Origin of the sequence: Nocardioides kongjuensis (assembly GCF_013409625.1) — a bacterium.
GTDB classification, from domain to species: domain Bacteria; phylum Actinomycetota; class Actinomycetes; order Propionibacteriales; family Nocardioidaceae; genus Nocardioides; species Nocardioides kongjuensis.
In genome coordinates, this window is record NZ_JACCBF010000001.1 from 2,463,330 (window position 1) to 2,519,567 (window position 56,238).

At 71.9% G+C, this 56,238-nt stretch carries 54 protein-coding genes and 1 riboswitch (2 of these 55 running past the window's edge); of the genes, 23 read left to right on the plus strand and 31 right to left on the minus strand.

All coding sequences use genetic code 11. The features are described 5' to 3' along the window. Nucleotides 1-66, minus strand: partial view of a MaoC/PaaZ C-terminal domain-containing protein gene (locus tag BJ958_RS11800; RefSeq protein ID WP_179727005.1) — the 5' portion only. It extends 984 nt beyond the left edge of the window; 66 of the gene's 1,050 nt are visible here — the first part of the coding sequence; the start codon lies at nucleotides 64-66; its stop codon lies off the left edge, out of view. After that, nucleotides 63-1,259: an acyl-CoA dehydrogenase family protein gene (locus tag BJ958_RS11805; RefSeq protein WP_179727006.1), complete on the minus strand. Its 1,197-nt coding sequence runs from the start codon at nucleotides 1,257-1,259 to the stop codon at nucleotides 63-65. Before BJ958_RS11805 ends, BJ958_RS11800 begins: the two co-directional genes overlap by 4 nt. A gap of 149 nt (nucleotides 1,260-1,408) precedes the next feature. On the opposite strand from BJ958_RS11805, the gene BJ958_RS11810 reads away from it, so the two are divergent. Beyond that, the gene (locus BJ958_RS11810) at nucleotides 1,409-1,696 is read left to right on the plus strand and encodes a hypothetical protein (protein ID WP_179727007.1); all 288 of its coding nucleotides are present in this window, start codon (nucleotides 1,409-1,411) and stop codon (nucleotides 1,694-1,696) included. 60 nt (nucleotides 1,697-1,756) lie between these two features. Here the strand turns inward: BJ958_RS11810 and BJ958_RS11815 are convergent, their stop codons facing one another. The 8 genes from BJ958_RS11815 to BJ958_RS27835 all read right to left on the minus strand — a co-directional run bounded on the left by BJ958_RS11815 (nucleotide 1,757) and on the right by BJ958_RS27835 (nucleotide 10,995). Then, complete coding sequence (locus tag BJ958_RS11815) at nucleotides 1,757-3,115, minus strand: hypothetical protein (protein WP_179727008.1); 1,359 nt, start codon at nucleotides 3,113-3,115, stop codon at nucleotides 1,757-1,759. Between the two features lie 239 nt (nucleotides 3,116-3,354). Then, the gene (locus BJ958_RS11820; protein ID WP_179727009.1) at nucleotides 3,355-4,437 is read right to left on the minus strand and encodes a hypothetical protein; all 1,083 of its coding nucleotides are present in this window, start codon (nucleotides 4,435-4,437) and stop codon (nucleotides 3,355-3,357) included. A 16-nt stretch (nucleotides 4,438-4,453) separates the two neighbouring features. After that, on the minus strand, nucleotides 4,454-4,663 hold the full coding sequence (locus tag BJ958_RS11825; protein ID WP_179727010.1) for a DUF6752 domain-containing protein: 210 nt from the start codon (nucleotides 4,661-4,663) through the stop codon (nucleotides 4,454-4,456). Between the two features lie 25 nt (nucleotides 4,664-4,688). After that, nucleotides 4,689-6,230: a class I SAM-dependent methyltransferase gene (locus tag BJ958_RS11830; protein WP_179727011.1), complete on the minus strand. Its 1,542-nt coding sequence runs from the start codon at nucleotides 6,228-6,230 to the stop codon at nucleotides 4,689-4,691. 13 nt (nucleotides 6,231-6,243) lie between these two features. Continuing rightward, complete coding sequence (locus tag BJ958_RS11835) at nucleotides 6,244-7,206, minus strand: glycosyltransferase family 2 protein (protein ID WP_179727012.1); 963 nt, start codon at nucleotides 7,204-7,206, stop codon at nucleotides 6,244-6,246. Continuing rightward, nucleotides 7,203-8,246, minus strand: coding sequence for a hypothetical protein (locus BJ958_RS11840; RefSeq protein WP_179727013.1), 1,044 nt, complete (start codon nucleotides 8,244-8,246; stop codon nucleotides 7,203-7,205). The genes BJ958_RS11835 and BJ958_RS11840 overlap by 4 nt, the downstream gene beginning before the upstream one ends. 111 nt (nucleotides 8,247-8,357) lie before the next feature. Next, complete coding sequence (locus BJ958_RS11845; protein WP_179727014.1) at nucleotides 8,358-9,701, minus strand: phospholipase D-like domain-containing protein; 1,344 nt, start codon at nucleotides 9,699-9,701, stop codon at nucleotides 8,358-8,360. A gap of 199 nt (nucleotides 9,702-9,900) precedes the next feature. Further along, nucleotides 9,901-10,995: an endonuclease/exonuclease/phosphatase family protein gene (locus BJ958_RS27835; protein ID WP_179727015.1), complete on the minus strand. Its 1,095-nt coding sequence runs from the start codon at nucleotides 10,993-10,995 to the stop codon at nucleotides 9,901-9,903. Between the two features lie 68 nt (nucleotides 10,996-11,063). Between BJ958_RS27835 and BJ958_RS11855 the strand changes: the two genes are divergently transcribed. From BJ958_RS11855 to BJ958_RS11880, 6 genes are all read left to right on the plus strand, one after another. Continuing rightward, nucleotides 11,064-12,119 (plus strand): formylglycine-generating enzyme family protein, encoded by a 1,056-nt coding sequence (locus tag BJ958_RS11855; RefSeq protein ID WP_179727016.1) that lies wholly within the window; start codon nucleotides 11,064-11,066, stop codon nucleotides 12,117-12,119. Beyond that, the gene (locus BJ958_RS11860; RefSeq protein ID WP_179727017.1) at nucleotides 12,116-13,687 is read left to right on the plus strand and encodes a sulfatase-like hydrolase/transferase; all 1,572 of its coding nucleotides are present in this window, start codon (nucleotides 12,116-12,118) and stop codon (nucleotides 13,685-13,687) included. The genes BJ958_RS11855 and BJ958_RS11860 overlap by 4 nt, the downstream gene beginning before the upstream one ends. A gap of 27 nt (nucleotides 13,688-13,714) precedes the next feature. Continuing rightward, nucleotides 13,715-14,974, plus strand: a complete 1,260-nt coding sequence (locus tag BJ958_RS11865; protein ID WP_179727018.1) for a magnesium transporter MgtE N-terminal domain-containing protein — start codon at nucleotides 13,715-13,717, stop codon at nucleotides 14,972-14,974. A 67-nt stretch (nucleotides 14,975-15,041) separates the two neighbouring features. After that, nucleotides 15,042-15,587 carry a DUF1003 domain-containing protein gene (locus tag BJ958_RS11870; protein ID WP_179727019.1) on the plus strand — a complete coding sequence of 182 codons (546 nt, stop codon included), beginning with the start codon at nucleotides 15,042-15,044 and terminating at the stop codon, nucleotides 15,585-15,587. 47 nt (nucleotides 15,588-15,634) lie between these two features. Next, nucleotides 15,635-16,780 (plus strand): Mrp/NBP35 family ATP-binding protein, encoded by a 1,146-nt coding sequence (locus BJ958_RS11875; protein ID WP_179730134.1) that lies wholly within the window; start codon nucleotides 15,635-15,637, stop codon nucleotides 16,778-16,780. Nucleotides 16,781-16,816: 36 nt separating this feature from the next. After that, nucleotides 16,817-17,173 carry a sec-independent translocase gene (locus BJ958_RS11880; protein ID WP_179727020.1) on the plus strand — a complete coding sequence of 119 codons (357 nt, stop codon included), beginning with the start codon at nucleotides 16,817-16,819 and terminating at the stop codon, nucleotides 17,171-17,173. 50 nt (nucleotides 17,174-17,223) lie between these two features. On the opposite strand, the gene BJ958_RS11885 is transcribed toward BJ958_RS11880, so the two are convergent. Continuing rightward, on the minus strand, nucleotides 17,224-17,769 hold the full coding sequence (locus BJ958_RS11885; RefSeq protein WP_179727021.1) for a TetR/AcrR family transcriptional regulator: 546 nt from the start codon (nucleotides 17,767-17,769) through the stop codon (nucleotides 17,224-17,226). A gap of 53 nt (nucleotides 17,770-17,822) precedes the next feature. On the opposite strand from BJ958_RS11885, the gene BJ958_RS11890 reads away from it, so the two are divergent. Further along, complete coding sequence (locus tag BJ958_RS11890) at nucleotides 17,823-18,845, plus strand: FAD-dependent monooxygenase (protein WP_179727022.1); 1,023 nt, start codon at nucleotides 17,823-17,825, stop codon at nucleotides 18,843-18,845. Here the strand turns inward: BJ958_RS11890 and BJ958_RS11895 are convergent. After that, nucleotides 18,834-19,370 carry a hypothetical protein gene (locus tag BJ958_RS11895; protein ID WP_179727023.1) on the minus strand — a complete coding sequence of 179 codons (537 nt, stop codon included), beginning with the start codon at nucleotides 19,368-19,370 and terminating at the stop codon, nucleotides 18,834-18,836. The genes BJ958_RS11890 and BJ958_RS11895 overlap by 12 nt on opposite strands. A 111-nt stretch (nucleotides 19,371-19,481) precedes the next feature. Here BJ958_RS11895 and BJ958_RS11900 point away from each other — a divergent pair, with 111 nt between their 5' ends. The 3 genes from BJ958_RS11900 to BJ958_RS11910 are packed head-to-tail and all read left to right on the plus strand — an operon-like array spanning nucleotide 19,482 to nucleotide 21,925. After that, a complete protein-coding gene (locus BJ958_RS11900; protein WP_179727024.1) occupies nucleotides 19,482-20,120 on the plus strand; it encodes a LysM peptidoglycan-binding domain-containing protein in 639 nt (212 codons plus the stop codon). A 22-nt stretch (nucleotides 20,121-20,142) separates the two neighbouring features. Further along, entirely contained in the window at nucleotides 20,143-20,667 is a 525-nt protein-coding gene (locus BJ958_RS11905) for an Rv3235 family protein (RefSeq protein ID WP_179727025.1), read from the plus strand. Nucleotides 20,668-20,725: 58 nt separating this feature from the next. Then, nucleotides 20,726-21,925: an SGNH/GDSL hydrolase family protein gene (locus BJ958_RS11910; protein ID WP_179727026.1), complete on the plus strand. Its 1,200-nt coding sequence runs from the start codon at nucleotides 20,726-20,728 to the stop codon at nucleotides 21,923-21,925. Nucleotides 21,926-22,027: 102 nt separating this feature from the next. Here BJ958_RS11910 and secA read toward each other — a convergent pair whose 3' ends face one another. From secA to folC, 3 genes are all read right to left on the minus strand, one after another. Then, nucleotides 22,028-24,922 carry a preprotein translocase subunit SecA gene (gene secA / locus BJ958_RS11915; protein ID WP_179727027.1) on the minus strand — a complete coding sequence of 965 codons (2,895 nt, stop codon included), beginning with the start codon at nucleotides 24,920-24,922 and terminating at the stop codon, nucleotides 22,028-22,030. 65 nt (nucleotides 24,923-24,987) lie between these two features. Beyond that, nucleotides 24,988-25,389 (minus strand): DUF4233 domain-containing protein, encoded by a 402-nt coding sequence (locus BJ958_RS11920; RefSeq protein WP_273520614.1) that lies wholly within the window; start codon nucleotides 25,387-25,389, stop codon nucleotides 24,988-24,990. Continuing rightward, complete coding sequence (gene folC / locus BJ958_RS11925) at nucleotides 25,386-26,738, minus strand: bifunctional tetrahydrofolate synthase/dihydrofolate synthase (protein WP_179727028.1); 1,353 nt, start codon at nucleotides 26,736-26,738, stop codon at nucleotides 25,386-25,388. Before folC ends, BJ958_RS11920 begins: the two co-directional genes overlap by 4 nt. A 43-nt stretch (nucleotides 26,739-26,781) precedes the next feature. On the opposite strand from folC, the gene BJ958_RS11930 reads away from it, so the two are divergent. The 3 genes from BJ958_RS11930 to BJ958_RS11940 are packed head-to-tail and all read left to right on the plus strand — an operon-like array spanning nucleotide 26,782 to nucleotide 30,923. Continuing rightward, entirely contained in the window at nucleotides 26,782-27,966 is a 1,185-nt protein-coding gene (locus tag BJ958_RS11930) for a family 43 glycosylhydrolase (RefSeq protein ID WP_179727029.1), read from the plus strand. Between the two features lie 39 nt (nucleotides 27,967-28,005). Next, entirely contained in the window at nucleotides 28,006-29,376 is a 1,371-nt protein-coding gene (locus BJ958_RS29035) for a peptidoglycan-binding protein (RefSeq protein ID WP_179727030.1), read from the plus strand. Continuing rightward, nucleotides 29,373-30,923, plus strand: coding sequence for a twin-arginine translocation signal domain-containing protein (locus tag BJ958_RS11940; protein ID WP_179727031.1), 1,551 nt, complete (start codon nucleotides 29,373-29,375; stop codon nucleotides 30,921-30,923). Before BJ958_RS29035 ends, BJ958_RS11940 begins: the two co-directional genes overlap by 4 nt. A 10-nt stretch (nucleotides 30,924-30,933) precedes the next feature. On the opposite strand, the gene BJ958_RS11945 is transcribed toward BJ958_RS11940, so the two are convergent. From BJ958_RS11945 to BJ958_RS11970, 6 genes are all read right to left on the minus strand, one after another. Further along, entirely contained in the window at nucleotides 30,934-31,827 is an 894-nt protein-coding gene (locus tag BJ958_RS11945) for an alpha/beta hydrolase (RefSeq protein WP_179727032.1), read from the minus strand. A 20-nt stretch (nucleotides 31,828-31,847) separates the two neighbouring features. After that, entirely contained in the window at nucleotides 31,848-32,738 is an 891-nt protein-coding gene (locus tag BJ958_RS11950; protein ID WP_179727033.1) for a GNAT family N-acetyltransferase, read from the minus strand. Nucleotides 32,739-32,784: 46 nt separating this feature from the next. Then, nucleotides 32,785-34,584, minus strand: a complete 1,800-nt coding sequence (gene metG, locus BJ958_RS11955) for a methionine--tRNA ligase (RefSeq protein ID WP_179727034.1) — start codon at nucleotides 34,582-34,584, stop codon at nucleotides 32,785-32,787. A 35-nt stretch (nucleotides 34,585-34,619) separates the two neighbouring features. Next, nucleotides 34,620-35,825 (minus strand): N-acetylmuramoyl-L-alanine amidase, encoded by a 1,206-nt coding sequence (locus BJ958_RS11960; protein WP_179727035.1) that lies wholly within the window; start codon nucleotides 35,823-35,825, stop codon nucleotides 34,620-34,622. Nucleotides 35,826-35,950: 125 nt separating this feature from the next. After that, nucleotides 35,951-36,586 carry a mycothiol-dependent nitroreductase Rv2466c family protein gene (locus BJ958_RS11965; RefSeq protein ID WP_179727036.1) on the minus strand — a complete coding sequence of 212 codons (636 nt, stop codon included), beginning with the start codon at nucleotides 36,584-36,586 and terminating at the stop codon, nucleotides 35,951-35,953. Nucleotides 36,587-36,648: 62 nt separating this feature from the next. Further along, nucleotides 36,649-38,070, minus strand: coding sequence for a CHAP domain-containing protein (locus BJ958_RS11970; protein WP_179727037.1), 1,422 nt, complete (start codon nucleotides 38,068-38,070; stop codon nucleotides 36,649-36,651). Between the two features lie 162 nt (nucleotides 38,071-38,232). On the opposite strand from BJ958_RS11970, the gene pepN reads away from it, so the two are divergent. Continuing rightward, complete coding sequence (gene pepN, locus BJ958_RS11975) at nucleotides 38,233-40,815, plus strand: aminopeptidase N (RefSeq protein WP_179727038.1); 2,583 nt, start codon at nucleotides 38,233-38,235, stop codon at nucleotides 40,813-40,815. An 84-nt stretch (nucleotides 40,816-40,899) separates the two neighbouring features. On the opposite strand, the gene BJ958_RS11980 is transcribed toward pepN, so the two are convergent. Both BJ958_RS11980 and BJ958_RS11985 read right to left on the minus strand, forming a co-directional pair. Continuing rightward, a complete protein-coding gene (locus BJ958_RS11980; RefSeq protein WP_179727039.1) occupies nucleotides 40,900-41,259 on the minus strand; it encodes a TPM domain-containing protein in 360 nt (119 codons plus the stop codon). Nucleotides 41,260-41,268: 9 nt separating this feature from the next. Continuing rightward, nucleotides 41,269-41,649, minus strand: coding sequence for a hypothetical protein (locus tag BJ958_RS11985; RefSeq protein WP_179727040.1), 381 nt, complete (start codon nucleotides 41,647-41,649; stop codon nucleotides 41,269-41,271). A gap of 83 nt (nucleotides 41,650-41,732) precedes the next feature. Here BJ958_RS11985 and BJ958_RS11990 point away from each other — a divergent pair, with 83 nt between their 5' ends. The 5 genes from BJ958_RS11990 (at nucleotide 41,733) to BJ958_RS12010 (ending at nucleotide 45,374) form a co-directional block, all read left to right on the plus strand. After that, nucleotides 41,733-42,752, plus strand: a complete 1,020-nt coding sequence (locus BJ958_RS11990) for a mechanosensitive ion channel family protein (protein ID WP_179727041.1) — start codon at nucleotides 41,733-41,735, stop codon at nucleotides 42,750-42,752. A gap of 8 nt (nucleotides 42,753-42,760) precedes the next feature. Then, nucleotides 42,761-43,153, plus strand: a complete 393-nt coding sequence (locus BJ958_RS11995; protein ID WP_343052655.1) for a globin — start codon at nucleotides 42,761-42,763, stop codon at nucleotides 43,151-43,153. 94 nt (nucleotides 43,154-43,247) lie between these two features. Next, a complete protein-coding gene (locus BJ958_RS12000) occupies nucleotides 43,248-43,928 on the plus strand; it encodes a hypothetical protein (RefSeq protein WP_179727043.1) in 681 nt (226 codons plus the stop codon). A gap of 90 nt (nucleotides 43,929-44,018) precedes the next feature. Then, nucleotides 44,019-44,567, plus strand: coding sequence for a sigma-70 family RNA polymerase sigma factor (locus tag BJ958_RS12005; RefSeq protein WP_179727044.1), 549 nt, complete (start codon nucleotides 44,019-44,021; stop codon nucleotides 44,565-44,567). Between the two features lie 21 nt (nucleotides 44,568-44,588). After that, nucleotides 44,589-45,374, plus strand: a complete 786-nt coding sequence (locus BJ958_RS12010; RefSeq protein WP_179727045.1) for an enoyl-CoA hydratase/isomerase family protein — start codon at nucleotides 44,589-44,591, stop codon at nucleotides 45,372-45,374. Nucleotides 45,375-45,383: 9 nt separating this feature from the next. Here the strand turns inward: BJ958_RS12010 and BJ958_RS12015 are convergent, their stop codons facing one another. Then, nucleotides 45,384-46,289, minus strand: coding sequence for an acyl-CoA thioesterase (locus BJ958_RS12015; RefSeq protein WP_218865720.1), 906 nt, complete (start codon nucleotides 46,287-46,289; stop codon nucleotides 45,384-45,386). A gap of 141 nt (nucleotides 46,290-46,430) precedes the next feature. On the opposite strand from BJ958_RS12015, the gene BJ958_RS12020 reads away from it, so the two are divergent. The 3 genes from BJ958_RS12020 to BJ958_RS12030 all read left to right on the plus strand — a co-directional run bounded on the left by BJ958_RS12020 (nucleotide 46,431) and on the right by BJ958_RS12030 (nucleotide 48,891). Then, a complete protein-coding gene (locus BJ958_RS12020) occupies nucleotides 46,431-47,645 on the plus strand; it encodes an acetyl-CoA C-acetyltransferase (protein ID WP_179727046.1) in 1,215 nt (404 codons plus the stop codon). Nucleotides 47,646-47,792: 147 nt separating this feature from the next. Further along, nucleotides 47,793-48,362, plus strand: a complete 570-nt coding sequence (locus tag BJ958_RS12025) for a GNAT family N-acetyltransferase (protein WP_179727047.1) — start codon at nucleotides 47,793-47,795, stop codon at nucleotides 48,360-48,362. Nucleotides 48,363-48,366: 4 nt separating this feature from the next. Next, complete coding sequence (locus BJ958_RS12030) at nucleotides 48,367-48,891, plus strand: MarR family transcriptional regulator (RefSeq protein WP_273520629.1); 525 nt, start codon at nucleotides 48,367-48,369, stop codon at nucleotides 48,889-48,891. 12 nt (nucleotides 48,892-48,903) lie between these two features. Here BJ958_RS12030 and crcB read toward each other — a convergent pair whose 3' ends face one another. The 7 genes from crcB to BJ958_RS12065 form a co-directional block, all read right to left on the minus strand. Further along, nucleotides 48,904-49,263, minus strand: a complete 360-nt coding sequence (crcB, locus tag BJ958_RS12035) for a fluoride efflux transporter CrcB (protein ID WP_179727048.1) — start codon at nucleotides 49,261-49,263, stop codon at nucleotides 48,904-48,906. Next, nucleotides 49,260-49,748, minus strand: a complete 489-nt coding sequence (locus BJ958_RS12040) for a CrcB family protein (RefSeq protein ID WP_179727049.1) — start codon at nucleotides 49,746-49,748, stop codon at nucleotides 49,260-49,262. The genes crcB and BJ958_RS12040 overlap by 4 nt, the downstream gene beginning before the upstream one ends. A 40-nt stretch (nucleotides 49,749-49,788) precedes the next feature. Then, nucleotides 49,789-49,852: riboswitch (Fluoride riboswitch) on the minus strand. Nucleotides 49,853-49,892: 40 nt separating this feature from the next. Further along, entirely contained in the window at nucleotides 49,893-51,575 is a 1,683-nt protein-coding gene (ettA, locus tag BJ958_RS12045) for an energy-dependent translational throttle protein EttA (protein ID WP_179727050.1), read from the minus strand. A 9-nt stretch (nucleotides 51,576-51,584) separates the two neighbouring features. Next, nucleotides 51,585-51,995 (minus strand): single-stranded DNA-binding protein, encoded by a 411-nt coding sequence (locus tag BJ958_RS12050; RefSeq protein WP_179727051.1) that lies wholly within the window; start codon nucleotides 51,993-51,995, stop codon nucleotides 51,585-51,587. 191 nt (nucleotides 51,996-52,186) lie between these two features. Further along, nucleotides 52,187-53,785, minus strand: coding sequence for a GTPase (locus BJ958_RS12055; protein ID WP_343052656.1), 1,599 nt, complete (start codon nucleotides 53,783-53,785; stop codon nucleotides 52,187-52,189). Beyond that, nucleotides 53,782-55,521, minus strand: coding sequence for a GTPase family protein (locus BJ958_RS12060; RefSeq protein WP_179727052.1), 1,740 nt, complete (start codon nucleotides 55,519-55,521; stop codon nucleotides 53,782-53,784). Before BJ958_RS12060 ends, BJ958_RS12055 begins: the two co-directional genes overlap by 4 nt. Continuing rightward, nucleotides 55,518-56,238, minus strand: partial view of a PrsW family intramembrane metalloprotease gene (locus tag BJ958_RS12065; RefSeq protein WP_179727053.1) — the 3' portion only. 401 nt of this gene lie beyond the right edge of the window; only the last 721 of its 1,122 coding nucleotides appear in the window; its start codon lies beyond the right edge, outside the window; it ends in the stop codon at nucleotides 55,518-55,520. Before BJ958_RS12065 ends, BJ958_RS12060 begins: the two co-directional genes overlap by 4 nt.

A 56,238-nucleotide genomic window follows, 5' to 3' on the forward strand; every position in this document is an offset into this window, starting at 1 on the left:
CTGCCCGAGCGTGAAGTCCTCGAAGAAGTTGCCCGGGTTGGTCTTGGACTGCGCAGCGGTGCTCACTTGAGCTTGTACTCCTTGAGGAGCTGGCGGCCGATGATCATCTTCTGGATGTCGGAGGTGCCCTCGCCGATGAGCATGAACTTGACCTCGCGCATCAGGCGCTCGATCTCGTACTCCTTGGAGTAGCCGTAGCCGCCGTGGATCCGGAAGGAGTCCTCGACGACCTCGTTGGCGTACTCCGAGGCGACCATCTTGGCCATGCCGGCCTCGACGTCCATCCGCTTGCCGGTGTCCTTGAGGCGCGCGGCACGCACCATCATGTTGTGGGCCACCTCGACCTTGGTCGCCATCTCCGCGATCCGGAACAGCACCGCCTGGTGCTCGGCGATGACCTTGCCGAAGGTCTTGCGCTGCTGGGCGTAGGCGACACCGAGCTCGAAGCCGCGCCAGGCCAGGCCGCACGCGCGGGCGGCGACGTTGACGCGGCCGACCTCGACGCCGTCCATCATCTGGAAGAAGCCCTTGCCCGGCTCCCCGCCCAGGATCTGGTCGGCGGCGATCTGGTGGCCCTCGAGGATGAGCTCGGTCGTCTCGACGCCCTTGTAGCCCATCTTGTCGATCTTGCCGGGAACGGTGACGCCCTGGGCGGTCTCCCCGAACCCGGCCTCCTTCTCGACGAGGAAGGTGGTCATGTTCTTGTAGACGCTGTCGGCGCCCTCGTCGGTCTTGACGAGCAGCGCGACCAGCGTGGAGCTGGCGCCGTTGGTCAGCCACATCTTCTGGCCGGTGATCGAGTACGAGCCGTCGGCCTGCTTGGTGGCCTTGGTCGAGACGGCCGAGACGTCGGAGCCCAGGCCCGGCTCGGACATCGAGAACGCGCCGCGGACCTCGCCGGTCGCCATCCGGGGCAGGTACTTGGCCTTCTGCTCCTCGGTGCCGTGCTGCATGAGCAGGTAGGCCACGATGAAGTGGGTGTTGATGACACCCGACACGCTCATCCAGCCGCGGGCGATCTCCTCGACCACCAGGGCGTAGGTCAGCAGGGACTCGCCCAGGCCGCCGAACTCCTCGGGGATGGTCAGGCCGAAGACGCCCAGCTCCTTGAGACCGTCGACGATCTCCTGCGGGTAGGTGTCGGAGTGCTCGAGCTCCTGGGCCACGGGGATGATCTGCTCGTCCACGAAGACACGCACGGCCTTCAGGATCTCGGACTGGTCCTCGGTGAGGCCTTCGGTCTGACAAAGCCGGGTCATCACGTTCCCTTTCAGTGGTGGTGCCGGACCGCACTGTACCCGCGGGTAGCCATGCCCGGACCCCCCGAACGGGGTGCGAGACCCCGACGTGAGACATGTCACCGCAGCGACGGAATCCCGCTCCGCAGCGTGCATCTAGCCTTGTCGCCATGAGCGAGTACGACGCCCCGGCCACCCAGCCCGACGCCGACCTCACCGCCGCGCTGCGCGAGTTCAGCGCCTCCGTCGCGGCCTTCACGGCCGCTGTGGCCGACCTCGACCGTGTCGTCGAGCGCGCCGACGGGCTGCTCACCCGCGCCGACAAGCTGCTCGCGCCGCTCGCGGCGACCCAGCAGGTCGGCGACCAGCTCAAGGTCGCCGGCCAGCTCGCCTCGCAGGTGGCCTCGGCCGCGGTCAAGCGGGGCGTGGCCGCCGCGAAGACGGTGACGGGGCCGTAGGGCGGCCTCACGCCCCACGACCCCGTCGACTGGGATCCCTCCCCTGCCTGAGCCCGTGGCTCAGATGGTGCGACCCACGGCCGCGAAGAAGCGGATGAACATCTCGTCGTAGCCGAACTGGTCCGAGCGGATCTGGGCCGCCGAGCCGGATCGCTTCTGCAGCTTGGTCACCCAGGCCCGGTTGAAGTCGATCCGCACCGCGCGGGTGCCGCCCGAGGTGCTGGCGAGCACCAGCGCCTTCGGCATGCCGTACTGGCTCCAGGCGGTCTTCCGCTTGGCCCACGACTTGTGCTTCTTCTTGGTGCCCAGCAGCTTGGCCAGCTTGCGGTCGAGGTCGGTGGCCCTGCTGTTGCCGGTGATGACCTGGATCTCGACACCGCGGGCCCGGGCGTTGACGATGGCGCGGTAGATGCCCTTGCCGCTGAGCTGCTTGGTCGCGAGGTGCAGCGCGGAGCCCGGCGGGGCCTGGTTGATCGCACTGCGGACCAGGCGCAGGGTCGCCTTGGCGTCGTCCTTGTTCGACATCCAGCCCGGCGCGAAGGCGCCGGCGCGCGGACCGACGTTGCCGAGGTCGACGGTGAGCATCTTGTGGTCGGAGAAGAGCTCGCTGGTGGTCAGGTTGGTCACCGGCAGCAGCGGGTCGCCCTGGTAGAGGTACGCGTGGTCGATGACCGCGCCGCTGTCGTGGGTCGGCGGCGCGACGCCGAACAGGTCGAAGACGTTGACCAGGCCCATCGCCGCGATCTCGTTGCGCGGGTAGGCGCCGCTGCGGAAGTTCACGTTGACGTCACCGGCCATGAGCACGGGGCCACTGGCCGAGAGCGTCTGCGCGAGCCCAGCCAGCCGCTGGTACGACGGCAGCGAGATGCCCGGCGTGTACTTGGTGACCGGCGCGAAGTGAACGGCGACGACCGACAGGGTGCGGCCCTCGGCGTTGCGCAGCGTCACCCAGTTCGCGTAGCGCACGCCCCAGTGCACCTTCTGCTTCCTCGACTTCCCCCAGACCTCGCTGATGTTGTAGGTCCCGGCTGCGATCTTGGTCCAGCGCGCCGTGTCCCACACGACGGCGGTCGCACCGGTGTAGGTGCCGGGCGTGCGCTGGATGGCGTACCCCGCAGGTGCGAGCAGGGTGTCGGGGCGGCTGGACACCTCGTTGAACGTGATGAAGTCCGGCAGCTGTGCGAAGACCTGGCCGAGGTCGGCCGCGGTGCGCTCCAGCGACATGCCGGACTTGATGTTGGCCTGGACCAGGCGCACCCCTCCGGTCGCCGGGTCGGCCTCCGCGGCGGTCTTCTCGAGGCCACTGCGGCCACCGCCGGTGCCGGCGATCGCGAGGACGAGGAGCGTGGCGAGGACCGCGAGCGCCGTGACCGTCGCCGGTAGGGCACGAAGCCATCGAAGCGAGCTCAGCGTGCGCATGGGACCTCCCGATTCACGGTGCCGGAATGCACCGAGCGAACAATTTCCTCAGGAATCACACCAGTAACAACTTCACCATGGCAATACGGCGTGAATAACTACAAGGATGTAATTCGATAAATCACAACGGTGTAATTCGACTCGGAATGCACCGGTCCCCGAATGCGGGAATGGACGCGATTTCTGCGCCTTTCGGCGCACACCCGGCCGACCTGAGCGATCGCGCGCGAGCGGGAGGGTCAGCGACGGCGCAGCGCGCCGAGCAGGCCACGCTTGCCGGTGGGCGGCTCAGGGCTCGCGCCGACCCGCAGCTCGCGCACGTCGGCGAGCATGGTCGCGACCAGGTCGGTGGCGGCCGCTGCGACCTCGGCGTCGGTCACCGAGTCCGGCGTACGACGCGGCGGCAGCTCGGCCGGGATCTCGAGGCGAGCCAGGTCCCCCACGACGTCCACCGGGTGCTCGCGCAGGTAGGCCAGGGCCGCGTCGTTGCGGGCGCGGCACTCCTCGATCCGATCGGCCTGGGGCCAGAACTTCTCGCCCTTGCGCGGCACCAGCCGCTCGTCGGCGAGGAAGGTGCGGATGAACATGCCGCGATCGCGGGCCGCGCCGAGGGACTTGCGGGCCACGAGGTGCTCGTTGACCCGGCGCAGCACCTCGGCCTCGACCACGCCCATCGACTCGTTGGGGAACGACTGGCTCAGGTCGTAGGCGTCGGCGCGCAGGCCGAGCAGGCCGGCGAAGCGGTGCCAGATCTCGTCGCGGGGGGCGCTGGTGTCGAGCGGCAGCACGTGGATCCGCTCGTGGGCGACCGCCTCCGACCAGCGCTGGAGCACCAGGTGCAGGTCGAGCGTGCGCCAGTTCCACACGTCGCGCGGGTCCTCGGACACCTCGCGCGAGTAGTCGGCCATGGACGCCGTGCCGCGGTTCTTGAGGCTCTCCTGCCAGCTCGCGGTGAACAGCCCGAGCAGGTCGCGCGCGGTGATCACGACGTGCACCTCGGCCGGGGCGAGCTGCTCGGCCATCCGCGCGGCCTGCTCGGCACTGGCGGCGGCGAAGAACTCGTGGGTGATCAGCGCGTCGCCGTCGTGGGACGCGATCTCGGCCCGCAGCCGCTCCCAGGCGCTGCGGTGCTCCTCGGACGCCTTGGGCAGCCGCGGGTCCTCACGCACGATCCGGCTGGTCCACAGGTGGTCGAAGCGGCCCAGGCCGGGCAGCAGCACGCCGTCGGCGAGCAGCTGCTCGCGCGAGCCCCAGACGATGGTCTGGAGATAGGTCGTGGCCGTCTTGGGCAGCCCGATGTGGACGAAGACGCGTCGTGCCATGGCGCTGGCCCCGGACTCAGAGGCTCTTGTCGAACGCCTCGATCGCCTCGGCGATCCGGGCCTCGTCGCGCTGGGCGAGCGGGATCAGCAGCTCCTGGACGACGTCGACCAGCTCGGCCATCCGCACGTAGTGGCGCTGCAGCTCGGCGACCTCGGTCTCGAGCTTCTCGATCCGCAACCGCTGGGCGCGGACGGTGGCGAACAGGTTCCAGCGATTCTGGGTCATCTTCTCTTCTTCACGCATCGGCTACTCACCATTCCGCCACGACGACAGCGCGCCCCGCCCGACCCGGAGCGCCGGGCTCGACGTCGGTGGACACGACCGAGCCCCCGAGCTGTCCGATCGGGGCGAGGACCCCGTCGAGGGACACAGGATACAAACCCTCGCCGGCCTCGCCCTCCCCCGTCGCGAACTCGGCGTGCAGCCGACCGCCGCCGCGCAGCGTCATCGCGGCGAAGCGGAGCAGGCCCTCCCGGCCGCGCTCGGTCGTCGCGTCGAGGACATGGCGCGCGAGCATCGCCCGGGGCCCGTCCTCGCGGGCCACGCGGGCGCCCTCGCCGAGGACCGAGCGCAGCTGGGTCAGGCTGATCATCCGCACGTCGAGCGAGGCGCCCTCGCGCCCGGCGACCCGCCCCGCCTTGCGCAGCGTCAGCGGCACGTAGTCGTAGGCCGTCGTGCGGAAGCCCGCACGGGCCAGGTGCAGCGCGTCGCTCCCCCGCCCCGCGCCGACGTCGAGGACGTGGGTGCCGGGGGCGGTGTCGGCGGCGAGCCGGAGGGCGAGCTCCGAGGCCGGGGCGTTGACGTCGCCCTTGCGATGGCCCTGGTTGGTCTGCCAGTCGCGGCGGTACGGCGAGAGTCCGCGGAACCAGTTGTCGAGGCGGGTCTTGACCTCGCTCGACGTCTCGAACTTGAACGCGGGGTCCGGGACCTTCCAGTGCGGGCCGTACATCGCCTCGAGCAGCCGCTCGGGCACGGCAGGGGCCGGGAACTCGTGGCCGGCGAGGGTCACCGTCGAGAGCGGGAGGATCCACTCCTCGCGGAACTCCACGCCCACCTCGCCCATCAGGTAGAGCCTGCCGTCGCCGGCGAAGAAGCCACCGAACAGGTCGAGCCCGCGCACCGACCCGTCGCTCTCCTCGACGTCGATGCGGAACGCGCCGCCGCTGTAGCGGAAGGTCTCCATGCCGTGCGCGACCAGCGCGCGCTGGAGACGGAACGACTCGCGCACGACGTCGACGGGCGAGGTGTGCCGCGAGACGTAGCCGAGGTCGGCGTCGGAGTCGTGGCCGAGGAAGTCCTGCTCGCGCACGGCGCCCAGCAGCGTGCCGTACGCCGGGAACGCGGCGATGCCCTCCTCCTCGAGGATCGCGATGACCCGGTGCATCGCGTCGAGGAGCGGCTCGAGCTGGTCTCCGGTGCGCACCGAGAACTCGGGGTGGAACCGGCCGGACTTGTCGAGTGCGATCGGCAGTCCCGACTTGTTGACGAAGGCGATCCGCTCCTCGCCCGTCCCGAACCTCAGCTCCTCGTCGTGCACGACGGTGCCGGCGACGTGGTCGCGCACGCGCAGCCGGGTGGGCCCGTCGAGGAAGCGCACCATCCGCTCGGGCCAGGCGACCCGTCGCTCCCCGGGCACGCCCGAGGGCGCCTCCTCGGTGTCGCGCACGGACCAGAACGACCAGATCCTGCGGTCGTCGAAGAGCACGTCGAGGGCGCGGTCCTCCGCCACACCGGCGAGCACCAGGCCCGTGGTGTCGACGGTCGTGACGGCGACGCCCGGCTCGTTGGTCATGGGGACCAGCCTGTCAGACGAGGTCGCGCAGGCGATCGGGGATCCGGACGTACGGCGGCTTCACCAGCGCGAGGTGCTGACCCGCGCCCGTCGCCCGCCACAGGTCGCCCTCGTTCTGCACGATCGTCTCGAGCCGCTTCGGGCCCGGCCGGAACTTGCCGATCTCGTCGGCGGCGACGGCCTGCTCGACCTGGGCGGCCGCGGTGCGCAGCGCCTCGACGATCTCGTCGGTCGGCCGGCTCCAGCTCGACTTCACCGCGCGGCCCTCGACCACCGCGGCCTGGTGGCGGTGCTCGGCGAGCAGCTCCAGCTGGCCGAGGTCGGCGAACTTGAAGTGGAACATGAACAGCTCGGGGTCCGGCGCGAACGGGTGCCGGATGCCGTGGGAGGCGTGCGCCCAGTCGGCGTCGACCCACTTGAGCGCCGGCTTGCACATCAGTGGGGTGAACCGGGCGAACTCGCGCTGGCGCAGCAGCGAGGGCGCGTCGAAGTCGAGCGCCTGCTCCACCCCGATCCGGTGGATCACGTTGTAGCCGAGGACGCCCGCGACGTCGGTGCCCCGCCGGGCGGCGGCGAAGTGCCGCAGCGAGGCGTGCACCGCCGGGTCCGCGACGACGAACTCGTCGGCATCGGCGAGCAGCACCGCGTCGTAGGCGAACAGCAGGGACTTCGCGAGCCCGCTCAGGATGCCCATCCGCGACGGCTCGAAGGAGTACTTGTCGAGGTACGGCAGGCGCAGCACCGTGCACGGCAGGTCGTCGGTCGAGCCGTCGGCGCTGTGGTCGTCGACGACGAAGACGTCGTCGGGGCCCAGCTGGCGCTGGTAGTGCTCGACCCACCGGCGCAGCACCGGCCCGCTGTCACGGGACATGGTGATCACCGCGACCCGCGGCAGGCCGTCGCCCGAGGGCCGGTCGGTGGTGGCCGGGCCGGGGCCCGGCGCCGCACCCGTCTCGCGCCGTCCGCGCCACTTCACTCCTGCTCCCCCTGTCCTCGTCCCGCCGTGCTCCACTTGGTGAGGGCGACCTGGAGGGCGTCGAGCGCCGCGGCCAGCACCTCCTCGGCGGGGATGTCGGCCGGCTGCACCCCGGGGACGGGGAGCGGTCGGAGCTCGTCGAGGTCGCCGACGACGCGGTGCTTGCCCTTGCGCAGCCGGGCGACCTGGTCCTCGCCCTTCGCGCGAACCCACGGGTCGTCGTACCCGAGGCGCTGGCCGCCGCCCTCGCGCAGCGACAGGCCACGCTTGGACAGCTGGTGCTTGACCAGCCGGTCGTAGAACGGCGGCAGCTCGCCCTTGCCCGAGGGCCGGAAGCGCCGGTTGAGCTCGAGCAGCAGCAGTGCGCTGGGCAGGTCGATGCTGGGGTTGCTGCGCACGTCGAGCGCGATCCCCCCGGGGTCGGTGCCGAGGACCTCGGCGAACCGGCGCCACAGCAGGTCGCCGGGCGCGCCCGCCGGGGGCACGGTCACGAGGCTCAGGGCGCCCTTGTCGAGGCCCTTGGCCCAGCGTGCCGCGATGGCCGGCACGTCCTGGTGGCGCCAGAACCGCGTGGCGGAGCCGGTCAGGTCCTTGCGCGCGTCGAGGGCGGCGACGTAGTCCTGCCACCCGGTCACGCCGCCGTTCTGCACCGACTCGAGCCACATGGCGGGCACGTTGCGCGCCAGGTCACGACACGTCAGCACCGCCTCCACCCGGCTCTCGGGGAAGGTCTTGCGGATGCGCTGGATCTGCTTCTCGTCTCGCGGCGCGAGGTACTCCATCGAGACGACCGCGGTGCCGGGCCAGGCCCGGATCTCGTCGACCATCTGCTGCCACGGGCCGTCGGCCGGCATCGGCGGCTGCCCGGGCCCACCGTGCGCGATCAGCTCCTTGACGGCGCGGACCTGGCGGCGCCAGCGCCGGCCGGGGAACAGCACGCCGCGCTCGGCCAGCGCCGCCTTGTTCTCCCCGAGCACGTTCTGCAGGAAGCTGGTTCCGGACTTCATGGTGCCGACGTGCAGCACCACCCGCTGAGCCATGTCGCCCTCTCGATGTCCTGCTCGATGTCTTGCTGGATGTCTACGTGGTCGTGACGCCCGAAGCCCGGGCCGCCGCCTCTCGGCAGCGACCCGGGCCCGGGATCTGCTTCGTCAGTCGAGCTCGGCCTCGAGCTCGTGGAACGGGTAGTCCTTCGGGCTGAGGTACTCCGTGCCCGGCTTGATCCGGACCTGCGGGTCGGGATCGGCGGAGTTGACGTAGTTGGCCAGCGTCCGCGGAGCCGTGTTGTAGATCATGTCGACCCAGTCGGCGTACTTGGAGGCCATCGCGGCGTCGCCCCAGAAGATCATGTCGTGCTCGTCGGAGAACCAGCCGAGCTGGGTCCAGTTCTCGCTGCTGGAGAGCACCGCGCTGCCGTTGGGGTCGCCGTCGAGGTTGCCCTGGACCGACAGGCCCTTGAGGTGGACGTAGCGGTCCTTGAACTTGTTGGCCGTCGCACCGGTGATGTAGACCATCTGCTTCGCCGGGACGGGCGCCAGGATGCTGCGGATCTTGCCCGACATCATCATGAAGACCACGCGGACGTCGCAGCCCTGGAAGTGCAGCTCGCGGACCTTGCGCGCGATCGCCGCGCCCCGCTCGTCACCCCACACCGCGTTGGCCACACGGACCTTGGTGTGACCGTTGGCGGTGTTGGCCGCGCCGTTGCACTGGACCTTGTTGAGGACCCGCAGCGGCGGGTCGACCTGGTCGCGGTGCGGGGCGAACTGGGTGGTGATGGTGCCGCCGGGAACGGTGGTGCTGGGGACGGTGAACTGCAGCGACGGGAACTTCTTGTCCTTCTTGGCCTGGTTCCACATCGTCATCCAGCCGTCGTAGAGCGCCTGGTTCTCGGTGACGGTGGTCCAGTCGTTGAACTGCTGGACGGCGGCGGCGCCGGTGAAGTTGCCGGAGCCCTGCATCACGATCCAGTTGGTGGCACCCGACTTGCTGACGAGCATCATCTTGTTGTGCATCGCCCCGCCCTTGCCGCGGCAGGTCGCCGAGCAGGTGCGGATCCAGCTGCGCAGCTCCTTGGGCCGGTCGGCGTTGCCCTTCTTGAGCGCGCGGGTCAGCACGCCGTAGGAGCGGTGCGAGCCCTGGGACACGGCGAGGCCGCGCGCCATGATGATCTGCACCGACACGCCCCGCTTGTGGGCGGCGATCATCTTGCTGGCGAGCAGCGGCGAGTCGAAGTTCCACGTCATCACGCGGACCGTCTGGCCGCCCTCGACGTTCTTCAGCGTCTTGATGATCTTGCGCTGGATCGCGCCCCTCTTCGCCGGCTTGAAGGGGTGGTTGAAGGTGATGCCGGGCGTGACGACGTACGCCGGGTTCGGCTTCTTCGCCACGACCTCGGTCGGGGCGGCGGCCGGCGCGGCGTCCGCCCGGTTCAGCCCGGCCGGACCGGCGACCAGCAGGCCCATCGCGAGGAGGAGCGCCGCGAGCGCTGCCACTCCCCGCGTCCGAGCTGCCGCCGACGAGTTCCCCCACACATTCGACACGTACCTGTCTCCTACCGTCTCCACCCGAGAATCGACCGGGTTCCGACGCGGCTTCCCCCACAGAAGGCAGGCGAATCTCGACCCTTGACGCGGGCACTATACCCGCCTGCAGAGGCTGAAACCCGCCTCCGCGCGGACAGTCAGGCCAAGCTCAGTCGACCGTGCCGGACGGGGTGGCCGGGTCGCGCGGCTTGGCCTTCGCGTCGCCGCTGCACTTCTCCGTCTTGATCCCACCGAGGGTGAAGTCGGCGCGGACCGGGAGGTGGTCGGAGCCTCCGGCCGGCATCACGACCGAGCTGGTGGCAGTGAGGTCCGGGCCGCCGTAGAGCAGGTAGTCGATCCGGGTCCGCGGGTGGCCCGCGGGGTGCGTGGCCCCGCCGCCGCTGCCCGCGACGACGAAGCTGTCGGAGAGCCGCGAGCTGAGGATCCGCTCCGGGCCCGAGTTGGGCCAGGTGTTCATGTCGCCGCCGAGGATCTTCGGGCGCGGGTCGGCGGCCAGGATGCTGGAGATCCGGCTCGCCTGCGCGGTGCGGATGTTGGCGGAGGTGTTGTCGAGGTGGGTGCTGTAGATGCTGACCTCGACGCCCTCGACGTTGATCACCACGTGCAGCAGACCGCGCGGCTGGGCGCGACCGATGTTGGGCAGCGGGGTGTTCTCGGAGGAGACGATCGGGTACTTCGAGACCACCGCGGTGCCGTAGAGGCCGTCGCCGAAGGTGACGTTGCGACCGAACGCGGAGCCCCAGCCGCCGAGGCGCTCGGCGAACCAGCCGGCCTGGTCGACGCTGCCGGTGCTGCGGCGCTTGTAGTCGACCTCCTGCAGCAGGATGACGGTCGCCTTCGACTGCTGCATCACGCCGAGCAGGCGGTCGAGGCTGCCGGCCCGGGCCGACTTGATGTTGTAGGACAGCGCGGTGAACTGGGTGGTGCCGATCTGGGCCTGGCACACGAGCTGCGCCGACTGGCGCTCGGCCTCCATCGCCAGCGGGGGCACCAGCACGCCGCCGGTGTCGGTGGCGCTCGGCGCCGGCGGCAGGTCGGCAGCCGGGGCCGCGGACGCCGTGCCCGTCCGGCGGCCCTCGTGGGCGACCGGGGTGTCGGGGGCATCGGGCGGGAAGATCAGCGAGACGCTCAGCCCGGCGAGGACCACCACGACCGCCACGAGCGTGACGACCATGTCGACCGAGGAGACGGCAGGGCCGAGCCGCTTGCCCTCGCGGGCACCACGATTCCCCTGCTCCTCCACGTCCAGAATCGTAGACGACAGGTCGCCGGCGCCGGGCTTCTTCGGCCTCTGGGGCACACTGGACGGCGATGTCCACCCCGCCGCCGGACCCGCGTCCCTGTTGCGTCCCCGCAGGCCCCCCGGCCGCGGCGGACCCGACGCTCGGCACCCCGGCCCGCACCGGCAGCACCGACGGCACCGAGCGGGGCGTCGACCCCACCGAGCTGGCCACGATCCCGGCCGGTCGAGCGGTGCTCGGCGACCACTTCGGCGACGGGTACGCCGGCGACGGCGAGGGGCCGGTCCACGAGGTCGAGCTGTCGGCGTACCGGATCGGCACCACCTCGGTGACCAACGCGGCGTTCGCGGCGTTCGTCGACGCGACCGGGCACCGGACCCTGGCCGAGGTCGAGGGCTACTCCGCGGTGTTCCACACTGACGTGGCGGCCACGGTCGCCGACGTGCTCGGCCACTCCCCCGCCACGCCGTGGTGGGTCGGGGTCCGCGGCGCCGACTGGCGCCACCCCGAGGGCCCGCGCTCCGGCATCGAGGACCGCGCCGACCACCCCGTCGTCCACGTCTCCCACGACGACGCGCTCGCGTTCGCCCGCTGGGCCGGTCGTCGGCTGCCCACCGAGGCGGAGTGGGAGTACGCCGCTCGCGGCGGGCTCGAGGGGAGGCGCTACCCCTGGGGCGACGAGCTGATGGCCGGCACCGACGGGGAGTGGCAGGTCAACATCTTCCAGGGCGCCTTCCCGGCCACCAACACCGCCGACGACGGCTGGACGACGACCGCACCGGTGACCGCGTACCGGCCCAACGGCTACGGCCTGCACCAGATGGTCGGCAACGTGTGGGAGTGGTGCGCGGACTGGTTCGACCCGAAGGCCTACGACGCCCGTGAGCGACGCGATCCGCGCGGCCCCGCGAGTGGTACGGTCCGCGTGATGCGCGGGGGCTCGTTCCTGTGCCACGACTCGTACTGCAACCGGTACCGGGTCGCCGCCCGCTCAGCGGCTCCGCCGGACTCCACGGCCTCGAACCTCGGCTTCCGCTGTGCTGCGGACGCCGCGACCGACCGCCCCGACAGCCCCCACAGCCCCGACAGCCCCGACAGCCCCGTCGAGAAGGAGAACCACGCGTGACTCGCCCCGGCCGCCTGCGCCTGGCCACTGCCGCCGTCCTCAGCGCGAGCGTGCTCGCCGCCTGCTCCGGCGGAGGTGGCGACGGCAACGGCGGGGTCGGGCCGATCGTCAAGTACGAGCGACCCGGCGAGCAGCCCTCGGTCGCGGCGCCGACCGCGAAGGACACCGTGCTCGGCCCGGACGCGACGCCGGCTCCGGTCGCCTCGCCCGAGAAGCCGAACCTGCTGATGATCACGATGGACGACGCGGCGATGAAGGACATGCAGTTCATGCCGCACCTGCAGGAGGTGATCGCCGACGAGGGCGTGACGATCGACCAGGGCCTGGCCCCGACGCCGATCTGCGTGCCGGCCCGAGCGTCACTGCTCACCGGCCAGTACGCCCGCAACCACGGCGCGGTCACGATCAGCGGCGAGGGCGGCGGCTACAAGTCCTTCGACGACGAGGACACGATGCCGGTCAGCCTGCAGAAGGCCGGCTACGACACGATGATGGTCGGCAAGTACCTCAACGGGTACACGAAGAACGAGGTGCACCACCAGCCGCCGGGCTGGACCGTGTGGCGTCCGACCGTCGACTTCGCGACGTACAACTTCGAGCACCCGCAGCTGCTCGTCGACGGCAGGATCAAGGACTACGACACCTACTCGACGACGCTGCTCAGCGACCAGTCGAACCAGCTGATCGCCGACCACGCCAACGGGGCCGACGGGGCCGACGGGGACAAGCCCTGGTACCTGTGGGTCAACTACGTCGCCCCGCACCACGGCAGTCCGCACGAGAGCGACGACCCGGACGGCATCTCGACGACGGTCCCGGACAAGCGCGACCGCGACACGTTCAAGGACCTCGACCTCGACACCACGCCCGAGATGTTCGAGAAGGACCCGAGCGACAAGGCACTGATCCGCAACGCGCGGCAGAAGTGGTCCGAGAAGCGCCGCGCCGGGCTGCGCGAGGAGCGCCAGCAGCGGGTCGAGGCCCTGCAGGCCGTCGACCGCGCGATCGCCCGCACCGTCGACACCCTGAGGAGGACCGGGCAGCTCGACAACACCTACGTCGTGGTGACCTCCGACAACGGCTTCTACGTCGGCGAGCACAACCTCAACGGCAAGCTCTGGTACTTCCGCGACGCGATCAACATCCCGATGTTCATCCGCGGCCCGGGCCTGCCCGCCGGTACGACGACCCAGGCGCCGGTCACCAACGCCGACTGGGCACCCACCTTCGCCGCGCTGGCCGGCGCGACGCTCGACCGCGACGCCGACGGCGTTGACGTGATGCCGTGGCTCGACAGCGACGCGACCCGCCGGGTGATCCCGATCTCGGGCTGGCCGGTCAAGGGTGGCCTCGATCCCTTCTACACCGGGGTGATCGTGGGTCCGTGGACCTACGTCCGCGGGCGCAAGGGCCGCGGCGAGCTCTACTACACGAAGAACGACCAGTACCAGCTCTACAACCTCTACGGCGACCCCCGCTACAAGGCGGTGCGCAAGCAGCTGCGCGACCTGTGGGAGCAGACGAGGGAATGTGCCGGGGCGACCTGCCCGCAGACGTTCATGAAGTAGCAGCCGCGACCGGTAGCGTTGCGCTTCGTGAGCACCACCCCTACCCGCGTGTTCGCGGCCAGGCTGGTCGGGCTCCCGATCTTCGACCCCCAGGGCGACCAGGTCGGGAAGGTCCGCGACCTGGTCGTGACGCTGCGCTCCGAGGGGACCCAGCCGCGCGTGCTGGGGATGGTCGCCGAGGTGTTCGGCCGGCGCCGGATCTTCGTGCCGATGACCCGGGTCACCAACATCGACAGCGGCCACGTCTACACGACCGGCCTCCTCAACATGCGCCGCTTCGAGCAGCGCTCGACCGAGACCCTCGTCATCGGCCAGATGCTCGACCGGACCGTCACGATCAAGGACAGCGGCGTCACCGGCACGGTGTACGACGTCGCGATGGAGCCCGCCCGCACCCGCGACTGGGTGCTCTCGCGGGTCGCCGTGCGCGAGCCGTCGAAGGGCTTCCGCCGCCGCGGGCAGTCCCACGTGGTCGAGTGGCGCGACGTCGTGGGCCTGACCCGCACCGACGACCGCCAGGGCGCCACCCACCTGGTCGCCGCCCTCAACGAGATGCGACCCGCCGACGCGGCGAGCATCCTGCACGACCTGCCCCCGGAGCGTCGTACGGCCGTCGCGCTGGCCCTCGACGACGAGCGGCTCGCCGACGTCCTCGAGGAGCTGCCCGAGGACGACCAGGTCGAGATCCTCAAGGGCCTCGACTCCGAGCGTGCGGCCGACGTCCTGGAGGAGATGTCACCCGACGACGCGGCCGACCTGATCCGCGACCTGCCGCCGGAGACCGCCGAGGTCCTGCTCGAGCTGATGGAGCCCGAGGAGGCCGAGGACGTGCGGCGCCTGATGTCGTACGTCGAGAACACCGCCGGCGCGATGATGACCTCCGAGCCGGTGATCCTGGGCCCGGACGCGACCATCGCCGACGCGCTCGCCCACGTCCGCAACCCCGACCTCACGCCGGCGCTGGCCGCGCTGGTCTACGTCTGCCGGCCCCCGCTGGAGACGCCGACCGGCAAGCTGCTGGGCGTCGCCCACATCCAGCGGCTGCTCCGCGAGCCGCCCTCGACCCTGGTCGCCGGCGCGCTCGACGACTCGATGGAGTGGCTGCGGCCCGAGGCGACCATCGACGAGGTGGCTGCCCACCTGGCGACCTACAACCTGGTCGCGGCACCCGTCGTCGACGAGGACCGCCGCCTGATCGGTGCGGTCACGGTCGACGACCTGCTCGACCACATGCTCCCGGCCAACTGGCGCGAGCGCGCCCGCGAGCGGGGGGCGGGGCCCCGATGAATCACCCCACGACGTTCCACGCCTCCCCCGCTTCGCTCCTCCGGCGCACAACTCCGCGGGGACCCCGATGAGCGAGACCCGCCGCACCGTGGAGCGGCTCGACACGCCGCGCGAGGAGCGGCGCCAGCTGGTCCGGCGCCCGTCCTACAACGCCGACACCTTCGGCGTCTTCGCCGAGCAGTTCGCCCGGTTCATGGGCACGGCGACCTTCCTCATCTACATGACGCTGTTCGTCGTCGGCTGGGTGTGCTGGAACCTGTTCGCGCCCCGCGACCTGCGCTTCGACGACTACCCGTTCATCTTCCTGACCCTGATGCTGAGCCTGCAGGCGTCGTACGCCGCACCCCTGATCCTGCTCGCGCAGAACCGTCAGGAGGCGCGCGACCGGGTGGTCGCCGAGCAGGACCGGCAGGCCGACGCGCGGGCGCACGCCGACATGGAGTTCCTCGCCCGGGAGGTCGCGTCGCTGCGGATGGCGGTCGGCGAGGTCGCCACCCGCGACTTCCTGCGCTCCGAGCTGCGCAACCTGCTCGCCGACATCGACGAGCGGGCCGAGGAGCGTGCGCAGTCTCACGAGGACGGCGCCGACGAGCCGGCTTCGGGGACTCCCTAGACTCAGGGGTTGTGACTACCACGCAGTCCCCGTCCGTCGAGCAGGTCATGACCGCGCTCAGCAAGGTCAACGACCCCGAGATCAAACGACCCATCACCGAGCTGGGGATGGTCGAGGGCGTGGACATCGCGGCCGGCGACGGCGGGTCGGTGGTCACCGTACGGGCGCTGCTGACCGTGGCGGGCTGCCCGCTCAAGGACACCATCAACCGTGACGTGACGGCGGCCGTGGCCGCACTCCCCGGCGTGACCGGCGTCGACGTGCAGCTCGGTGTGATGACCGCCGAGCAGCGTTCGGGCCTGCACGAGACGCTGCGGGGCGGCCAGGCCCAGCGCGAGATCCCGTTCGCCCAGCCCGGCTCGCTGACCAAGGTCTTCGCCATCGCCTCCGGCAAGGGCGGCGTCGGCAAGTCGTCCCTGACCGCCAACCTCGCGATCGCCCTGGCCGGGGCCGGTCGCAAGGTCGGCCTCGTCGACGCCGACATCTACGGTCACTCGATCCCGGCGATGCTCGGTGTCGCGGACGCCCGGCCGACCCAGGTCGACGACCTGATCATGCCGGTCCCGACGCCCTCGGGCGTCTCGGTGATCTCCATCGGCATGCTCAAGCCGCGCCGCGACCAGGTCGTCGCCTGGCGCGGACCGATGCTCGACCGCGCGCTCGTGCAGATGCTCGCCGACGTCTACTGGGGCGACCTCGACGTCCTCCTCCTCGACCTGCCCCCGGGCACCGGCGACATCGCGATCTCGCTCGGCCAGCACCTGCCCGGCGCCGAGGTGGTCGTGGTGACCACCCCGCAGGAGGCCGCGGCCGAGGTCGCCGAGCGCGCCGGCACGATGGCCTCGATGATGCACCAGCGCGTCGTGGGCGTCGTCGAGAACATGAGCTACCTCCCCTGCCCCCACTGCGCGGACGATGGCAAGGAGCACCGGCTCGAGATCTTCGGCACCGGCGGTGGCGAGCGGGTGGCGGCGACCCTGTCCCAGCGCTTCGGGTACGACGTACCCCTGCTCGGGGAGGTCCCGATCGACGTCGCGCTGCGCGAGGGTGGCGACACCGGCAAGCCGATCGTCGAGTCCGACCCCACCTCCCCCGCCGCCGTCGCGCTGACCGCGGTGGCCGAGCGACTGGGCGGACGCGGCCGAGGACTGGCCGGCATGCAGCTGGGGCTCACCCCGACCAGTAAGTTCTGACCCGCACGGCTACGACGGAGAAGGGGCGGCTGGCGGGTGTTCGGGATCGGTTTCGGCGAGCTCGTCGTGATTGCGTTCCTGGCGGTGCTCGTCTTCGGCCCCGACAAGCTGCCCGACCTGGCCCGGCAGGCCGGCCGGCTGATGCGGGAGCTGCGCAAGTTCGCCACCAACGCGCGTGACGAGCTGCGCTCCGAGCTCGGCCCGGAGTACGCCGACCTCGAGCTGACCGACCTCGACCCGCGCGCGATCGTGCGCAAGCACATCGCCGAGGCGATGGCCGAGCTCGACGACCTCGAGGACACGATCCGCAGCGCGGGCGAGGACGACCCCCCCGCTCCGGTGCGGATGCTCGAGCCGGGCGAGCTGCCGCCCTACGACTTCGAGGCGACGTAGCGAGCAGGAGCGCCGAGCGAGGAAGCGGCTCGACCACCTGGTCCGGCGGCTCAGGCCAGCAGGCGCTCGACGGCCCCGGCGAGCTCCTCGACGTCGATCGTGCGGGAGCGGACCGATGCGGCGTGCATCAGCGCGCCGTCGAGCAGGTCGCTGACGGCCCGCGCCGCGGGTCCCGGGGCCGGGTGGCCGCCCTCCGCGAGCATCGCCTCCAGCATCGCGAGGAAGCGGTGGTGACCGGCCTCCATGGCGGGTCCGGCCGTCTCGTCGAGCAGCAGCACGAGTCGGGCCCGGGTGGTGCGGACGTGCCGGCGCGAGGTCATCAGCCGCACGTTGCCGGTGAGGTACGCCGCGAGGGCCGGCGCCGAGGTCAGGTCCGGCGGCGGGCCGGCGGTGATCGCGGCCCGGTCCAGCTCCTCGAGCCGGACGACCACGGCCTCCAGGAGTGCGGTGCGGCTGCGGAAGCAGTTGGAGGTGCTGCCGGCCGGCAGGCCGGCCTCGGCGTCCACCGCACGGTGGGTGAGACCGCGCAGACCGTCGCGGGCGAGGACGGTGACGGCGGCGTCGGCGACGAGCTCGGGCCGGGTGGGGGCGGTCACCCGGCGAGACTACATCTGTTGTGAAACTACAGATGTAGTAGTAGCGTCCGAGGATGCCCACCATCACCGTTCTCGGCGGGGGCGTCGCCGGCCTCACGCTGGCAGCGACACTCGACCCCACGACGTACGACGTGACGCTCGTCGAGCGGCACCCCGACCGCCCGACGGTCCCGACGGTCTTCGGCATCTGGCCGTTCGCCCTGGACGCGCTCGAGCGCATCGGACTCGCCGACCGGGTGCGCGAGGACGGCTACGCCCTCACCTCCGCGGTCATCACGGCCGACAGCGGGCGCCGCCCGGTCACGATGTCGCGGCAGGGGGCCACCATGTGGGCGATCACCCGGCCGGCCCTGCTCTCGGTCCTCGACGGGGCGGTCCCCGACACCGTGACGCGCGAGCGGCGTCACGTCGCCGATGCGACCTCGCTCGACGCCGACCTGGTCGTGGCCGCCGACGGTGCGCGCAGCGTCGTGCGACGGCAGGTGTGGGGCGACGAGCCGCGCGACACCGGCATCGTGGCGATCCGCGGGGTGGCGCCGACGCCGCCGGACATGCCGCTCGACCAGATGCGCGAGTTCTGGGGCGACGGGATGCTCTTCGGCACCGGCCCCAACCGGCTGCCGCACGGGATGGGCACCAACTGGTACGCCTCCGCCCGGCGTGGCGAGGAGAGCCCGGCCGACGCCCTGGCCTGGGCGCGCGAGGCCTACGCCGGCTGGCCGAGCCTCGTGCGGGAGACCCTGGCGGCTGCGGACCCCCAGCAGATGGTGGTCACCACCATCCTCGAGTCACGGCGCCCCCGCACGCTGGTGCGCGACCGGTACGTGCTGGTCGGCGACGCCGCGCACGCGATGTCGCCCAACCTCGGCCGGGGTGCCTGCGAGGCGATGGTGGACGCGATCGCGCTCGGCGAGGCGCTCAACGAGCACGGTCTCGACGGGGTGCGCCGTTACGCGCGGGAGCGGCGGCGGCCGGGCCAGCGCACCCGGGCCGCGGCGGCGATGGTGCGACGGATCTCGCTGTCCCCGCGGGCCGGGCGGGTCGTCGTACGACTGGCCGGCGGGTCACGATCGTGACTGGGCGGCAGCAAGGGCGCTGAAGGCGACCAGGACGGTCCGTCGGTCCGCCCCCGTCACGAGCTCGCAGAAGTCGGCGCCCACCCGGCGCAGCACCCCGTCGAGCCGGCTGCCGTCGCGCAGGTGCAGCAGGCACGGCTCGCCGGCCTCGGCGATCCGGCGCAGGGCCGAGGCCAGGCCGAGCCGCGTCAGGGGCGACCACGCGACCTCTGGCACCGACCGCTCCGACGCCCCGGACAGGGTCGTCACGGCCCCGAGCACCACGATCCAGTCGTGGTCGCCGGCCGCCACGAGCAGCCAGCCGTCCGCGACCCGCTCGAGGGTCCCGGCGACGGCCCCGACACCGAGCACGCCGAGGCCCACCGGCAGGCCGACACTGGCCATCAGGCGGCTGCCGAGCGTGACCTGCTGGTACTCCGCGCGGCTGCGGTCGGCCAGCTCGAGGTCGCGCTCGGCCGCGTAGAGGGCGCTGGCCTGGTCCTCGAGGTCGTCGAAGAGCGCGAACAGCTCGTCCTCCCAGCCCATGGGCCCCACCCTCGCACGTCGCTCGTCCACAGGCTGCCGACAGCGCCGTTGACAATGCGGTCGAACGAACTCATCCTGAGTCAAACGGAAGCAAACGCAAAGGTTCTCGGGATGGACTTCGCCGCTGCCAGCCGGGTGCGCGTGCGCGCGACCCTGCTCTGGCTCACCGTCACGGCCGCGCAGGCCGGGCTCGTCGCGTTGACGGCGCCCCTGGTCCGCCGTCTTGCCACCGCACCGGGGCCGGCGTTCGCCGACGCCCTGGTGCAGGCCTGCGCGGGCGCCGCCCTGGTCGCCGGGGCCCTGCTCTGGCTGGCGACCACCGAGGTGGTGGGGGGCGTGCTGCACTCCCGCGGCCCGCGCTCACCCCTGTCCCGGCGCCGCAGCGTCGGACCGGTCCGCCTCGCCCTGCTCGCCGCCTGCGGCGTCACCGTCCTGACGACCACGCCCGCCCATGCCGGCAGCGACACCCCGGTCGGCGCCGGCGCCACGCTCAGCGCCGAGGCACTCGCCGGACTGCCCCTCCCCGACCGGCCGGTCGGGCCGCGGATCGGATCGGTCACGCATGCCGCCGTCACCGTCCGCACCGGGGACTCGCTGTGGACCATCGCCGAACGCGAGGCCGGCCCGGTGGCGTCGCGGGCCCAGCTGGCGTCGTACTGGCTGCGGTTGCAGGCCCTCAACGCCGACGCCCTCGGCGCCGAGCCCGACCTCGTCCACCCGGGGCAGACGCTCCGGCTGCCGCCCGCCTGACCCGTCCACCGCAGGAGGAACCATGTCCGCTGTCCAGCACGAGCTCGTCGGCCTCCGCGTGCCGGTCCCGGTCAGCCCCACGCAGGGCACGCTCGCCCTCGCCCTGCTCCCGCGCCAGGCGCCGCCGCGCTCGGCGGCGCAGTCACGGCGGCGGCCACCGGCGCGGCCGGGCGCGGTCGTCGTCCCGATCGACCAGCGGCTGCGCCACGCCATCGAGGAGTGGACGCACCGGTTCGTCCAGGCGGCCGTCGAGATCGTCGGGGGCGACCGTCCGGTCTCCCAGCTGGTCCGCTGGACCACGCGTGAGGTGTACGCCGACCTCCACCGCCGCGCTCTCCTCGTCGCCCGGGCCGGCGGTCACCAGCCCGGGCTGGCCCGGGTGCAGCCGGTCCGGCCGCGGGTGCAGAGCGTGCACGCCTGCTTCCTCAGCGACGACGTCGTCGAGTGCGGCGTGCACGTGCGCCACGGCGAGCGCTCGCGTGCAGTGGCGGCGCGCTTCGAGAGGACCGACCAGCGGTGGATCTGCACCGCACTCGACTTCTCGTGAGAGATCCTCCTGAACGTGACCCCTGTTCAGATGTGACGCGAGTCACTACGTTGCCGCCATGATCCGTACCCTCACGGCCGCTCTCGCCGTCGCCGGAGCCGCGCTCGTCGCGCCGCTCACCGCCTCCCCCGCCCACGCCGACGGACCGGGGGTGGGCACGCCCACCGTCGTGTCGGTCGGCGACTCCTACATCTCGGGCGAGGCCGGCCGGTGGGCCGGCTCGTCCAACACCAGCAGCGCCCGCGCCGACGCGCTCGGCTCGACGGCGTACTACGACAACGCCACGGGCACCGGCGAGACGATCGACCGCTGCCACCGGGCCAGGAGCGCGGAGATCCACATCGGCGGCGGCGTGCGGAGCGTCAACCTGGCCTGCTCGGGAGCCAAGGCCGCGACCGCGACCGGCTCCCCGTTCAAGCCGGGGCTCGACTTCTACAGCGGCAGCGAGGGCGTCGGGCAGGCGCGGGCACTGCAGGCACTGGCGGCGACCAGCAACGTCAGGATGGTCGTGGTGTCCATCGGCGGCAACGACTTCAACTTCGCCGGCATCGTGCAGCAGTGCGTCCAGGACTTCCTGCTGTCGCCGTCGTGGTGGAAGGACTACTGCAACGACGACAGCAGCGTGACCAGCAACTTCACCAGCGCCAACATCTCCGCCGTGAAGACCCGCATCGCCGGGGCACTGACCAACGTGCGCACCGCGATGCGCAACGCAGGCTACGCCGACACCCAGTGGACGATGCTGGTCCAGACCTATCCCTCGCCGGTCCCGGGCGGCTCCGGGTTCCGCTACGGCCAGAGCGGCTACACCCGCCAGGACACCGGCGGTTGCGGCTTCTGGAACGCCGACGCCGACTGGGCCAACAGCTCGGCGCTGCCCACCATCAACAACACCGTGACCGGCGCGATCACCCAGGCCGGCATCACCAACGCGAAGACGCTCAACCTCGCGAGCACGTTCAACGGCCGCCGACTGTGCGAGTCCGGCGTCGGGCTCTACGAGGAGGTCGGCATCGCGAGCTGGACCAGCACCGGGGCGGTGGACCGCACGGAGTGGGTCAACCAGATCCGCACGGTCAGCACGGCCGGCGACTCGCCGTACTTCATCCAGGAGTCGCTGCACCCCAACTACTGGGGCCAGCTCGCGGTCCGCTCGTGCGTGCGCCAGGCCTACAACGGGGGTACGCCGAGGGGCGGCTCCTGCGTCCGCACCGGCACCGGGCTGCTCGACGGCGAGCCGCGGATGACCCTGCAGTAGCGCGACCCGGCAGGAAGTAGCCGCGAAATCGCGTCGACCCGGCAGAAGCTTCTGCCGGGTCGACGTGGTTCTCGAGCCAGTTTCTGCCGGGTCGGCGAGGGATCAGCCGCGCAGGGCCATCCCGGTCGGACCGCCGGGAGCGCCGTGGCAGCGCTTGTACTTCTTGCCGGAGCCGCAGGGGCACAGCGCGTTGCGGCCGACGTCACCGAACTCGTCGTCGGCGACGGACGCCGCGCCGCTGCCGCGGACCTCCTCGTGACCCGTCTCGTCGGGCGCGGAGTAGGTGAGGTTCTGCGGCTGCTTCGGGGTGTCCAGGCCCTTGGCGGTGACCTTGGGCGCGGAGGCCCCCGTGGCCTTCAGCTCGGAGGAGATGGACGCGAGGTCCATCTCGCCGCCGGCCTCGAGGCCGACACCGAGCGGAGGCTCGGCGAAGGCGCCCTCGTGCATCGGGCCCGCGTGGGCGGTGCCGTCGGCGTGGTAGTGGATCTCCTCCTCGTCGTCCTCGACCTGGACCTCGAGGTTGAAGAGGAAGCCGACGGTCTCCTCCTTGATGCCGTCCATCATGGCGGCGAACATGTCGAAGCCCTCGCGCTGGTACTCGACCAGCGGGTCGCGCTGCGAGTAGGCCCGCAGGTAGATGCCCTCGCGCAGGTAGTCCATCTCGTAGAGATGCTCGCGCCACTTGCGGTCGAGCACGGAGAGCAGCACGCGGCGCTCGAGCTCGCGGGCGACCTCCTCGCCGACCTCCTCCTCGCGGCGGTCGTACGCCGCGTGGGCGTCGGCCTTGAGCACGTCGATGAGGTGCGACTTCTCCAGGGCGGCCTGGGTGCCGGCCTCCTCGACGAGGTCCTTCCACGAGATCGAGACCGGCCAGAACTGCTTGAGGTCGGTCCACAGCTGCTCGAGGTCCCACTCCTCGGCGAACTCGTCGAGGGAGCCGCGAACGGTGCCGGTGACGACGTCGTCGATGAACTCGCGGACCTGGGCCTCGAGGTCGACACCCTCGAGGACCTCGCGACGCTCGCCGTAGATGACCTTGCGCTGGCGGTCCATCACGTCGTCGTACTTGAGGACGTTCTTGCGGGACTCGAAGTTCTGTGCCTCGACCTGGCCCTGGGCGTTGGCGATCGCGTTCGTGACCCGCTTGTTCTCGATCGGGACGTCGTCCGGGATCTTGAGCAGCAGCAGCACGCGGTCGACCCAGTCGGACTTGAACAGCCGCATCAGCTCGTCCTGCAGCGACAGGTAGAAGCGGCTCTCGCCCGGGTCGCCCTGACGGCCGGAACGACCGCGGAGCTGGTTGTCGATACGGCGCGACTCGTGGCGCTCGGTGCCGATGACGTAGAGGCCGCCGAGCTCCTTGACCTCGTCGTGCTCGGCCTCGACCTGCTTCTTCATCCGCTCGACCATCGCGGGCCACGCGGCGTCGTAGGCGTCGGCCGTCTCGCCGGTGGGCTCGAGGCCCTGCTTGCGCAGCTCGGCGTCGGCGAGGAACTCGTAGGAGCCGCCGAGCATGATGTCGGTGCCTCGACCGGCCATGTTGGTGGCGACCGTGACCGCGCCCTTGTGGCCGGCGAGGGCGACGATCTTCGCCTCCTCCGCGTGGACCTTCGCGTTGAGGACCGAGTGCGGGACACCGCGCTTGGTCAGCGCCTGGTGGAGGTACTCGGACTTCTCGACGGACACGGTGCCGACCAGGACCGGCTGGCCCTTCTCGTGGCGCTCGACGATGTCGTCGACGACGGCGTCGTACTTGGCCTCCTCGGTCCGGTAGACGAGGTCGGGCTGGTCCTTGCGCAGCAGCGGCTTGTTGGTCGGGATCGGGACCACGCCGAGCTTGTAGATCTTGTCGAACTCGGAGGCCTCGGTGAGGGCCGTTCCGGTCATGCCGGAGAGCTTCTCGTAGAGGCGGAAGTAGTTCTGCAGCGTGACGGTGGCGAGGGTCTGGTACTCCTCGCGGACCTTCACGCCCTCCTTGGCCTCGATGGCCTGGTGCAGGCCGTCGTTGTAGCGGCGTCCGGCGAGCATGCGGCCGGTGTGCTCGTCGACGATGAGCACCTCGCCCTCCATGACGACGTACTCCTTGTCGTTGCGGAACAGCTCCTTGGCCTTGATGGAGTTGTGCAGGAAGGAGATGAGCGGGGTGTTGGCCGACTCGTAGAGGTTCTCGATGCCGAGGTGGTCCTCGACCTTCGTGATGCCGTCCTCGAGGACCGAGATGGTGCGCTTCTTCTCGTCAACCTCGTAGTCGACGTCCTTGGTGAGCTTCTGCGCGATCTTGGCGAACTCGCCGTACCACTTCACCTCGTCCTGGGTCGGACCGCTGATGATCAGCGGGGTCCGGGCCTCGTCGATGAGGATGGAGTCGACCTCGTCGACGATGGCGAAGTTGTGGCCGCGCTGGACGCACTCCTCGAGGGAGGAGGCCATGTTGTCGCGCAGGTAGTCGAAGCCGAGCTCGTTGTTGGTGCCGTAGGTGATGTCGCACGCGTAGGCCTTGCGCCGCTCGTCGGGGCGCATGCTCGGCAGGATCACGCCGACGGTGAGGCCGAGGAAGTGGTGGACGCGGCCCATCATCTCGGACTGGAACTTGGCCAGGTAGTCGTTGACCGTGACGACGTGGACGCCCTTGCCCTCCAGGGCGTTGAGGTACGCCGGCAGCGTCGAGACCAGGGTCTTGCCCTCACCGGTCTTCATCTCGGCGATGTTGCCGAGGTGGAGCGCCGCACCGCCCATGACCTGGACGTCGAAGTGACGCTGCCCGAGGACGCGGCGCGCGGCCTCGCGGACCGTGGCGAACGCCTCGGGCATGATGTCGTCGAGGTCCTCGCCCTCGGAGAGGCGCTTGCGGAACTCCTCGGTCATGCCCCGCAGCTCGTCGTCGGACATCGCCTTGAAGTCGTCCTCGATGGCGTTGACCGCCTTCGCGATGCCCTCGAGCTGGCGGAGGATCTTGCCCTCTCCGATGCGGAGGAGCTTGTCGATGATCACTGGCACGCCGCCACTCTACCTAGTGCGCTGAACCCGACCCGCAGCGCACAGCGCTCACCAGCGCTCGGAGTTCACGGCGTCGGATGCTGCCGGTCGTACTCGGCGAAGGCTGCCGCCCGCTCGTCCTCGATCTTGCGGCCCAGGCCGTAGGCCGTGCCCCAGAGCAGCGCGAAGATGCCGCCGACGACGAACATCAGCGGCGAGAGGAAGCCGAGGGCGACCGCGCCGACCTGGAGCACGTGACCGATCAGGTACGCCGACTCGCGACGCAGCATCCCGGCGACCAGCACGCACAGGACCGCCAGGCCCAGGCCGAGCGGCAGCGCGACGCCCGGGCGGACCTCGGAGATGCCGATCATGACGGGGGTGGACAGGCCGACCGCGATCGCCTCGAGGGAGAGCACGGCGGCGCACATGGCGCGCCGGGGCGACTTGTCGCGCTCCGGGTCGACCGGGGTGGTCGGGTCGCTCACTTGCGGCCTCCGAGCAGCACCCGCGCCTCGCCGACGGTGACCACCGAGCCGGTCACGAGCACCGCGCCGGAGCTGAGTGCGTCGTTGCTGTCGGACTCGGCGAGCGCGGCCGCGGCGTCGATGGCGTCCCCGAGCAGGGGCACGACGCTCACCCGGTCCTCGCCGAACACCTCGCGGGCGATCACGGCGAGCTGGTCGGCGGGCATGGCCCGCTCGGTGGAGTTCTGGGTGACGACGACCTGGGCGAGGTGCGGCTCGAAGGCGGCGAGCAGCCCCTCGGCGTCCTTGTCGCCCATCACGCCGATCACGCCGACGACCGGGTCGAACTGGAAGGAGTCCTCCAGCGCGGCCGCCGTGGCCTCGGCGCCGTGGGGGTTGTGGGCGGCGTCGAGCAGCACGGTGGGGCTGCGCCGCACGACCTCGAGCCGGCCGGGCGAGGTGATCTCGGCGAACGCGCCGCGCACGATGTCGTCGCCGAGCGGCTCGTCGCCGCCGACGAAGGCCTCGACCGCGGCGAGCGCGGTGGCGGCGTTCTGGGCCTGGTGGGCGCCGTAGAGGGAGAGGAAGACGTCGTCGTAGCGGCCACGCAGTCCCTGGAGGGTGACCACCTGGCCGCCGACGGCGGGCGCGCGGGTCACCACGCCGAACTCGAGGCCCTCGCGGGCCACCGTCGCGCCGACCTCCGCCGCCCGCTCGAGGAGCACGGCGGCGACGTCGGCACTCTGCTGCGCGAGGACCGCGACGGACCCGGGCTTGATGATCCCGGACTTCTCGCGGGCGATCTCGACGGCGGTGCCGCCGAGGTAGTTGGCGTGGTCGACGGCGATCGGGGTCACCACGGCCACGTCGGCGTCGATCACGTTGGTGGCGTCCCAGGAACCGCCCATCCCGACCTCGACGACGGCCACGTCGACGGGTGCGTCGGCGAAGGCGGCGTACGCCATGCCGACGACGGCCTCGAAGAAGCTGAGCGGGTGCGCCTCGGCCGCGTCGACCAGCGGCATGTACGGAGCGACGTCGTTGTACGCCCGGACGAACGCCTCGTCGTCCAGCGGCTCGCCGTCGACGCTGATCCGCTCGCTCATCCTCTCGACGTGCGGGCTGGTGAACCGCCCGGTGCGCAGGTCGAGTGCGCGCAGCAGCGCGTCGATCATCCGCGACGTCGAGGTCTTGCCGTTGGTGCCGGTCAGGTGGATCGAGCGGTAGGCGCGCTGCGGGTCGCCCAGCAGCTCGGTGAAGGCGCGGATCCGGTCGAGCGAGGGCTCCAGCCGGGTCTCGGGCCACCGGGACAGGAGGGCGTCCTCGGCCTCGTCGAAGGTCTCGGCTGGTCGCGCTACAGGCTCGTTCATGTCGGTCGAAGTCTAGGGTGTGGGCCGCGGGAGGGAGGAAAGCGTGCGAGCTCGGCGACTGGCCGCGGTGGTGGTGGCCGCGACACTGGCGCTGTCGGCGTGCTCGGCCGCCGGCGACGACTCGCCCACGGCGGGACCGACCTCCACCGCGGCACCGCTCATCCCCGAGGCGAGCGAGCTGCCCACCGCGCTGCCCAGCGACGTACTGGCCGGCGAGATGCAGGACCTGGCCAAGCTCGCCGAGCGGCTGGCCCAGCAGCTCCCGGCGCAACGGCGGCCCGAACCGGTCCGGATCACGGGCAGCAGCACCCGGTGGCAGCCGGGGGCGGCGTACCGCGGGGTGTTCGCGGATCCCGACATCGTCCGGCACGACGGTCGCTGGTACGCCTACGCCACCAACACCTCGCACCTGCGGCTTCCGGTGCTGACCTCCCGCGACCTCTCCACCTGGACGCCGCTGGCCACCAGCGGCGGCGGTCGGGTCGACCCGATCGAGGTCGGCGGCTGGGTGCGCAGCAGCGACGGCGGCCGCGACCTGTGGGCGCCCGGCGTCGACAAGGTCGGCAACGGCTGGACGGCGGCGTACGCGGCGCCGGCGGGCACCCAGGGCGGCCAGCGGCACAACTGCATCGGGCTGACCCGCGCTCCCTCGCCCGCCGGCCCGTTCCGGCCGGTCGGCGAGCCGATCTGCTACGGCGAGGCCCAGCTCGGTGTCATCGACCCCGACGTGTTCGTCGACGAGCACGGCGTCCCGTGGCTGCTGTGGAAGTTCTCCGGCGTCGTGAACCGCCGTCCGGCCGGGCTGTTCATCCGCCAGCTCAACGCCGACGGCACCGGCTTCGCGGACGGCTCGCAGACCCGGGAGCTGCTCACCCTGGACCGGCCGTGGGAGGGCAACACGATCGAGAACCCGAGCATGGTGCAGTTCCGCGGGGTGACCTACCTCTTCTACTCCGGCAACTCCTGGGAGCGGGCCGACTACGCGACCGGCTACGCGATCTGCGCCGGGCCGGAGGGACCGTGCGTGCGCCAGAACCACGGCGACCCGCTGCTCTCGACCGCCTCCACCGGCCGCCTCGGCCCCGGCGGGGCGTCGGCGTTCGTCGACCACAAGTCGCTGCGGGTGGTCTACCACGCCTGGGACCAGGTCGGCCGGACCCGGCAGCTGCACGTCGCGAGCCTGTGGCAGCGCGACGACGGCACCCTCGAGGTCCTCGACCCCGGCTGACCCGCAGGTGGACCGGTCTAGTCCAGACACACTGCATCCGTGGAGATCCAGCACGAGCTCGCCGAGCTCTCCCGCACCGCCGGCCCGCAGGTCTTCGACGAGGCGGAGCCGTTCCGCGCCGCCGTCGACGACTTCCTCACCTCCGACAGCGTCACGACCGGGGAGCTGAACCTGCTCGTCGACGCCGTGCGGCTGCGCGGCTTCGCCCGGTTGACCGAGATGCTCGACCGGGGCGCCGCCCCCGCGGCAGCACTGGACGCCGCGGCCGAGCAGCTCGCCCGCGACCGCGGTACGACGGAGGTCGCCGGGGCGGGCTGGGCGCTCGCCGTGCTGGGCTTCGCCGTGGGCCGGGTCGGCGAGGACCAGGTCCGGGTCCGCCGGGCCGCGATGATCGCCGGACCGGGATCGGTGCCCGCTCCACCTTCCGCTCCACCTCCCGCTCCGGCCGCCCTGACGCTGCCCGCGCAGCAGCTCGCCCCGCCGCAGCCGCAGCCCGCAGCCACCCTCCCGCCGCCGCCTCCGGTCGCAGCGCAGCCCGTGGCGCCGCTGCCCCTGCGGGCGCAGCCGCTCCCGGTCCTCCCGCCGCTGCCGCGACGGCGGGGCCGTACCGGCCTGGTCGTCGGACTCGTCGCGCTCGTGGTCCTGGTGCTCGCGGCCGGAGGAGCCGGGGTCGCCGTGCTCCTCCACGCGCTCAGCAGCGACGACGGGCCCACGACCGCCCGCTCCGGCCCGGGCACCTCGACGCCCACCTCGTCCGCGACCGGCGACGGCACCGGGGACAGCGACGTGCCGACCGACTCCGGCGACGGCGCGGACGATCCGCTCGGCATCGGCTACCCGCACCGCGACCTCGCGTGCGGCAGCGGCTTCATCGTGGTCCTCACCTCCTCCGAGGGGCCCTCCCCCGCCGCGACCGCCGGCGAGGCCCTCGACCGCTTCCCGCGGGCCGGGGGACGCGCCTACCTCGAGCCCGGGCAGTCGTGCCCCAACCTGAGCAACCTCACGAACAAGGTGAACCTCTCGGTCGTGCCCTACCTGGGCCCGTTCCCGGACGCGGTCGGCGCCTGCGAGGCGCGGATGGCCTCGACCGACACGACGACCTACGTGATCGGCGTCGCCGAGGACGCGACGGCGGCGACCTACTGCGCGTGCTCGTACGACGCGGCCGACCTCCCGCCGCTCAACGACGTCGACGACGCCGACCCCGTCGGCAACGACCGGTTCTGGACCCTGGAGCTGCAGTACATGCTCTGGGAGGCCGGCTACAACCCCGACAAGCTGGTGCCCGGGCGCTACGGCGAGCGGACGGTCGCCTTCGTCCGCGCCCTGCAGGCCGACCACGACCTCACCACGACCGGCGCGCTCGACGCCGCCACCTGGACCGCCCTGCAGGACCGGGTCTGCCCGTGAGGAGCGGACCCGACCGGATCGACCGGCGGGGCTTCCTCGGCACGCTCGCAGTGGCGACGGTCGTCTCGGCGTGCGGAACCGGCGCTCCCGCCGGGCCCGGACCGGGCCCGACGTCGGGCCCGCCCAACGTGCCCCTGACGGTTCCCCCCTCTCCTGCAGGCACCGCCACCGCCGCTCGCCCACGCCGCTCGCTGCTGGACGTGCGCTTCGCCGAGGCGCACCGCTCCCACCCCGTCGAGCTGGTGGCTCCCGGCTTCGTCCTCGTCGACCTCGTCGTCGGCGACCGGGTCGCGGGCGAGTCCCGCGAGGAGGTGGCGCTGCCCGCGCCGTTCGTCGGGATCGAGGTCGAGGTGGACGACCCCGGCGACGCCACCCTCGTCGCCGGCCTCACGTCCGCCGACCGGCGGACCGGGGTGCACGTGGCGCTCGACCCGCACCGGGGCGAGGCCGAGCTCGTGCTGGTCGTCGAGGGCCGCGCGTCGTCGTTGGCCAGCGAGCGGGTGAGCCTGCCCGGCGCTGCGTTCACGCTCGGCTTCGTGCTGTGCGAGAACCGGGCGACCGCGTTCGTCCGGTCCGGGAAGGGCGGGTGGCAGGTGCTGGTCTCGGGGCGGTCGGGGATCGCCGACCGGCTCGACCTCCGCGACCCGCGGACCCTGGCCACGATGGGCGCACACTGGGGAGCACGCTGGGGCGCCTGCCGGGTCTCCCGGGTCCGCGCAGGGCTGTTCGGCATGACCGGCCTTCGCGATCCCCACCTCGTGCAGCACGCCGACGGCCGCCCGTACGTCGAGGGCGGGCGGCACTTCGTCACCTGGACCTGCGCCGGGCCGGGCTTCTTCCAGCAGGCGCACTGGGGTGTGTTCGCCCTCGATCCCGCCGACCCGGCGGCGATGGAGCAGGTCGCACAGATCTACACGCGGCGTGACGGCCTGCTGCTGGGCGACCACGCCGGGCAGCTGGTCCGCGACGGCGACCGGTGGCTGGTCGCGAACACGTCGTGGGGCGACTTCGACGGCTCGGGGGTGCACGTCCGGGCCACGACGAGCACGGCCGACCTGCTGCACGGCGTCCACGTCATCGAGACGACCCCCGTGGCCCTGCCCACCGACCTCGACACCTGGGACCCCTCGCTGACCCGCATCGACGGGGCCTGGCAGTGGGCGTACGTCGAGAGCCCCTCCCAGTCGCCGTTCGACTTCCACCCCGCGCTGGCGCGCACCGGTGCGGCCGACCCGTTCACCGCGCTCACCGCGGTCGCATCGGACCGCGGCCGGCACCAGACCGAGGGCACCGTCCTGGTCCGCGACACCGACCGCTGGCTGCTGCTGGCGAGCGACGGCGACGCCCGGGAGTACCCGGTCTACGACCTCCGGTTGCGCCGCGTCGGGCGCCTGGCTGCGCCGTACGGCTCCAACATCCCGCACCCGCAGGTCCTCGTCGGCGACGACGGCCGCTGGCTGATGGTCACCTTCGACGGCACGAACCCGTTCGCCGACCGGCTGGGGTACGGCGGGCACGGCGACGTCGTCGTGCTCCGCGAGCGTTGAGCCGGGCGGCTCAGCGGGCCCGGCGCCGCAGCAGCATCCGCATCCAGCCGGCCACCTGCCACATGGTCGGCTCGGCCGCGTCGAAGACGTCGGCGTGCCGCCAGTAGCCGTGCACCTGCCCGAGGTAGCGGGTGCCGACCACCTCGACGCCGGCCTCGGCGAGGCGGAGCACGAGGTGCTCGCCCTCGTCGCGCAGCGGGTCGTGCTCGGCGGTGGTGACCAGGGTCGGGGGCAGGGTGCCGAGGGCGTCGGAGAGGAGCGGGGCCAGGTCGGGGTGCTCGAGGTCCGCCGGGGTGGCGGCGTACTGCTGCCAGTACCAGGCCGCCTCCGCGGGCTCGAAGCCGTCGGCAGCGGTCCGGTAGGAGTCGAAGGATGCGCTCGGGTCGAGGAACGGGTAGACGAGCGCGACGCCCGTGAACCGACCGGGGTGGCGCAGCGCGGCGACCAGGGCGAGGTTGCCGCCTGCGCTGTCTCCGTGCACGAAGGTCTGCAGTCCGGCCAGGTCGGGGTGGTCGTCGAGCCAGCGCACCGCGGCGGACAGGTCGTCGGGCGCCGCGGGGAACGGGTGCTCGGGTGGACGCCGGTAGTCGACGCTGAGCACCGCCACCCCGGAGATGTCGGCGAAGCGCCGCACGGCCGCGTCGTGGACCTCGATGTCGTTGAGCACGAACCCGCCGCCGTGCGCGTGGACGACCACGGCGTCGTAGCCCTCCGGGAGGTAGAGCCGGGCCGGTACGCCGCCGGCGTCGACGTCGCGCACCTCGGCGACGTCCGGCCGTGGCTGGGTGGCTGCGGCGGCACGGGCGCGCTCGCGCTCGGCGGCGATGTCGAAGGCGGGGTCGGTGACGGCGAGCTCGCCGGCGGCGTTGGCGACCGCGGCGCGAGCCTGGGGGTGGAGGGCCATGCCCGCACCCTAGGGAAGCCTCAGACGATGTCGATGCGCACGGTGTCGACGACCGGTTCGTAGCCGAGCGCCTGGTAGAGCGCGTTCGAGGTCGGGTTGGCCTGGTCGGTGAACAGGATGACCCGGTCGCCGCGCTCGCGCAGCAGCCGCGACACCTCGGCGACGGCGGCAGCCGCCCAGCCCCGGCGGCGCTCCTCCTTCGGCGTGTAGACCGGGCCGATCCGGCTGACGCCGTAGGCGGGCGGGTTGGCGCCGATCAGGTGCACCGCCCGGCCCTCGGCGTCCTCCCAGAACCAGAGCACCTCCTCGGCGAGCTTGCGCCGGACGTCGTCGATGTCGAACGCCGCGGCCTCGCCGTCGTGCCCCGCGAGGCGGCCGGCCTGCTCGTCGGCGTCGGCGAAGAACTGCTGGACCCAGGCGAGGGCGTGCTCGGCCTCGTCCGCACGAACGGGGCGCAGCCGTCCCGGGACCGGACGCGGCGCGACGAGGGTGCCGAGCTCGAACAGCCGGTGGTGCACGCCGTTGACGACCTGCCGGCCCGTCCGGTGTGCGATCGCCGCAGCGAACAGGTCGGCCGCGGGCCGCAGCCCGGTGGCTCCCCCGATGTCCTCCCCGCGCGCGAGCACCGCGGCCGACAGCGCCGCAACCGCGTCGTCGGGCATCGCGAGCAGGTAGACGGGGTGGGGCGGGAAGGGCGCCGTCCGCATCGCGATCCCGGAGATCGCGCCGTCGGGACCGGTGACCACCGCGAACCAGCAGTGGGCCAGGCTACCGCGGCCGCTGTCGCGGATCCGCTGGGCGATCGTCGTCACGACGGTGCCGGTCACCGGGTCGTGGGCGAGGTGCTCGCCCGACCGGGCGAGGAACTCCCCCGCGTCCTCGGTGAACCAGACGTCGTACCCGCTGCTCATGGGCTGATCGTCGTCGCCGGGCAGCGCCCGGACAACCGGGTTTCCGTCAGCCGTCGAGCCGGGCCAGCTCCTCCTCGACCACCGTCGGGTCGAGCTTGACGAAGACCGGGGTGGGCTTGGCGACCGCGCGCCCGACCTCGACCGGGTGCCGCTCCCAGGACGGGAAGCCGGTGTAGTCGCCGGTGATGATCGGGTAGCTCCGCTCGGCGTCGTCGAGGTCGGTGACGTCCTCGATGGCCGGCATCGGGGCGATCTCACCGGCGCCGCCGAGTGCCTTGTCCACCTCGTTGGCCGAGAACGGCAGGAACGGGCTGAGCACCAGGTTGAGGTCGGCGACGCACTGCGCCATCACGTGCAGGATCGTGGCGAGCCGCTCCGGGTCGTCCTTGATCTTCCACGGCTCGGAGTCGGAGACGTACTTGTTGACGTCGGCGACCGCACGCATCGCCTCGCCGATCGCCTGCTTCTGCCGGTGCCGGCCGATCAGGTCGCCGACCGTGCCGAACGCGGCCTCGGTGACGGCCAGGACGGCCTCGTCCTCGGCGGACAGCGGGCCGGCGGCGGGGATCTCGCCGAAGTTCTTGGCGATCAGGTTCGCGGTCCGGTTGACCAGGTTGCCCCAGCCGGCGACCAGCTCGTCGTTGGTGCGACGCACGAACTCGGCCCAGGTGAAGTCGGAGTCCTGGCTCTCCGGGCCCGCGGCGGCGACGAAGTAGCGGAAGGCGTCGGGCTGGTAGCGCGCGAGCAGGTCGCGCACGTAGATGACGACCTTCTTCGACGAGGAGAACTTCTTGCCCTCCATCGTCAAGAACTCACTCGAGACGACCTCGGTGGGGAGGTTGAGCTCGCCGTACTGACGCGGCTTGCCGCCCTTGTCGCCCTTGCCTGCGTACGCCAGCAGCTCGGCCGGCCAGATCTGGGAGTGGAAGGTGATGTTGTCCTTGCCCATGAAGTAGTAGGACAGCGCACCCTCGGCGCCCGTGTCGTTCCACCAAGCGCGCCAGGCCTCGGGGTCCCCGGAGCGGCGGGCCCACTCGATCGAGGCGGACAGGTAGCCGATCACGGCGTCGAACCAGACGTAGAGCTTCTTGGTCGGGTTGTCCTGCCAGCCCTCGAGCGGGACCGCGATGCCCCAGTCGATGTCGCGCGTCATGGCGCGGGGGCGGATCTCCTTGAGGATGTTCTTGGAGAACCGGATGACGTTGGGCCGCCACAGGCCGGTGGCCTCGCGCTCGTCGAGCCAGGCCTGCAGCGCGTCGGCCAGCGCCGGGAGGTCGAGGAAGAAGTGCTGGGTCTCGATGAACTCCGGCGTCTCGCCGTTGATCTTCGAGCGCGGGTCGATGAGGTCGTGCGGGTCCAGCTGGTTGCCGCAGTTGTCGCACTGGTCGCCGCGCGCTCCGTCGTACCCGCAGATCGGGCAGGTGCCCTCGATGTAGCGGTCCGGCAGGGTCCGGCCGGTGGAGGGCGAGATGGCGCCGTAGGTCGTCTGCTCGACGAAGTAGCCGTTCTCGTAGACGCCGAGGAACATCTCCTGCACCACGGCGTGGTGGTTGCGCGTGGTGGTGCGCGTGTAGAGGTCGTAGCTGATGCCGAGGCCGACCAGGTCCTCCACGATCAGCCGGTGGTTCTTGTCGGCCAGCTCCTGCGGGGTCAGCCCGGCCTCGTCGGCGGCGATCAGGATCGGCGTGCCGTGCTCGTCGGAGCCGGAGACCATGAGGACGTCGTTGCCCGCCATGCGCTGGTACCGGCTGAAGACGTCGGACGGTACGCCGAACCCGGCCACGTGGCCGATGTGGCGGGGGCCGTTCGCGTAGGGCCAGGCGACAGCGGAGAGGACATGCGTCATGTCCTGAATCCTAGGGTCGCCGGGTTCCCGCCTCCTCAGCGGCGGGACTTCTTGATCCGGCGAGCCGTGCGCAGGCGGATGTCGGGGAGCGCGTCGTACAGGAGCTGGCCGGGGCACTCGGTGTCGTTGGTGTCGCGGTGGCCGTCGATCACGGGCAGGGTGACCCACGTGCCCTTCGGGTGGAGGTCGCTGCCGTGCGAGAGCACCAGCGTGGTCGCCAGCGGGTCACGGTGGTACTTCTTCAGCTTCCACGCGGCGATCTTGGCGACTCCGGCCAGCACCTCCGGCGTGGGCGCGACCTCCTGGTAGCTGCCGAGCACGGCGATCCCGACCGAGGTGTGGTTGAAGCCGAGGGTGTGGGCGCCGCGGGTGTCGCGCTCGCCGTCGGCGCCGCGGCGGCCCGCCCAGATCCGGCCGAACCGGTCGACGAAGTAGTTGTAGCCCACGTCGGACCAGCCGAGGGTCCTCGTGTGGTAGCGGTAGATCGCCCGCAGGATCTTCGGGACCTCACGCCTGCGGTAGTCGTTGCCCGTCGCGGTGTGGTGCACGTGGACCTGCTCCACGGTCCTGACCCGCTTCACCTTGCCCGTGGCCAGGCGCGGGTTGGCGTGCCAGGCCCGGCGGCTGCGGATCCTCGGGCGCAGCGAGCGGTGCCGCTCGGGGCGGGCGTCCACCGTGTCGTGGGGGTCGTGGGGGTCGTGGGGGTCGCCGGCGTGGTCGAGGGGGTGGTCGCCGGGGTCGACCAGGGTGAGCACCGCTCGCTCGACGGCGCCGGTCACCTCGACCTGGACGCCGTCGCTGTCGCCGACCCACAGCGGCTCCGTGCCGGCGCGCGTACGCCGGGCCTCGGCGGTGCCGCGGTCGGGCAGGTCGCGCAGCGTCGGGACACTGCGCCACGGACCCCAGGCGCCACCGGCCCCGCGGACGCGGACGCGCACCTGCCCGGCGCCGGCGGCCCAGGTGACCCCGAGCAGCGCGAACCGGTCGGTGCTCTGCGCGGCCGTGCGCAGCACGGCGCCCCGTGCAGCCACCCGGGGGTCCGGGGTCAGCGCGACGTCGAGCGCCGCGCCGACCCCGCCCTCGTCAGGCCGCAGCCGCAGCCTGCCGCCGGCCTTCGCCGGGGCTGCCGCTGGGACTGCGGCGGCCGGGCCGGCTGTCAGGCCGACCAGGGGCAGCACCGCGGCGGCGGCTCCGAGCGTGGCGAGGTCGCGGCGGCGCAGGGACGGGTCCGAGAGGTTCATGCCACCCGAGCATGCGCCATCGACGGGAGGCGAGGGAAGCGGCTGGCCCGCGTGTCGCCGATCGCCCGCATCGCGTCACACCAGCCCCAACCGCGCCAGCAGTGAGGCAGTTCATGCAGCCCCCGTCAGGAGAAGTCGAGGTCGCCGGTCCGCGTCCGCTTGAGCTCGTAGAAGTACGGGAAGGACGCGACGGCGACGCACCCGTCCCACAACCGCCCGGCCTCCTCGCCCCGCGGGATCTTCGAGAGCACCGGGCCGAAGAAGGCGGCGCCGTCGATGTGGATGGTGGGCGTGCCCACGTCGTCGCCGACGGCGTCCATGCCCTCGTGGTGCGAGGCCGCGACCTTCTCGTCGTACGACGAGTCGGTGGCCGCCCGGACCAGCTCGGCGTCGAGGCCGACCTCGTCGAGCACCTCGGCGATGAGCGCGAGACCGCCGTCGGGCTGCTCGTGCAGCTTGCGGCCCTCGAGGTGGATCCGCTGGCCGAAGGCGTCGTAGAGCGGGCGGAGGACCTTGTCGCCGTACTGCTCCTGCGCGGCGACGAGCACCCGCACCGGCCCCCAGGCCGGGGCGAGCATCTCGCGGTAGGCGTCGGGGATGTCCCGGTCCTTGTTGAGGTAGGCGAGGCTCATGACGTGCCAGCGGACCTCGATGTCACGGACCTGCTCGACCTCGAGGATCCATCGCGAGGAGATCCAGGCGAACGGGCACAGCGGGTCGAACCAGAAGTCGGCGACGTGGGGGGTGGATTTCTCGGCCATGGTTCGCCAACCTACGCGGCGCCACCTACATTCCCGCGGCACTCCCGGGCCGGCGACGCCGGTCAGCCGACCTGGACGGTCCCGACCACCTTCGGCGCCGCCGGTACGACGCTCGAGCCCAGGTAGCGGACCCGCACCTTCTTCGTCCCGCGCGACATCGGCACCTTCACCTTCACGACGCCGTCGCTCAGCCTCACCTCGCGCTGCCAGGAGCCGATCCGCACCAGGACCTTGCCCGTGACCGGCAGCTTCCCCACCGCGCTCACGCGCACCCGGACGATCGCGCGACCGCGGGCCGGCTTGGTCGTCAAGGTGACGACGGCTGGGCTGGTCACCTTCCCGGGGGCGGACAGGGTCTCGACGGCCGGCGCGTACTGGGCCTTGGTGCCGCTCACCTGGACGCTGACGAGCCTGCCGACGTCCTCGGCGGCGAGCTGGTAGGTCGCCGCGGTGGCCCCGGCGATGGCCACGCCGTCACGCAGCCACTGGTACGCCGGCACGGCGTCGGGCTGGTCGTAGGTCCCGGGTGTGGCCGTCAGCACCTGGCCGAGGGCCGGCGTACCGCTCAGCGTGGCGGGCGTGGCCGGGTGGACCATGCCCGCGAGGACCGGGCCGAGCGTGTAGAACGGCGAGACGTAGGTGGTGTAGCCGTCCGCCTTCGCCACCACCCGCATGCTGAGGGTCTTGCCGACCAGGTCGGGGGTCAGCGCGAGGTCGGGCGTGACGATCTCGCCGATCCGCACCCCGTCGGCGAACCAGCGCCACCGGTTCTCGGCCGGCGTCGGCGACCAGCCGCCGGCGGTGGCGGTCACCGTCGTGTTGACGACGAGCGGTGCGGCCACGGTCGGGGTCGCGGTCTGGGTGAAGACGTTCTCGGTCGGCGTCGGTGTCGGGGTCGGCGTGGGGTTGGGCGTCGGAGCGGCCCGGTCGACGAAGTGGATGAAGCCGGTCGGCCACCGTCCGCTCGAGCGCGTGATCGAGCGCCAGTGGAAGGTGCCGCCCCAGGCGTCCTCGGAGACGATGATCTCGTCGGCCGACACCACGCGCTCGACGTACGCGACGTGACCCGCGGATCCCGCGCCGTTGGAGTACTTGCCCCACCAGGCGATGGCGCCGACGTTCGGCGTCTGGTCGGTGATGGAGGCCATGTAGAGGCCCCAGTGGCTGGCGTTGCCCTCACCTGTCCACGGCCGTGTGTTCGCCATGCCGGCCTGGATCATCCGGTAGGCGGCGTAGTTGGTGCAGTTGTGGCCGGAGTACATCCGCCAGTACATCGTGCCGTTCGCGGCGCCGTAGCCGGCGTCGGAGTAGCCGGCCGCAACGCAGGCGGCGTAACCGCTGCAGAGGTAGGTCGTGCCGGCCGATGGGAGGAACGGCTCCCGCACGGGTGCCGACGAGGGCCCGGCGAGGACGAGGTAGGACGCCAGCATCGCACTGGCGGCAGTGGTGGTCCCCCAGCGCGCGGCCCGGCCTGGTGTGCGCATGCCGAACACCATCGGGCACAACTGCCCCAGAACGCAACAAAAACCTCGAAAATCTCTCCAGTCACCGGCGTGTCGCGTTGACGAAAGTGAATTACAGCGTTGTAGTTCGCCCCCCTCGCTGCGATTGTCGGACAACTTCGTCCGGATGCAAGGATGACTGCCATGCCCGGCACCAACCTCACCCGCGACGAGGCGGCTACCCGCGCCGCCCTCGTCGACGTGACGTCCTACGTGATCGACCTCGACCTCTCCGCAGCGACGCAGGAGGGCGTGGAGACCTTCGGGTCCACCACCACGCTGACCTTCTCCTGCCGCCAGCCCGGATCGGCCACCTTCGCCGACCTGGTCGACGCGACGATCCACGAGATCACCCTCAACGGCGCTCCGCTCGACCCCGCCACGGCGTACGTCGACAGCCGGATCGCGCTGCCCGACCTGCAGGCCGAGAACGTGCTCGTCGTCAAGGCCGAGTGCACCTACTCGCACACCGGCGAGGGTCTCCACCACTTCGTGGACCCGGCCGACGGCAAGGTCTACCTCTACTCGCAGTTCGAGGTCCCCGACGCCCGCCGCGTCTACACGACCTTCGAGCAGCCCGACCTCAAGGCGCCGTTCACGTTCAACGTGACCGCTCCCGCGCACTGGAAGGTCGTCTCGAACGCCGCGACCCCCGAGCCCACCCCGGTCTCCGACGGTGTCGCGGTCTGGAACTTCCCCGCGACCAAGCCGATGTCGACCTACATCACCGCGGTCGTCGCCGGTGACTACCACGAGGTGCAGGACGTCTACGAGGGCGCCCACGGCACCATCCCGCTCGGCCACTACTGCCGCCAGTCGCTCAAGGAGTACCTCGAGCGCGACCGCGAGGAGATCGTCACCCTGACCAAGCAGGGCTTCGCGTTCTTCGAGGAGGCCTTCGGCTACCCGTACCCGTTCGGCAAGTACGACCAGCTCTACGTGCCGGAGTACAACATGGGCGCGATGGAGAACGCCGGTTGCGTGACCCTGCGCGACGAGTACCTCCCCCGCTCGCGCCAGCCGCGCTCGTTCTACGAGTTCCGCGCCTCGGTCATCCTGCACGAGATGGCCCACATGTGGTTCGGCGACCTCGTGACCATGAAGTGGTGGGACGACCTGTGGCTCAACGAGTCGTTCGCCGAGTGGGCCTGCTACCACGCCGAGGCCCTCGCCACGTCGTACGACGACGCCTGGACCGGCTTCACCAACGCCCGCAAGCAGACCGGCTACCGCGCCGACTCGCTGCCCTCGACGCACCCGATCGCGGCCGACAACGTCGACCTGCACGCGGTCGAGGTCAACTTCGACATGATCACCTACGCCAAGGGCGCGGCGGTGCTCAAGCAGCTCGTCGCCTGGGTCGGCCTCGACCCGTTCCTGGCCGGGCTCAAGCAGTACTTCCACGACCACGCGTTCGGCAACACGGAGTTCTCTGACCTGCTGACGGCGCTCGAGAAGGCGTCCGGGCGCGAGCTGACCGGCTGGGCCCAGGAGTGGCTGCAGACCGCCGGCACCAACACCCTCTCCCCCAGCTTCGAGCTCGCCGCCGACGGCACCTACGCGTCCTTCGCGATCGACCAGGCCGCGCCGGCCGACCACCCGACGCTGCGCCGGCACCGGGTCGGCATCGGCTTCTACAACAGCTCGCAGGAGGGCCGCCTGGTCCGCACCGACTACGTCGAGGTCGACGTAGTCGGTGCGCGCACCGAGCTGGCCGACCTGGTCGGCAAGGCGCAGCCCGAGCTGTTGCTGCTCAACGACCAGGACCTGGCGTTCGCCAAGATCCGCCTCGACGAGCGCTCGCAGGCCACCGCGATCGCCCGCCTGTCCGACCTCGACGACTCGCTGGCCCGCGCGCTGGTCTGGAGCGCCGCCTGGGACATGACCCGCGACGCCGAGCTGTCGGCCACCGACTTCGTCGAGCTCGTCCTCGGCAACATCGGCCAGGAGACCGACGCCTGGGGCGTGAGCCGGATCCCCGTCTACGCCGCCCAGGCGGTCGCCCTCTACAGCGACCCGGCGCGTCGTCCCGAGCTCGCGGCGCGGTGGGAGCAGGGCCTGCGCGGCCTGCTCGCCGCGGCCGAGCCCGGCACCGACCACCAGCTGACCTTCGCGCGCGGGTACGCCGCGGCGGCCAGCAGCGAGGGCGCGATCGCCGAGGTCGAGGCGATCCTCGACGGCTCGCTGACCTTCGAGGGCCTCGCCGTCGACCAGGACCTGCGTTGGGCGCTGCTCACCGCACTGGCCCGCGTCGGCCGGGCAGACGACGCCCGCATCGACACCGAGCTGGCGCAGGACAACACCATCTCCGGCCAGGAGAAGTCCGCCGCCGCCCGCGCCGCCCAGGGCACCGCCGAGGCCAAGGAGCGGGCCTGGACCCAGGCGCTGCTCGACCCGTCGGTCCCCAACGAGACCCAGCGCAGCGTCGTGCTCGCGTTCTGGCAGGCCGGCCAGGAGGCCGTGCTCGCGCCGTACGTCGAGCGCTACCTCGCCGAGGTCGCCGGCGCCTGGGACCGCCTCGGCAGCCACAAGGCCTCGGTCGCGCTGGAGCACATCTTCCCGCGCCTGATCGCCACGCAGGCCACGCTGGACGCCGTCGACGCCTGGCTGGCCGCCAACGCCGACGCGGTCAACCCCGGCGCCATCCGCTACGTGCGCGAGGGCCGTGCCGATGTCGCCCGGGCGATCGCCGCGCAGGCCTGCGACGCCGACAAGCTCGTCGAGTAGCAGCGAGCGGCGTATCGAGACGTCTCATCAGCGTCTCGATACGCCCTCGGCTAGCGCCTCGGGCTACTCGACGAGCTCAGCGGGTCAGTCCTTGGCGAGCTCGCCCAGCAGCTCGATGCCGCGGGTCAGGCCACCGGCCAGGTCGCCCGCGGCGAAGCGCTCGGTCATCGCGGCGACCACCTGCGCCGACTCCTCGTCGGTGAAGCGCTCGCGGGCGTGGCCGCCGGTGACGACCTCGACGACACGGCGGTCGGGGTCGACCATGATCAGGATGCTGCGCGAGGGCAGCACGAGGGTGTTGTGCAGGCTGGTGGCGAAGTCGCGGGGCTGGCCGCTCGCAGCGCCGACGAAGACCGAGATCTCGGCGCGGCACAGCTGCTCGGCGTTGCGGATCGTGACGTCGAGGGCGGCCCGCTGGGACGCCGTCAGGGCGGTGGTGCTCATGGCCGCGGACTACCAGCTGCCGCCGGCGCCGCCGGCCTTGGAGTCGTCGGAGTCGGGAGCGGCGAGCTCACCGGCCGCCTTCCGCGGCCCGCCGAGCCACTGGTTCTCCGGCTCGAGCGCGTCGAGGCTGAGGTCCTCGCCGCGGGCCAGGGCCGGGGCGACGAAGAGCAGGGTGATGACCACGAAGACCAGCAGCGGGACGCCGCCGAGGTAGAGCCAGGCGTGGAGCACGTCGATGTCGGGCTTGGCCTGCCAGCTGGACGCGCCGTTGCCGACGCGCGGCTCCGGGGTGTCGGCCGATGCGGAGCCCGCTCCGGCGACGACGAGCAGGGCGCTCACCCCGACGAGGGAGCACACGGCGAGCAGGCGGCGTACGGCAGTGCTGGTCACGAGCGGCATGCTATCGGCTCCCGCTCCCGCGTGCCCCAGTGGTGTCGGCACGCGGTCTCAGGCCGCTTTGGGACACTGGGCGGATGCCAGTCCTCCCTCTGTCGATCGCTGCCCCGACCAGTCCGTGCGCCGACGGCGAGACGGTCTGCGACCTGACCTGGGACGTCACCGGGAACCGCCGTCTCGCGGAGTGGTCCGACGTCATCATCGGCAAGCCGCTCGCGATCATCGGCCTGGTCCTGCTCGGCATCGTGGCCCGCTGGCTGCTCCACCGGGTGGTCGACCGGATCGCACGGCGGGCCGAGCGGGGCGTGCTGCCCGAGCGGGTCGAGAGCGCCGTGACCGCCCGGCGCAAGCAGCGGGCGGCGACGATGGCCGGCGTCCTGAAGAGCATCATCACGTTCGTCGTGGTGGCCATCGTCGGCACGATGGTGCTCAGCGAGGTCGGCGTCGACATCGCGCCCATCATCGCCAGCGCCGGCATCATCGGCATCGCGCTGGGCTTCGGCGCCCAGTCGCTGGTCAAGGACTTCCTCGCCGGCATCTTCATCTTCATCGAGGACCAGTACGGCGTCGGCGACGTCGTCGACGTGGGCGATGCCAGCGGCACGGTCGAGGCGGTGACCCTGCGGATGACCAGGCTGCGCGACATCGAGGGCACGGTCTGGTACGTCCCCAACGGCGAGATCGTGCGGGTCGGCAACAAGAGCCAGAACTGGTCGCGTGCCGTGGTCGACGTGCGGGTCGGGTACGACGAGGACCTGGCCCGCGTGCAGCGGATCCTGCGCGAGGTCGCCCACGACCTGTGGGAGGACGACGAGTACAGCCACGTCGTGATCGAGGAGCCCGAGGTGACCGGCGTCGAGCTGATGGAGCCCGACTCGGTCACGATCCGGGTGATGGTCAAGACCGCACCCCTCGAGCAGTGGGGCGTGGCGCGGGCGCTGCGCCAGCGGATCAAGGCGCGCTTCGACCACGAGGGCATCAAGGTCCCCTTCGCCCAGCGCGTGGTCTGGCACCGCGAGGACCGCGACCGCGACGCCCAGCAGGAGAAGCAGAGGGACGGGGCCGCCCGCAGCGGCAGCACCGCCGACGAGGGATGATGGGCGACGTGACCACGGGGAGCGACGAGACGAGCTTCTACGACGAGATCGGCGGCTTCGAGACCTTCCGCCGGATCGTCGCGACCTTCTACGAGGGCGTGGCCGCCGACGAGGTGCTGCGCCCGATGTACCCCGAGGCGGACCTCGGGCCGGCCGAGGAGCGCTTCCTGCTGTTCCTCGTCCAGTACTGGGGCGGCCCGACGACGTACTCGGAGAACCGCGGCCACCCGCGACTGCGGATGCGGCACGCGCCGTTCGCGGTCGACGTCGAGGCGCGCGACCGCTGGCTCGGCCACTTCCGGGCGGGGCTGGACAGCGTGGGCCTCACGCCCGAGCAGGACGCGCGGTTCTGGGAGTACGTCACCCACGCGGCGACGTTCATGGTGAACACACCGGGTTGAGATTCTTTTCGAGGCCGATGTAACACCGGGACGGGGCGGCGACATGTTCCCGTTGAGAGCAGTCCCGCTTCGTCCCCCACGAGCAGAGCAGGCCATGACCCCCGAACGCGCCACCGAGCGGCTCCGCGTCGACGTCCCGACGCTCGAGCCCGACCCGGCGTTCCTCGGCATGCTCGCCCACCTGAGTGCGACGTCGCAGGCAGCCCTCCCCCGATCGACTCGGTCGGCCGGATTCCGCCTGGTGCTCGCGACCGGCTCCGTAGCCGTCATCGCGGCCGCCACCTGGGCAGCGGGCGTTCCCACCGTCGGAGGTGTCCCACACACCCCCGCCGACAGCCCCACCCGGATCGGACCGTCCGGCACGCCGAGTCCCGGAGACGTCGGAACCCCACACTCCGACGTAACCACCACGCCCGGCAGCCCCCTGTCCCCGGGGCTGCCGGGCGGCTCCACGTCCCCCTCGTCCGAGCGCGCCGTCGATCCGGGCGAGGCCGACGAGGGGAAGGGCCGCGGCGACCAGGGAGGCGGCGGCCGGGCCAACGGCCACGAGAAGGGCAAGCACAAGGCGTCCAAGGGCAAGGCCAAGGCCAAGGGGCACCACAAGGACAAGGCCCAGGGGAAGGCCAAGGGCCACGAGCGGGAGCCGGGGGTGGGCGACGCGCCCCGGGGCCCGCTCGACGACGTCCTCGGCAACCTCGTGAACGCCCCGGACGGCGTGACCGACGGCGACCGGCACGACGACCGGCAGGACGACCGGGACCGACCGACGCACTGACCGCGAGGAAATGTCCCGCTTCTGGCTCGCAGCCGGGACAATGGGACGCGTGGTCCGGGGCAAGGTCCGGGCCACGCCAGAACAACAGGGGTGGGGACACGTCCGGTGCGGGCCGACGACGAGCTCGTCACTGCCGCGAAGAGCGGTGACGCCGCAGCGTGGCGCGAGCTCTATCGCGACCACGCCGGTCGGCTGCTGCTGTGGCTCGAGGCCCGCTCCTCCCCCGGCGGCGAGGCGCCCGACGACATCGCCGCCGCGACCTGGCTGGTCGCGGCCGAGCGGATCGCCGACTTCCACGGCAGCGGCTCGGACTTCGGCGGCTGGCTGTTCGGCATCGCCCGCAAGCACAGGGCCAACGCCGGGCGTCGTACGGCGACCCGGGCCAAGGGCTTCGACACCCTGGCCGCCGACGCCGAGCAGAGCGTCGCCGGCCCCGAGACCGGCATCCTCGCCGACGAGTGGGTACGCCAGGCGCTGGCAGGCCTGCCGCCCCGCGAGCGCGACGTCATCGCGTGCACCGAGGTCCTCGACCTCGACGTGGGCTCGACGGCCGCCGCGCTCGGCATGACGGCCGTGGCCGTGCGGGTGGCCCGGCACCGCGGCCTCAAGCGGCTGCGCGCCCACCTGTCGTCTGAGTAGAACAGGTTCTATTCTGGTCGCATGACGCTGCTCGTGGCCGACGACCGCCGGGTCCGCACCCTCACCCTGGACCGCCCGGAGGCGCTCAACGCCTTCAACGAGGAGCTGTACGACGCCACGGCCGACGCGCTCCTCGCCGCAGCGCAGGACCCCGACGTCGCGGTGGTGCTGCTGACCGGGTCCGGGCGCGCGTTCAGCGCCGGCACCGACCTGCTCGAGATGCACAAGATCGCCACCGACCCCGACTTCCCGCGCGGCAGGCACGGGTTCATCGGCCTCATCGACGCACTGGTCGACTTCCCGAAGCCGCTCGTGGTCGCGGTCAACGGGCTCGGCCTCGGCATCGGCGCGACGATCCTCGGGTTCGCGGACCTGGGCTTCATGGCCGACGGGGCCCGGCTCAAGTGCCCGTTCACCTCGCTCGGCGTCGCGCCGGAGGCGGCGTCGTCGTACCTCTTCCCGGCGCTGGTCGGCCGCCAGAACGCCGCCTGGGCCCTGCTGTCCTCGGAGTGGATCAGCGCGTCCGAGGCCCGCGAGATGGGCCTGGTCAAGCAGGTGTGCGCGCCCGAGGACCTGCTCACCACCGCCCGCCGGCACGCCGAGGCGCTCGCCGCCAAGCCGATCTCGTCGCTGGTCGCCGTGAAGCGGACCATGACCGAGCCGCACCGCGACGCGATCCGCGCGGCCCGGGACCGTGAGAACGCCGCCTTCGCCGAGCTCATGGGCGGCCCGGCCAACCTCGAGGCACTGGCCGCCTTCGCCGAGGGGCGCGAGCCGGACTTCACCCGGCTGCCGCCGGGCTGGTGACCGGGACGCTCAGGCCGTGACCATGTCGCCGAGCACGTCGATCATCGCCTCGCGGAAGCCGTCGACCGGGGTGAGCGAGCGCTGGGTCTCGGTGTCGAAGAAGACCAGCACGACCTTCGAGCGCGCCAGCACCGCGCCCTCCCCCGACCCGCCGGTGCCGTCGGTGATCTCCGACTCGAGCACCATCGACTTGGTGCCGACGTGGGAGACGACCGACCAGCAGTCGTAGGGCTGGGGTCGCAGCACGATCGGGGCGACGTACTCCACATCGGCCTGCGCGATCACGCTGGCGATCCGCGGGAACTCCTTCAGGCCCTGCCGCAGCCGGCCGAGGGAGGCGATCCGCGCCTCCTGGAAGAACTCGAAGTACTTCACGTTGTTCACGTGTCGGTAGATGTCGAGGTCGGAGAAGCGGACCTGCACGGCGTGGTGTGCGGCCCGGTCGCGGGGCACGTCGACGAGCACGGGGCGTGAGCGGACCTCGCCGAGCTCGGCGTACGGCGCCAGCGCGTTGCGTTCCTGCTCGTCGAGGCGCCGCGGCTGACCGGTCGCGAGCACGAACGGTGCGAGCACGGTGCGGGCACGCAGGTAGAGCGTGCGGGTGCCGTCGGGCTGCTCCTCGAAGATCTCGTGGTCGAGGGTGAAGCTCGCCGTGCGGATCTCGCTGACCCACGACTCGATCGACACCGCCTGGAACCGGAACCGCAGCGGGGCGCGGAAGGTGACCTCGTGTCGTCGTACGACGTAGGCGTCGTTGTGGTGGTGCTCGACGCCGGCAGCGGCCCGGCAGGCGTGCAGCAGCGCGCCGCGCGCCTCCTGGAGGTAGTCGACGTACTTCACGTTGTTGACGTGGTTCAGCTGGTCGATGTCACCCCAGCGAAGGGGGCAGTCGTAGCGGTGCCGCACCTCCGTCATGCTTCCAGACCCGGCGGCCGCGTGGGGCGGGGCTCCGCATGCAGGGACGGCGTTGTGGCGTCCGCCACGACCGGAACAGGTTGCAGTTGCTGGCCACTACGCTGTGCGCGTTCTGCCTCTCACCTGCACCGAGGAGTCTCCATGCCCGAGGCCGTGATCGTTTCCGCTGCTCGTACGCCGATCGGGCGTGCCAACAAGGGCTCGCTCAAGGACTTCCGCCCCGACGACCTGACCGCGTTCATCGCGCAGGCCGCGCTCGACAAGATCCCCGCCCTCGACCCGAAGGACGTCGACGACTTCTACCTCGGTGTCGGCCTGCCCGGCGGCGAGGCGGGCAACAACATGGCCCGGATCGTCACCACGCTCATGGGCACCGAGATCCCCGGCGCCACCATCACCCGCTACTGCTCCTCGTCGGTGCAGACCTCGCGGATGGCCTTCCACGCGATCAAGGCCGGCGAGGGCGACGTGTTCATCTCCGCCGGCGTCGAGACGGTCTCGCGCTTCCAGTTCGGCACCTCCGACCACATCCCGAACACCAAGAACCCGCTCTTCGCCGACGCCCAGCAGCGCACCGAGAAGTACGCCGAGGGCGGCCAGGTGTGGCACGACCCGCGCGAGGACGGCCTGCTGCCCGACATCTACATCGCGATGGGCCAGACCGCCGAGAACGTCGCGAGCATCCGCGGCCTCAAGCGCGAGGACCTCGACCACTTCGGCGTCCGCTCGCAGAACCTCGCCGAGAAGGCCATCGCCGACGGCTTCTGGGAGCGCGAGATCACCCCGGTGACCCTCGCAGACGGCACCGTCGTCAGCGCGGACGACGGCCCCCGCGCCGGCGTCACCTACGAGGCCCTCTCCGAGCTCAAGCCGGTCTTCCGCCCCGACGGCGTGGTCACGGCGGGCAACTGCTGCGCGCTCAACGACGGCGCTGCCGCGGTCGTGATCATGTCCGACACCAAGGCCGCCGAGCTCGGCCTGACGCCGCTCGCCCGGATCGTGTCGACCGGCGTCTCCGGCCTCTCCCCCGAGATCATGGGCCTGGGCCCGGTGGAGGCGACCCGCAACGCCCTGCGCAACGCCAACATGACCATCGACGACATCGACCTCGCCGAGATCAACGAGGCCTTCGCCGCGCAGGTGCTGCCGTCCGCCGAGGACCTGGGCATCCCGATCGAGAAGCTCAACGTCAACGGTGGCGCCATCGCGGTCGGCCACCCCTTCGGCATGACCGGCGCCCGCCTGCAGAACACGCTGATCAACTCGCTGCAGTGGCACGACAAGTCCACCGGCCTGATCACCATGTGCGTCGGTGGCGGCCAGGGCATGGCGATGATCCTCGAGCGCCTCAGCTGATCCACCGACCCGGCACGAAGTAGCCCGGGATCCGCGCCGACCCGGCAGAAAGTGACCCTCCTGCGGCCATTTTCTGCCGGGTCGGCGTCATTTGCGAGCCAGCTCGAGCCGGGTCGGCGTCGGTGGGCAGCCGTAGGGTCAGGTCGCATGAGCATCGACGTGCGGCCCGCGGCCGTCTTCGAGGACGTCAAGGCACTGATCGGGCCCAAGCGCCCCGACGCCAGCGTGTGCTGGTGCCTGAGCTACCGGATCCCGTCGACGCTCAACAACGCGATGCGTGGGCACGAACGCGGCGAGTACGTCGCCCGGCTGCTCGAGGAGGGGCCGCTGGGCGTGCTCGCCTACGACGGCGACACCCCCGTCGGCTGGGCCGCGATCGCACCCCGCTCCGCAACGACCTTCGCCCGCAACCGCAAGATCCCCCACGTCGACGACCTGCCGGTGTGGTCGCTGTGGTGCATCCGGGTGCGGCCCGGCCACCGCGGCCGTGGCATCTCCCACGACCTCATCGAGGGCGCGGTCGCCTTCGCGCGTGAGCAGGGTGCGCCCGCGGTCGAGGCGTACCCGCTCGACAACGGCGGCGCGAAGGTCGACCTGACGATGGCGTACGCCGGGCTGCGCGCCAACTTCGAGGCCGCCGGCTTCCGCCACGCCGCCGACACCACCTCGGTGCTGAGTGGACACCCTCGGGTGCTGATGCGGCGGGACCTAGACTGACGCGGTGAGCGACACGGTGACGGACCAGGACGCGACGCCAGCGTCGGCCGGCCACGAGCCGCGCTGGCTGGACCAGGACCAGCAACGGACCTGGCGCTCGTTCCTGCTCGGCACCACCCTGCTCCTCGACCGCCTCGACGAGGACCTGCGGCGCGAGCACGGGTTGTCCGCGGTCGAGTACGAGATCCTGGTCCGCCTCTCGGAGGCCGGAGGCACGCTGCGGATGGCCCAGCTCGCCGCCGCCCTCGCCCACAGCCGCAGCCGGGTGACCCACACCGTCAAGCGGATGGAGAACGCCGGCCTGGTCGTGCGCGAGGAGTCCCCCGAGGACGGCCGCGGCGTCGACTGCCGGCTCACCGACAGCGGCCTCGACATGCTCCGCACGGCGGCGCCCGACCACGTCGAGACCGTCCGACGCTCGCTGGTCGACCTCGTCGACCCCGAGGACCTCCAGGCGCTGGGGCGGGTCATGAACGCCGTCTGCGACCAGCTCATCTGCGCGCACCCGGAGCGCGAGCTCCGGCACTGACCCGGCGCAGCCTCACCACGAGGCGGTCAGCGCGAAGCCGGCGAAGGCCGCCCCGACGCCACCGAGGAGCGTGATCGCCAGGTTCCCGAACGCGGCCCCGGCGGCCCGGTCCTCGACCAGCCGCACGGTCTCGAAGGCGAAGGTGCTGAACGTCGTGAACGCGCCGCAGAAGCCGGTGCCGAGCAGGAGCAGGAGGTCGGCGTCGGCCGCGCTGCCGTACAGGCCGCCGAGCAGGAAGGCACCGGACAGGTTGATCGTCAACGTCCCCCACGGGATCAGCGCCGTGTGGCGCGACTGGACGAACCGGTCGAGCAGGTACCGCGCCGGTGCCCCGAGGGCCGCGCCCACGCACACCAACAGCCAGGCCGTCACGAGCGCGCCTCCTCGTCGGCCGTCGAGCGCACCGCCAGCCGGGCCAGCCCCAGGCCGGCCACGACCGCCACGAGCGCCGTGGCGGTGCTGCCGAGCAGGTAGGCCAGCGCCAGCCCCGGATGAGGATCGGCGCCGGCCAGCAGGTCCCGGACCTGCACGGCGTACGTCGAGAACGTGGTGAACCCGCCGAGCACCCCCACCCCCGCGAACGGGCGCAGCAGCGGGTGGGCTGCGCGGGTCTCCTGCACCACGACCATCAGCGCTCCCAGGAGCAGCGAGCCGACCGCGTTGGTCACGAAGGTCGCCCAGGGGAAGCCGCCGGCCGGTGTCGGCCAGGCCAGCTCGAGCCCGTGGCGCGCGGCCGCGCCGATCACACCGCCCAGGGCGATCGCCGCGAGCGTCGCGTGGTGGGCGGACAGCTCGACGCGCTGGTCGGCGGAGCCGAGGTCGACATCGGGATCGACGGGCTCGTGGTGGTGCGTCACGGGTGACCTACCTTCGTCGGGCCCCGGGCAGGGCACGGTCGGAGAGGTAGGGACTGTCAGCAGCAGTGCTGCGGTTGTCGGCGAGCCCCATCGCCATCGGGGTCAACCTAGCAGGGGCGGCCATCGGCCGCCCCTGCCCATCGATCAGTCGCGGGTCAGGCGGCGGTGCGTGACACGGTGCGGGCGGGCCGCCTCGAGACCGAGGCGCTCGATCTTGTTCTCCTCGTAGGACGCGAAGTTGCCCTCGAACCAGAACCACGCGCCCTCGTTCTCCTCCGTGCCCTCCCAGGCGAGGATGTGGGTCGCGATCCGGTCGAGGAACCAGCGGTCGTGGGAGGTCACCACGGCACAGCCCGGGAAGTCGAGCAGCGCGTCCTCGAGCGAGGACAGGGTCTCGACGTCGAGGTCGTTGGTGGGCTCGTCGAGGAGCAGCATGTTGCCGCCCTGCTTGAGGGTGAGCGCCAGGTTGAGGCGGTTGCGCTCACCACCGGAGAGCACGCCGGCCTTCTTCTGCTGGTCGGGGCCCTTGAAGCCGAACGAGGCGACGTAGGCGCGGCTGTTCATCTCGAAGTTGGCGACCTTGATGAAGTCCAGGCCGTCGGAGACGACCTCCCACACGTTCTTGTTGGGGTCGATGCCGCCACGGCTCTGGTCGACGTAGGAGATCTTCACGGTCTGGCCGACGGTGAGCTTGCCGGAGTCCGGCTCCTCGCCCCCGGTGATCATCCGGAACAGCGTGGTCTTGCCGACGCCGTTGGGCCCGACGACGCCCACGATGCCGGCGCGCGGCAGCGTGAAGGAGATGTCGTTCCACAAGATCCGGTCCTCGAAGCCCTTGGTGAGGTGCTCGGCCTCGAGGACGACGTCACCGAGACGCGGACCCGGCGGGATGTTGATGTCGGCGGCGTCGATCTTGCGGGCCTTGTCGGCCTCGGCGGCCAGCTCCTCGTAGCGGGCCAGACGCGACTTGGACTTGGTCTGCCGCGCCTTGGCGTTGGAGCGGACCCACTCCAGCTCCTTCTCGAGCATCTTGGCGCGCTTGGCGTCCTTGGCGCCCTCGACCTTGAGGCGCTCCTTCTTGGTCTCGAGGTACGTCGAGTAGTTGCCCTCGTAGCCGTGGATCGAGCCACGGTCGACCTCGGCGATCCACTGGGCGACGTTGTCGAGGAAGTAGCGGTCGTGGGTGACGGCCAGGACGGCGCCCGGGTAGGACTTGAGGTGACCCTCGAGCCACTGGACCGACTCGGCGTCGAGGTGGTTGGTGGGCTCGTCGAGGAGCAGCAGGTCGGGCTGCTGGAGCAGCAGCTTGCACAGCGCGACCCGGCGGCGCTCACCACCGGACAGGTTGTCGACCAGCGCGTCGGACGGCGGGCAGCGCAGCGCGTCCATCGCCTGCTCGAGGCGGCTGTCGAGGTCCCAGGCGTTCATGTTGTCGAGCTCGGTCTGCAGCTCGCCGGTCTCGGCCATGAGCGCGTCCTGGTCGGCGTCGGGGTCGCCCATCTCCATGTAGGCGTCCTCGAGGCGCTTCATCTTCGCCTTGGTGTCGGCGACCGCCTCCTCGACGTTCTCGAGCACGGTCTTGCCCTCGGTCAGCGGCGGCTCCTGCTGGAGCATGCCGACCGTCGCGTCGGGGTCGCGGACGATGTCGCCGTTGTTGGGCACGTCGAGTCCGGCCATCAGCTTGAGCAGGGAGGACTTGCCCATGCCGTTGGGGCCGACGACGCCGATCTTCGCGCCGTGCAGGAACGACAGCGTGACGTTGTCGAGGACCACCTTGTCGCCGTGGGCCTTGCGAACGTTGCGAAGGGAGAGGACGTATTCAGCCACGGCCCAAATCTACGCAGCGGCGACCTCGCCGTCGCGCTCGGGGTCACCGCCCGGGCCGGAGGCCGCCACCTTGACGAAGCTCGCGGTGCCCCGGGTGAGGTCGTGACCGATGGTGACGGCGTCGATCTCGAGGGCGACGACCTCGATCCCGTGCTTGTTGACGTAGGTCCGGTGGTCGAGCCGACCGTGCACGACCACGGGGTCACCCTGGCGCAGCGACGGCTCCGCGTTGCTGGCGAGACGACGCCAGGCGCTCACGCCGTACCACTGGGTCTCGCTGTCGACCCAGCTGCCCGTGGCGCGGTTGAAGTGGCGCGGCGTGCAGCCCAGCCGGAAGTTGAGGACCGGCACGCCGGCGACCTCCCGCAGCATCGGCGCGGTGCCGATCCAGCCCTGCACGGTGACCATCGTCTGGTTCATCGGATCTCCTTCGTCGGTGCCGACCGCGGGAGCGGCCGGTCGACGACCAGTCCACGCCAGGGGTACGACGAGCGGCACCGGAGCGCCGCGACGCTGTGGAGAGCGCCGCCGGAAGCAACACCTGTGGGGTCCAGACGGCCTGTCGTGGGACCCGTGTTGCTGCAGCGACCGGGTTCCGGGACGCGGCGGCCTCACCCGCGGGCGGCCTCCACCCCCCGGCGGAAGGCGGTGTAGGACGCCAGCTCGGAGCGCAGCGGCTGGACCACGTCGCTGTCGAGGACCTGGTGCACGACGCCCCGCAGCGCCTCGTCGGCCTGGTCGGCACGCTGCCGGGCCAGCCCGCGGACCAGCGCCCGCCCGATCACCGAGAGCAGCAGGCCGAGGACCAGACCGCCGAGTCCCAGCGCTGCCGGGAGCGGGAGCCCCGCGACCTTGCCGAGGTCACCGGTGCTGCCCTGGACGGCGGCGACGCCCCACCAGACGAGGCCGCCGACAGCGGCGAGCAGCAGCAGCCAGTGGAGCAGCCGGACGAGGGTCACCCACACGGGGAGCCGGCCGCCGAGGTCGACGGCCTGCAGGCCCTTCTCGAGCTTGTCGCCGGTCGCGGCCAGCCGGGAGCCGATCGCGTCGCGCAGACGAGGCGACCAGGCCGGACCGACGCCCTCGGAGGCCTCGTCGGCCAGGGCACGGATCGTGGTGTCGACGGCCGCCCGGTCGAGCGGCGCGACGGCGGGCTCACCGCGCGGGACCTCGTCGTCGCCGCGGCGGAGCAGGGCGAGCGGTGGCCAGGTGGCCGCGCCCCGTGCCCGCTCCCCCACCGTGCGCTCGATGCCCTCGACGACCGCGGAGACGCCCGCGGCGTCGGCGACCCGGTCCTCGACCTCCTCGACCCGGCGGGCGGGGAGCTCCCGGGCAGGCGTCGCGCCACCGGCCTGCTCGAGGCGAGCGGCGGCGGCCGCGATGTCGGCCTCGACGCGCAGGGTGGTGCTGCGCTTGTCGTGGACCCGGCGCAGGATCTCGGCGCGCAGCTCGGCCATGCCGATGCCCTCGCGAGCCGAGATCGGCAGCACCTGGACGTCGGGCAGGCCGTCCTCGGCGAGCAGCCGCTTGACGTCGTCGACCATCGCCTGGCGGCGCTCGACCGGCACCGTGTCGATGTGGTTGAGCGCGACCAGCATGACGTCCTGGTGCGTGCCCATCGGCTTGAAGTAGCGGTCGTGCACGGCCGCGTCGGCGTACTTCTGCGGGTCGAGGATCCACACCATCAGGTCGGCGACGGCGATCAGCCGGTCGACCTCGAGGTGGTGGGCGACCTCGGTGGAGTCGTGGTCGGGCAGGTCGAGGAGCACCACACCGTCGAGCTCGGACTCCGAGGGGGTGTCGAGCATCGAGTCACGCATCGTCTGGTGGCGCGGCGGGATCCCGAGCCAGTCGAGCAGCTCGCCCGCACCCTGGCTGCCCCACACGACGGCGGTGGCCCACGAGGTCGTCGGGCGGCGGATGCCGACCGAGGACAGCTCGAGGCCGGTCAGCGCGTTGTAGGTCGACGACTTGCCCGAGCCGGTGGCACCCGCGATGGCGACGACCGTGTGGCGGGCCGAGAGGCGCAGCCGGCTGGTCGACTTGGCGACGGCGGCGGCGACGTCGTCGAGCAGCACGTCGTCCACCCGGCCGCGCGCGGCCTCGACCGCAGCCCCGAGACCGTCGACGCGGGCCGCGATCGGCGTGCCCCGGGTCGCGAGGTCGCCGGGGACCAGGTCGTCGGTGCCTTCAGTCTGCGGTGCCGTCACAGGTGTCCACCCGTCCCCTTCTTGGCCGCGGCGAACCGCAGGTCGTCCACTCGTCGCGCCGCCTGGCGCAGCTGGTCCGGCGCGTCGGGCTTGAGCTCCCACTGCGCGGCCGGCGCGAGGTAGCGGGCACGCTCGGCGCCCATCAGCGTCGTGAGCCGACGCGCCAGCCTGCCGCGGGCCTGGTCGACCACGCGGGCCGCACCGGCCTCACCGATCGTGCTGTCCAGCAGGGTCCGGCCGAGCCGGACCGACTCGCCGGCGGCACCGTGGGCGTCGGGGCCGGCCAGGGCGACGACGCCGAGGGTCACCGCGAGGCCGCGGGCGCCGAGGGCGAGGAAGCGGGCGCTGTGCCGCGCGTCGCCGGCCTCGTGCTTGACCAGCTCCTGGAGCTCGTCGTGCCAGGCCCGGATCTCCTGCTCGGCCTGCGAGCGCAGCCCGCGCCCTGCCCGGGCGAGGTCGTCGGTCGTCGACCTCAGCAGCGCCTCGCCGTAGGACCGCTCGCGCCAGGCTGCGGCCGCGGTCGCGGCGGCCCGCTCGGCGTGGTCGGCGACGAGGGCCTCGAGGCCCATCTCGATCGCGACCCCGACCCGCTCGGCCTGCTGCGGCTTGCCCTTGATGGCGTTGACCAGCCGCTCGCGCACGAAGCCGACCTTGGCCTCGAGGGTGCGGGTCAGCTCGCCGCTGCCGACGAACTCCTGCCAGCGGGCGAGCAGGTCGCCGCGCAGCAGGGTGCCGTCGCCGGCCGCGGAGAGCAGCGCGGCCTGGGCGTCGTCGTACACCTTGTCGGCGAGGGTCAGCAGCTCGCCCACCGCCTCGACCTGGAGCGCGACGGCGTCGGCGATCGGGAACGCCTTGCGGGTCACCGTGCGCACCGCGCCGGCGACGGTCTGGTTGACGACCTCACGCTTGGCGGCGGCGTCCGAGGCCAGCGCCGCGAGCCAGCCGTTGATCTCGGTGCCGTACGACGCCGGCAGCAGGCCCTCCTCGCTCACCTCGCCCTGCGGTACGGCGAACAGCGGGCTGTCCTTGAGGCCGCGGGCGGCCATCATCCGGGCGAGGTGGACCGAGACGGTCGCGACGTCGTCGGCCGAGGTGCGGCTCAGGACGAGGGCGACGGCGGTGTTGCGCTCGACGGCGTTCTTGAGGTGGTCCCACGGGACCTGGTCGGAGTAGCGGGCCGCGGAGGTGACGAAGAGCCACAGGTCGGCGGCGGCGAGCAGCTGGGAGGCGAGCTCGCGGTTGCGCTCGTCGACCGAGTCGACGTCGGGGGCGTCGAGGATCGCCAGGCCGCGGGGGACGGCGGGGCTGGGCACCAGCTGGATCGCGAACTGGTCGTTGGTCGGCTGGCTGACCCGGGCCAGCTCGGGCAGCAGCCGGTCGGCGCCGAACCAGCGGCCGTCCTCGGGGTGGTGGACCAGGACGGGCGAGCGGGTGGTGGGCCGCAGCAGGCCGGGAACGGTGACCCGGTCCCCGACGAGGGTGTTGACGAGGGTGGACTTGCCGGCACCGGTCGAGCCGCCGACGACGACGAGCAGCGGCGCGTCGATCTCGGTGAGGCGCGGGATGATGTAGTCCTCGAGCTGCTCGATGATGTGCTCGCGGCCCACGCGCAGCGCGTCGACGCCGGGCAGGTCGAGGGGCAAGGGTGCGCTGAGGAGGGATCCGTGCAGCCGGACCACCTCGGTGAGCATCCTGCTCCCGAGGAAGGTCTCGTTGAGATCGGCGCCGAGGGTCATCGCTGGGGTACCACCTGTCCGGGAAATGCGATCCGCGGCCGGGCCGCCTGGATCCGACCGAGGAAGTCCTGTCCGCGCGCCTGCCAGTCGGCCGGCGCGGTGCCGCGCAGCAGCCGGTGGTGCAGGAAGCCGAGCTCGATGGCCGCCTGCTGGTAGTCGCGCATCGCCCGCTCGGCGTCGGGTCCGCCCGCCCGGCGGGCGAACCGGCGGGCCTCGCGGCGGGCCCGCAGGTCGACGACCCAGCCGATGTCGGTGGCCGGCAGCAGGCCACGCTGGGCGGCGTCGCCGAGCGCGACGCGCAGCAGGTGCGCCTCGGTCTCGCGGGCCCACCACGCGAGTCCGATCATGCCGATGAACGCCGGGGCCATGATGACGACGTACACGATCGCGAAGCTGCCGAAGCCGAAGACGGTCGAGCCGTTCCAGGTCGCGTGGGCGAGCACGGCGAGCAGGTAGCCGCCGATCGGGGCCAGCCAGCGCACGGCCGGGCGGCGCGACGACACGGCGAGGCCGATGCCGACGCCGGTGAACGCCGTGAAGAGCGGGTGGGCGAACGGGCTGAAGATGCAGCGCACCACGAAGGTGCCGGTGACCGCCTCGATGCCGCCGGGGCCCATGCCGTCGGTGCCGTTCCAGGCCGAGGCGAGGTAGAGGATGTTCTCGGTGAAGGCGAAGCCGACACCGACCATGCCGGCGTAGACGATGCCGTCGAGGATC

Bases quoted from the DNA above. Each gene is read 5' to 3' on its own strand.
- BJ958_RS11805 (WP_179727006.1), bottom strand. From the start codon at position 1,259: ATGACCCGGCTTTGTCAGACCGAAGGCCTCACCGAGGACCAGTCCGAG.
- BJ958_RS11810 (WP_179727007.1), top strand. From the start codon at position 1,409: ATGAGCGAGTACGACGCCCCGGCCACCCAGCCCGACGCCGACCTCACC.
- BJ958_RS11815 (WP_179727008.1), bottom strand. From the start codon at position 3,115: ATGCGCACGCTGAGCTCGCTTCGATGGCTTCGTGCCCTACCGGCGACG.
- BJ958_RS11820 (WP_179727009.1), bottom strand. From the start codon at position 4,437: ATGGCACGACGCGTCTTCGTCCACATCGGGCTGCCCAAGACGGCCACG.
- BJ958_RS11825 (WP_179727010.1), bottom strand. From the start codon at position 4,663: ATGACCCAGAATCGCTGGAACCTGTTCGCCACCGTCCGCGCCCAGCGG.
- BJ958_RS11830 (WP_179727011.1), bottom strand. From the start codon at position 6,230: ATGACCAACGAGCCGGGCGTCGCCGTCACGACCGTCGACACCACGGGC.
- BJ958_RS11840 (WP_179727013.1), bottom strand. From the start codon at position 8,246: ATGGCTCAGCGGGTGGTGCTGCACGTCGGCACCATGAAGTCCGGAACC.
- BJ958_RS11855 (WP_179727016.1), top strand. From the start codon at position 11,064: ATGTCCACCCCGCCGCCGGACCCGCGTCCCTGTTGCGTCCCCGCAGGC.
- BJ958_RS11870 (WP_179727019.1), top strand. From the start codon at position 15,042: ATGAGCGAGACCCGCCGCACCGTGGAGCGGCTCGACACGCCGCGCGAG.
- BJ958_RS11875 (WP_179730134.1), top strand. From the start codon at position 15,635: ATGACCGCGCTCAGCAAGGTCAACGACCCCGAGATCAAACGACCCATC.
- BJ958_RS11890 (WP_179727022.1), top strand. From the start codon at position 17,823: ATGCCCACCATCACCGTTCTCGGCGGGGGCGTCGCCGGCCTCACGCTG.
- BJ958_RS11895 (WP_179727023.1), bottom strand. From the start codon at position 19,370: ATGGGCTGGGAGGACGAGCTGTTCGCGCTCTTCGACGACCTCGAGGAC.
- BJ958_RS11900 (WP_179727024.1), top strand. From the start codon at position 19,482: ATGGACTTCGCCGCTGCCAGCCGGGTGCGCGTGCGCGCGACCCTGCTC.
- BJ958_RS11905 (WP_179727025.1), top strand. From the start codon at position 20,143: ATGTCCGCTGTCCAGCACGAGCTCGTCGGCCTCCGCGTGCCGGTCCCG.
- BJ958_RS11910 (WP_179727026.1), top strand. From the start codon at position 20,726: ATGATCCGTACCCTCACGGCCGCTCTCGCCGTCGCCGGAGCCGCGCTC.
- folC (WP_179727028.1), bottom strand. From the start codon at position 26,738: ATGAACGAGCCTGTAGCGCGACCAGCCGAGACCTTCGACGAGGCCGAG.
- BJ958_RS11945 (WP_179727032.1), bottom strand. From the start codon at position 31,827: ATGGCCCTCCACCCCCAGGCTCGCGCCGCGGTCGCCAACGCCGCCGGC.
- BJ958_RS11950 (WP_179727033.1), bottom strand. From the start codon at position 32,738: ATGAGCAGCGGGTACGACGTCTGGTTCACCGAGGACGCGGGGGAGTTC.
- metG (WP_179727034.1), bottom strand. From the start codon at position 34,584: ATGACGCATGTCCTCTCCGCTGTCGCCTGGCCCTACGCGAACGGCCCC.
- BJ958_RS11960 (WP_179727035.1), bottom strand. From the start codon at position 35,825: ATGAACCTCTCGGACCCGTCCCTGCGCCGCCGCGACCTCGCCACGCTC.
- BJ958_RS11965 (WP_179727036.1), bottom strand. From the start codon at position 36,586: ATGGCCGAGAAATCCACCCCCCACGTCGCCGACTTCTGGTTCGACCCG.
- BJ958_RS11970 (WP_179727037.1), bottom strand. From the start codon at position 38,070: ATGCGCACACCAGGCCGGGCCGCGCGCTGGGGGACCACCACTGCCGCC.
- pepN (WP_179727038.1), top strand. From the start codon at position 38,233: ATGCCCGGCACCAACCTCACCCGCGACGAGGCGGCTACCCGCGCCGCC.
- BJ958_RS11980 (WP_179727039.1), bottom strand. From the start codon at position 41,259: ATGAGCACCACCGCCCTGACGGCGTCCCAGCGGGCCGCCCTCGACGTC.
- BJ958_RS11990 (WP_179727041.1), top strand. From the start codon at position 41,733: ATGCCAGTCCTCCCTCTGTCGATCGCTGCCCCGACCAGTCCGTGCGCC.
- BJ958_RS12000 (WP_179727043.1), top strand. From the start codon at position 43,248: ATGACCCCCGAACGCGCCACCGAGCGGCTCCGCGTCGACGTCCCGACG.
- BJ958_RS12010 (WP_179727045.1), top strand. From the start codon at position 44,589: ATGACGCTGCTCGTGGCCGACGACCGCCGGGTCCGCACCCTCACCCTG.
- BJ958_RS12015 (WP_218865720.1), bottom strand. From the start codon at position 46,289: ATGACGGAGGTGCGGCACCGCTACGACTGCCCCCTTCGCTGGGGTGAC.
- BJ958_RS12020 (WP_179727046.1), top strand. From the start codon at position 46,431: ATGCCCGAGGCCGTGATCGTTTCCGCTGCTCGTACGCCGATCGGGCGT.
- BJ958_RS12025 (WP_179727047.1), top strand. From the start codon at position 47,793: ATGAGCATCGACGTGCGGCCCGCGGCCGTCTTCGAGGACGTCAAGGCA.
- BJ958_RS12050 (WP_179727051.1), bottom strand. From the start codon at position 51,995: ATGAACCAGACGATGGTCACCGTGCAGGGCTGGATCGGCACCGCGCCG.
- BJ958_RS12060 (WP_179727052.1), bottom strand. From the start codon at position 55,521: ATGACCCTCGGCGCCGATCTCAACGAGACCTTCCTCGGGAGCAGGATG.